The organism is Lysinibacillus sp. NPDC095746 (assembly GCF_044763535.1).
Classification (GTDB): domain Bacteria; phylum Bacillota; class Bacilli; order Bacillales_A; family Planococcaceae; genus Lysinibacillus.
The window spans coordinates 1-57,671 of the sequence record NZ_JBIWGL010000016.1 but is presented as its reverse complement, the minus strand read 5'-3'; the positions used below and the strand labels follow the sequence as shown (position 1 = coordinate 57,671).

General features: G+C 36.0%; 61 protein-coding genes, 2 pseudogenes and 3 riboswitches (1 of these 66 running past the window's edge). Of the genes and pseudogenes, 14 read left to right on the top strand and 49 right to left on the bottom strand.

Annotation, left to right across the window (positions count from 1 at the left end; all coding sequences use genetic code 11):
- From rsgA to ACIQ7N_RS13265, 4 genes and pseudogenes are all read right to left on the bottom strand, one after another.
- On the bottom strand, positions 1-845 hold the 5' portion of the coding sequence (gene rsgA / locus ACIQ7N_RS13280) for a ribosome small subunit-dependent GTPase A (RefSeq protein ID WP_402932767.1). 223 nt of this gene lie to the left of the window's left edge; only the first 845 of its 1,068 coding nucleotides appear in the window; the start codon lies at positions 843-845; its stop codon lies beyond the left edge, outside the window.
- Between the two features lie 600 nt (positions 846-1,445).
- On the bottom strand, positions 1,446-2,195 hold the full coding sequence (locus ACIQ7N_RS13275) for an SAM-dependent methyltransferase (RefSeq protein WP_402932896.1): 750 nt from the start codon (positions 2,193-2,195) through the stop codon (positions 1,446-1,448).
- A gap of 356 nt (positions 2,196-2,551) precedes the next feature.
- Positions 2,552-2,995, bottom strand: coding sequence for a VOC family protein (locus ACIQ7N_RS13270; RefSeq protein WP_402932765.1), 444 nt, complete (start codon positions 2,993-2,995; stop codon positions 2,552-2,554).
- A 218-nt stretch (positions 2,996-3,213) separates the two neighbouring features.
- A pseudogene (locus ACIQ7N_RS13265) lies at positions 3,214-3,594 on the bottom strand (GrpB family protein).
- A gap of 266 nt (positions 3,595-3,860) precedes the next feature.
- Between ACIQ7N_RS13265 and ACIQ7N_RS13260 the strand changes: the two are divergent.
- The gene (locus ACIQ7N_RS13260; RefSeq protein WP_142511121.1) at positions 3,861-4,055 is read left to right on the top strand and encodes a hypothetical protein; all 195 of its coding nucleotides are present in this window, start codon (positions 3,861-3,863) and stop codon (positions 4,053-4,055) included.
- Between the two features lie 211 nt (positions 4,056-4,266).
- Here ACIQ7N_RS13260 and ACIQ7N_RS13255 read toward each other — a convergent pair whose 3' ends face one another.
- From ACIQ7N_RS13255 to ACIQ7N_RS13245, 3 genes are all read right to left on the bottom strand, one after another.
- Positions 4,267-4,497 carry a hypothetical protein gene (locus ACIQ7N_RS13255; RefSeq protein ID WP_400933998.1) on the bottom strand — a complete coding sequence of 77 codons (231 nt, stop codon included), beginning with the start codon at positions 4,495-4,497 and terminating at the stop codon, positions 4,267-4,269.
- A 150-nt stretch (positions 4,498-4,647) separates the two neighbouring features.
- Positions 4,648-4,989, bottom strand: a complete 342-nt coding sequence (locus tag ACIQ7N_RS13250; RefSeq protein WP_402932763.1) for a hypothetical protein — start codon at positions 4,987-4,989, stop codon at positions 4,648-4,650.
- Entirely contained in the window at positions 4,962-5,204 is a 243-nt protein-coding gene (locus ACIQ7N_RS13245; RefSeq protein WP_402932761.1) for a hypothetical protein, read from the bottom strand. Before ACIQ7N_RS13245 ends, ACIQ7N_RS13250 begins: the two co-directional genes overlap by 28 nt.
- A gap of 236 nt (positions 5,205-5,440) precedes the next feature.
- Between ACIQ7N_RS13245 and ACIQ7N_RS13240 the strand changes: the two genes are divergently transcribed.
- The 4 genes from ACIQ7N_RS13240 (at position 5,441) to ACIQ7N_RS13225 (ending at position 8,613) form a co-directional block, all read left to right on the top strand.
- Positions 5,441-5,740, top strand: a complete 300-nt coding sequence (locus ACIQ7N_RS13240) for a site-specific integrase (protein ID WP_402932759.1) — start codon at positions 5,441-5,443, stop codon at positions 5,738-5,740.
- A gap of 144 nt (positions 5,741-5,884) precedes the next feature.
- Positions 5,885-6,214, top strand: a complete 330-nt coding sequence (locus tag ACIQ7N_RS13235) for a tyrosine-type recombinase/integrase (protein WP_402932894.1) — start codon at positions 5,885-5,887, stop codon at positions 6,212-6,214.
- Positions 6,215-6,567: 353 nt separating this feature from the next.
- Entirely contained in the window at positions 6,568-7,809 is a 1,242-nt protein-coding gene (locus tag ACIQ7N_RS13230; RefSeq protein ID WP_402932757.1) for an IS110 family RNA-guided transposase, read from the top strand.
- A 375-nt stretch (positions 7,810-8,184) separates the two neighbouring features.
- The gene (locus ACIQ7N_RS13225; RefSeq protein ID WP_370048166.1) at positions 8,185-8,613 is read left to right on the top strand and encodes a HEAT repeat domain-containing protein; all 429 of its coding nucleotides are present in this window, start codon (positions 8,185-8,187) and stop codon (positions 8,611-8,613) included.
- A 246-nt stretch (positions 8,614-8,859) separates the two neighbouring features.
- Here ACIQ7N_RS13225 and ACIQ7N_RS13220 read toward each other — a convergent pair whose 3' ends face one another.
- The 14 genes and pseudogenes from ACIQ7N_RS13220 to ACIQ7N_RS13155 form a co-directional block, all read right to left on the bottom strand.
- Entirely contained in the window at positions 8,860-9,240 is a 381-nt protein-coding gene (locus tag ACIQ7N_RS13220) for a DUF3997 domain-containing protein (protein WP_402932755.1), read from the bottom strand.
- A gap of 297 nt (positions 9,241-9,537) precedes the next feature.
- Positions 9,538-10,098, bottom strand: coding sequence for an LOG family protein (locus ACIQ7N_RS13215; RefSeq protein WP_402932753.1), 561 nt, complete (start codon positions 10,096-10,098; stop codon positions 9,538-9,540).
- A gap of 101 nt (positions 10,099-10,199) precedes the next feature.
- On the bottom strand, positions 10,200-10,769 hold the full coding sequence (locus ACIQ7N_RS13210) for an LOG family protein (protein WP_402932751.1): 570 nt from the start codon (positions 10,767-10,769) through the stop codon (positions 10,200-10,202).
- A gap of 73 nt (positions 10,770-10,842) precedes the next feature.
- Positions 10,843-10,941: riboswitch (purine riboswitch) on the bottom strand.
- A gap of 149 nt (positions 10,942-11,090) precedes the next feature.
- On the bottom strand, positions 11,091-11,975 hold the full coding sequence (locus tag ACIQ7N_RS13205) for an aminoglycoside phosphotransferase family protein (RefSeq protein ID WP_402932748.1): 885 nt from the start codon (positions 11,973-11,975) through the stop codon (positions 11,091-11,093).
- A gap of 107 nt (positions 11,976-12,082) precedes the next feature.
- A complete protein-coding gene (locus ACIQ7N_RS13200) occupies positions 12,083-12,253 on the bottom strand; it encodes a hypothetical protein (RefSeq protein ID WP_400941258.1) in 171 nt (56 codons plus the stop codon).
- Between the two features lie 306 nt (positions 12,254-12,559).
- Positions 12,560-13,012 carry an SMI1/KNR4 family protein gene (locus ACIQ7N_RS13195; RefSeq protein ID WP_402932746.1) on the bottom strand — a complete coding sequence of 151 codons (453 nt, stop codon included), beginning with the start codon at positions 13,010-13,012 and terminating at the stop codon, positions 12,560-12,562.
- Positions 13,013-13,636: 624 nt separating this feature from the next.
- Entirely contained in the window at positions 13,637-14,014 is a 378-nt protein-coding gene (locus ACIQ7N_RS13190; protein ID WP_132358511.1) for an SET domain-containing protein, read from the bottom strand.
- Positions 14,015-14,078: 64 nt separating this feature from the next.
- Positions 14,079-14,288, bottom strand: a complete 210-nt coding sequence (locus tag ACIQ7N_RS13185; protein ID WP_132358513.1) for a hypothetical protein — start codon at positions 14,286-14,288, stop codon at positions 14,079-14,081.
- A 258-nt stretch (positions 14,289-14,546) separates the two neighbouring features.
- Positions 14,547-14,861: a thioredoxin family protein gene (locus ACIQ7N_RS13180; protein ID WP_402932744.1), complete on the bottom strand. Its 315-nt coding sequence runs from the start codon at positions 14,859-14,861 to the stop codon at positions 14,547-14,549.
- A 439-nt stretch (positions 14,862-15,300) separates the two neighbouring features.
- A pseudogene (locus ACIQ7N_RS13175) lies at positions 15,301-15,552 on the bottom strand (transposase); the annotation flags it as partial.
- A 599-nt stretch (positions 15,553-16,151) separates the two neighbouring features.
- On the bottom strand, positions 16,152-16,985 hold the full coding sequence (locus tag ACIQ7N_RS13170; protein WP_402932742.1) for a CPBP family intramembrane glutamic endopeptidase: 834 nt from the start codon (positions 16,983-16,985) through the stop codon (positions 16,152-16,154).
- 168 nt (positions 16,986-17,153) lie between these two features.
- Positions 17,154-17,756: an NDxxF motif lipoprotein gene (locus tag ACIQ7N_RS13165; RefSeq protein WP_402932740.1), complete on the bottom strand. Its 603-nt coding sequence runs from the start codon at positions 17,754-17,756 to the stop codon at positions 17,154-17,156.
- Positions 17,757-18,042: 286 nt separating this feature from the next.
- Positions 18,043-18,837 carry a MerR family transcriptional regulator gene (locus ACIQ7N_RS13160; RefSeq protein ID WP_402932738.1) on the bottom strand — a complete coding sequence of 265 codons (795 nt, stop codon included), beginning with the start codon at positions 18,835-18,837 and terminating at the stop codon, positions 18,043-18,045.
- 170 nt (positions 18,838-19,007) lie between these two features.
- Positions 19,008-19,883: a helix-turn-helix transcriptional regulator gene (locus tag ACIQ7N_RS13155; RefSeq protein ID WP_402932736.1), complete on the bottom strand. Its 876-nt coding sequence runs from the start codon at positions 19,881-19,883 to the stop codon at positions 19,008-19,010.
- Positions 19,884-20,231: 348 nt separating this feature from the next.
- Between ACIQ7N_RS13155 and ACIQ7N_RS13150 the strand changes: the two genes are divergently transcribed.
- Positions 20,232-21,425: a macrolide family glycosyltransferase gene (locus ACIQ7N_RS13150; protein WP_402932734.1), complete on the top strand. Its 1,194-nt coding sequence runs from the start codon at positions 20,232-20,234 to the stop codon at positions 21,423-21,425.
- Positions 21,426-21,529: 104 nt separating this feature from the next.
- Here ACIQ7N_RS13150 and ACIQ7N_RS13145 read toward each other — a convergent pair whose 3' ends face one another.
- The 13 genes from ACIQ7N_RS13145 to ACIQ7N_RS13085 form a co-directional block, all read right to left on the bottom strand.
- Positions 21,530-21,700, bottom strand: coding sequence for a DUF6980 family protein (locus ACIQ7N_RS13145; RefSeq protein ID WP_402932732.1), 171 nt, complete (start codon positions 21,698-21,700; stop codon positions 21,530-21,532).
- A gap of 18 nt (positions 21,701-21,718) precedes the next feature.
- Positions 21,719-21,910, bottom strand: a complete 192-nt coding sequence (locus ACIQ7N_RS13140) for a hypothetical protein (protein WP_402932729.1) — start codon at positions 21,908-21,910, stop codon at positions 21,719-21,721.
- 38 nt (positions 21,911-21,948) lie between these two features.
- Entirely contained in the window at positions 21,949-22,200 is a 252-nt protein-coding gene (locus ACIQ7N_RS13135; protein ID WP_248718882.1) for a hypothetical protein, read from the bottom strand.
- Between the two features lie 18 nt (positions 22,201-22,218).
- Positions 22,219-22,449: a hypothetical protein gene (locus tag ACIQ7N_RS13130; RefSeq protein WP_132358545.1), complete on the bottom strand. Its 231-nt coding sequence runs from the start codon at positions 22,447-22,449 to the stop codon at positions 22,219-22,221.
- Between the two features lie 33 nt (positions 22,450-22,482).
- Positions 22,483-23,076, bottom strand: a complete 594-nt coding sequence (locus ACIQ7N_RS13125; RefSeq protein ID WP_248718880.1) for a TetR/AcrR family transcriptional regulator — start codon at positions 23,074-23,076, stop codon at positions 22,483-22,485.
- Positions 23,077-23,307: 231 nt separating this feature from the next.
- A complete protein-coding gene (locus ACIQ7N_RS13120) occupies positions 23,308-23,727 on the bottom strand; it encodes a hypothetical protein (RefSeq protein WP_274067443.1) in 420 nt (139 codons plus the stop codon).
- Positions 23,728-23,821: 94 nt separating this feature from the next.
- Complete coding sequence (locus ACIQ7N_RS13115; protein ID WP_402932726.1) at positions 23,822-24,175, bottom strand: hypothetical protein; 354 nt, start codon at positions 24,173-24,175, stop codon at positions 23,822-23,824.
- 193 nt (positions 24,176-24,368) lie between these two features.
- Positions 24,369-24,839: an inner membrane protein YiaA gene (yiaA, locus tag ACIQ7N_RS13110; protein ID WP_132358553.1), complete on the bottom strand. Its 471-nt coding sequence runs from the start codon at positions 24,837-24,839 to the stop codon at positions 24,369-24,371.
- A gap of 205 nt (positions 24,840-25,044) precedes the next feature.
- On the bottom strand, positions 25,045-25,428 hold the full coding sequence (locus ACIQ7N_RS13105; protein WP_274067441.1) for a hypothetical protein: 384 nt from the start codon (positions 25,426-25,428) through the stop codon (positions 25,045-25,047).
- A gap of 361 nt (positions 25,429-25,789) precedes the next feature.
- Positions 25,790-26,665 (bottom strand): phosphotransferase family protein, encoded by an 876-nt coding sequence (locus ACIQ7N_RS13100; RefSeq protein ID WP_402932724.1) that lies wholly within the window; start codon positions 26,663-26,665, stop codon positions 25,790-25,792.
- Positions 26,666-26,862: 197 nt separating this feature from the next.
- On the bottom strand, positions 26,863-28,692 hold the full coding sequence (locus ACIQ7N_RS13095; protein WP_402932722.1) for an ABC transporter ATP-binding protein: 1,830 nt from the start codon (positions 28,690-28,692) through the stop codon (positions 26,863-26,865).
- Complete coding sequence (locus ACIQ7N_RS13090; protein ID WP_402932720.1) at positions 28,685-30,448, bottom strand: ABC transporter ATP-binding protein; 1,764 nt, start codon at positions 30,446-30,448, stop codon at positions 28,685-28,687. Before ACIQ7N_RS13090 ends, ACIQ7N_RS13095 begins: the two co-directional genes overlap by 8 nt.
- A gap of 70 nt (positions 30,449-30,518) precedes the next feature.
- The gene (locus ACIQ7N_RS13085; protein WP_402932717.1) at positions 30,519-30,950 is read right to left on the bottom strand and encodes a MarR family winged helix-turn-helix transcriptional regulator; all 432 of its coding nucleotides are present in this window, start codon (positions 30,948-30,950) and stop codon (positions 30,519-30,521) included.
- 419 nt (positions 30,951-31,369) lie between these two features.
- On the opposite strand from ACIQ7N_RS13085, the gene ACIQ7N_RS13080 reads away from it, so the two are divergent.
- A complete protein-coding gene (locus tag ACIQ7N_RS13080; RefSeq protein ID WP_402932715.1) occupies positions 31,370-31,882 on the top strand; it encodes a peroxiredoxin family protein in 513 nt (170 codons plus the stop codon).
- Positions 31,883-32,104: 222 nt separating this feature from the next.
- Here the strand turns inward: ACIQ7N_RS13080 and ACIQ7N_RS13075 are convergent, their stop codons facing one another.
- The 5 genes from ACIQ7N_RS13075 to ACIQ7N_RS13055 form a co-directional block, all read right to left on the bottom strand.
- Entirely contained in the window at positions 32,105-32,959 is an 855-nt protein-coding gene (locus ACIQ7N_RS13075; RefSeq protein ID WP_402932713.1) for a nucleotidyltransferase, read from the bottom strand.
- Positions 32,960-33,566: 607 nt separating this feature from the next.
- Complete coding sequence (locus tag ACIQ7N_RS13070; RefSeq protein ID WP_402932711.1) at positions 33,567-34,274, bottom strand: precorrin-3B methylase; 708 nt, start codon at positions 34,272-34,274, stop codon at positions 33,567-33,569.
- A 47-nt stretch (positions 34,275-34,321) separates the two neighbouring features.
- A complete protein-coding gene (locus tag ACIQ7N_RS13065; RefSeq protein WP_402932709.1) occupies positions 34,322-35,320 on the bottom strand; it encodes an ABC transporter substrate-binding protein in 999 nt (332 codons plus the stop codon).
- A 58-nt stretch (positions 35,321-35,378) separates the two neighbouring features.
- Complete coding sequence (locus ACIQ7N_RS13060; RefSeq protein ID WP_402932708.1) at positions 35,379-36,152, bottom strand: ABC transporter ATP-binding protein; 774 nt, start codon at positions 36,150-36,152, stop codon at positions 35,379-35,381.
- Positions 36,153-37,142 carry a FecCD family ABC transporter permease gene (locus tag ACIQ7N_RS13055; RefSeq protein ID WP_255505028.1) on the bottom strand — a complete coding sequence of 330 codons (990 nt, stop codon included), beginning with the start codon at positions 37,140-37,142 and terminating at the stop codon, positions 36,153-36,155.
- A gap of 191 nt (positions 37,143-37,333) precedes the next feature.
- Positions 37,334-37,517: riboswitch (cobalamin riboswitch) on the bottom strand.
- Between the two features lie 401 nt (positions 37,518-37,918).
- On the opposite strand from ACIQ7N_RS13055, the gene ACIQ7N_RS13050 reads away from it, so the two are divergent.
- A complete protein-coding gene (locus tag ACIQ7N_RS13050; RefSeq protein WP_402932706.1) occupies positions 37,919-40,093 on the top strand; it encodes a DNA topoisomerase III in 2,175 nt (724 codons plus the stop codon).
- A 237-nt stretch (positions 40,094-40,330) separates the two neighbouring features.
- The gene (locus tag ACIQ7N_RS13045) at positions 40,331-40,501 is read left to right on the top strand and encodes a hypothetical protein (protein WP_402932704.1); all 171 of its coding nucleotides are present in this window, start codon (positions 40,331-40,333) and stop codon (positions 40,499-40,501) included.
- Positions 40,502-40,887: 386 nt separating this feature from the next.
- Here ACIQ7N_RS13045 and ACIQ7N_RS13040 read toward each other — a convergent pair whose 3' ends face one another.
- Both ACIQ7N_RS13040 and ACIQ7N_RS13035 read right to left on the bottom strand, forming a co-directional pair.
- The gene (locus ACIQ7N_RS13040) at positions 40,888-41,439 is read right to left on the bottom strand and encodes a GNAT family N-acetyltransferase (protein ID WP_402932701.1); all 552 of its coding nucleotides are present in this window, start codon (positions 41,437-41,439) and stop codon (positions 40,888-40,890) included.
- Between the two features lie 5 nt (positions 41,440-41,444).
- On the bottom strand, positions 41,445-42,077 hold the full coding sequence (locus ACIQ7N_RS13035) for a TetR/AcrR family transcriptional regulator (RefSeq protein WP_402932698.1): 633 nt from the start codon (positions 42,075-42,077) through the stop codon (positions 41,445-41,447).
- A 981-nt stretch (positions 42,078-43,058) separates the two neighbouring features.
- A riboswitch (TPP riboswitch) is annotated at positions 43,059-43,166 on the top strand.
- Here ACIQ7N_RS13035 and tenI point away from each other — a divergent pair.
- The 5 genes from tenI (at position 43,166) to ACIQ7N_RS13010 (ending at position 47,017) form a co-directional block, all read left to right on the top strand.
- On the top strand, positions 43,166-43,885 hold the full coding sequence (gene tenI, locus ACIQ7N_RS13030) for a thiazole tautomerase TenI (RefSeq protein ID WP_402932696.1): 720 nt from the start codon (positions 43,166-43,168) through the stop codon (positions 43,883-43,885). Its footprint overlaps the riboswitch before it by 1 nt.
- A complete protein-coding gene (gene thiO, locus ACIQ7N_RS13025; protein WP_248718864.1) occupies positions 43,886-45,016 on the top strand; it encodes a glycine oxidase ThiO in 1,131 nt (376 codons plus the stop codon). It abuts the gene before it with no gap.
- Positions 45,017-45,027: 11 nt separating this feature from the next.
- Positions 45,028-45,231 carry a sulfur carrier protein ThiS gene (thiS, locus tag ACIQ7N_RS13020; protein WP_142507722.1) on the top strand — a complete coding sequence of 68 codons (204 nt, stop codon included), beginning with the start codon at positions 45,028-45,030 and terminating at the stop codon, positions 45,229-45,231.
- Positions 45,232-45,233: 2 nt separating this feature from the next.
- Positions 45,234-46,001: a thiazole synthase gene (locus ACIQ7N_RS13015; RefSeq protein ID WP_402932691.1), complete on the top strand. Its 768-nt coding sequence runs from the start codon at positions 45,234-45,236 to the stop codon at positions 45,999-46,001.
- Positions 45,998-47,017, top strand: coding sequence for a thiazole biosynthesis adenylyltransferase ThiF (locus tag ACIQ7N_RS13010; RefSeq protein ID WP_248718862.1), 1,020 nt, complete (start codon positions 45,998-46,000; stop codon positions 47,015-47,017). Before ACIQ7N_RS13015 ends, ACIQ7N_RS13010 begins: the two co-directional genes overlap by 4 nt.
- Before the next feature lie 262 nt (positions 47,018-47,279).
- Here the strand turns inward: ACIQ7N_RS13010 and ACIQ7N_RS13005 are convergent, their stop codons facing one another.
- The 8 genes from ACIQ7N_RS13005 to ACIQ7N_RS12970 all read right to left on the bottom strand — a co-directional run bounded on the left by ACIQ7N_RS13005 (position 47,280) and on the right by ACIQ7N_RS12970 (position 57,127).
- On the bottom strand, positions 47,280-47,777 hold the full coding sequence (locus tag ACIQ7N_RS13005) for a YfbM family protein (protein WP_402932688.1): 498 nt from the start codon (positions 47,775-47,777) through the stop codon (positions 47,280-47,282).
- A gap of 101 nt (positions 47,778-47,878) precedes the next feature.
- Complete coding sequence (locus ACIQ7N_RS13000; RefSeq protein WP_402932685.1) at positions 47,879-49,576, bottom strand: hydrogenase maturation protein; 1,698 nt, start codon at positions 49,574-49,576, stop codon at positions 47,879-47,881.
- 703 nt (positions 49,577-50,279) lie between these two features.
- Complete coding sequence (locus tag ACIQ7N_RS12995) at positions 50,280-51,104, bottom strand: sugar phosphate isomerase/epimerase family protein (protein WP_402932682.1); 825 nt, start codon at positions 51,102-51,104, stop codon at positions 50,280-50,282.
- A complete protein-coding gene (locus ACIQ7N_RS12990) occupies positions 51,101-52,075 on the bottom strand; it encodes a DUF6005 family protein (protein WP_402932679.1) in 975 nt (324 codons plus the stop codon). Before ACIQ7N_RS12990 ends, ACIQ7N_RS12995 begins: the two co-directional genes overlap by 4 nt.
- 13 nt (positions 52,076-52,088) lie before the next feature.
- Entirely contained in the window at positions 52,089-52,346 is a 258-nt protein-coding gene (gene asbD / locus ACIQ7N_RS12985; RefSeq protein WP_402932677.1) for a petrobactin biosynthesis protein AsbD, read from the bottom strand.
- Positions 52,343-53,575 carry an AMP-binding protein gene (locus tag ACIQ7N_RS12980; RefSeq protein WP_402932674.1) on the bottom strand — a complete coding sequence of 411 codons (1,233 nt, stop codon included), beginning with the start codon at positions 53,573-53,575 and terminating at the stop codon, positions 52,343-52,345. The genes asbD and ACIQ7N_RS12980 overlap by 4 nt, the downstream gene beginning before the upstream one ends.
- Positions 53,576-53,577: 2 nt before the next feature.
- Positions 53,578-55,332 (bottom strand): IucA/IucC family protein, encoded by a 1,755-nt coding sequence (locus ACIQ7N_RS12975; RefSeq protein ID WP_402932671.1) that lies wholly within the window; start codon positions 55,330-55,332, stop codon positions 53,578-53,580.
- Positions 55,304-57,127: an IucA/IucC family protein gene (locus ACIQ7N_RS12970; RefSeq protein ID WP_402932668.1), complete on the bottom strand. Its 1,824-nt coding sequence runs from the start codon at positions 57,125-57,127 to the stop codon at positions 55,304-55,306. Before ACIQ7N_RS12970 ends, ACIQ7N_RS12975 begins: the two co-directional genes overlap by 29 nt.
- Positions 57,128-57,671: the final 544 nt, after the last annotated feature.

The window sequence follows — 57,671 nt, the reverse complement described above, 5'->3', positions numbered from 1 at the left end:
TGTGTGAATAATTCCTCCACATCGTTAAATCCTGCGCTAATCCCGTCGTCTGCATCAAACAGCCCAAGTTCACGCATACCAGGTGTATCAATAACCATCGCACCGGAAGGGAGCATGAACAGCTGGCGATGCGTTGTTGTGTGCCGGCCCCGACTGTCGGCCTCGCGGATAGCCTTGACAGTCATCACCTCCTGATTCATTAAAGCGTTTAGCAACGAAGATTTTCCCACACCAGACATACCGAGTAATACCACGGTTTTTCCTGGTTGTAGATATTCGTTCAACCCGTCTAAACCATCCCCGGTATGGCTGGAAACTGCGTGTACCGGCACATCAGGAGCGGCTTTCTGAACTTCAGCTATCGATGTGCTGAAATCCGTGGCCAAGTCAGCTTTTGTTAAGATTACGACAGGTTGGCTGCTGCTCTGCCGTGCTTGTGTCAGGTAGCGCATGATGCGGCTGATCTTGAAATCCCAGTTTAAGGACGACATGATAAATACGTAATCAAAATTCGTTGCTACGACTTGCTCCAGTATGGTTTTGACATACCCTGCTGCGTGTCCCGAATAGTCAGCGCGGGAAAATTTCGAGCGGCGAGGCAGCAATTTGGCAATGAGCGAAGCACCGTTTTCGTTGTATTGCAGAAATACAAAATCGCCAACGCATGGAAAATCCTCTCGCGTCACCGCGGTGTGATAGAAAGCGCCCTTCAATACAGCCGTCACTTCTCCTCGTTCGGTGATGACGGTATATTGCTCTCGCTGTAATTCCGAAACCCTTCCAGGTATTAAACCTATCGGCGGCGATTCGACTTCGATATAGCCGAATTGTTTCAAATCAATCATTGAACCGATCCTCTCTTAAAAGTTGTTTTTAGGCATAAAAATACCGCGAACAAGCAGCCTCCTAAGAAGCTGCTGTTTCGCGGATAAAAGTCAAAAGTCGACTAAAATCAAAAAGGAATACGACCTTCATCGTATCCCGCTAACAGCAGTATTCACGAAAGGTTACTGTTTACGGCATAGCAAAAAACACGGGTAATCCACCCGGTTGCTCTCATTCCAAGTTTTAATTAAAGATTGGAATTTACTATGCCCGATTTTCGGTTAAGCTAAAACCACCAATACCATATAAGTTGTCATTACAAACATCTCCTTTCGTAGAAAAAATTGGGATATAACCCCACCCATATATTCTGACATAACCCTTTGTGAAAAATCAACAGAAGATTTGGACATCAGCAAATTTTATCGATCAGCTGCCTCCCCAACTCAATCCCTAACTATCGCATCTAAGATAAGAAAAGCCACCTTCATTCGTTGTTTCTTTTTTTAATGGGACTATTATTGCTTTTTAAATTCACGAAATAACAAAACAGATAAATGCAAAAAACTCCATTTTGAAAAAATTTGATCAAAATGGAGTATTATAAAAATGAGCCTTCTTCAACTATCTGTATTCATTTCAAAAAGATAACCGTCCAACGTTGTTTTACCCTTTTTTATTTTCAACATTGAATTGGCATTTTCTTGAAATTCATATGAAACTTTCACTTCTTCAACTGTACAGTTATTGTCAGCAAGATAACTTAATATTTTGTCTAGATGCTGATACCTTTTTCCCTCTAAATCGACTAAAGGAAAAATACGAACTTCCTCTTTTGTAACCCTCAACAGCTCGTTTAGCGTTTCTATGTGAAATTGATAATCTAACCTATCTGCGTACATAAATAAAAAATGTGCTGAGAGAAGAATCTCAAATTCATTATTCTTAAATGGCAAAGTAGGCAATTTAACAGGAACATATCTTTCACTCGATTTTTTCAAATCATTATCAAAATCTTGTAAAGCCGTTAAACGAAATTTTCTAAGACCTTCTATATCCTTGAAATAGTCCCATTTATAATTGGTTTTAGCTTTTTCCATATGCTTCATTGCGTGTTCAATATCTCGAAGACCTTTATTTTTTAAGTCTTCACCAGAATGAAAATAGGCAATGTCACAAGCGGTTACATCGAAACCTGATTTGTTGCCAATGGCAGTAAATGAACAAGCTCCTGCTGGACAATCAAGTATTTTCTTTCCTCGAAGTTCTTCTTCTGAAAGGGAGAACATATCCAAATATTCTTCAAAAGTTCTCCCAATGAAAATTATTCTCTCTAAATCTAACTTAGTACTATGCTTTATTTTACTCAGCTAAACTCACCCCACCCTTCTATAAGTACATTCATAATACCACAAAATAGTAATATTTACCTTTTTCAAAGAGCTAAGCTGCTCCGTTCGTTCATTCATTAAAAAAGAGCTGCCTATGCAACTTAATGATCTTCAAGTAAGACACTTCGTTAGCCTCTATGTAGCGCATTCTATGGAAAGAAATTAGAAACTGGATATTATTAAATAAATATTTCTTGTAAAATGGTTTATCCTATAATTGGATATTATTCATCTTCCATCTACATAAAAAACCTACGCAACAAATCCATTTATTGAACTAATTGTTTTTGGTAGTTCAATAAATGAAAAAGAGCAGCTTATATACTCAATAATTTTTAATCAACGCTAATTTCCTCAGCCAACTCCAAAATAATTCCCTCTGGACCACGAACGTAGCATAATTTATAACTTTCTTCATATTGCTGTATCTCACTAAAGATATCCGTACCCTTCTTTTTCAATTTGGCAACAACAGCTTCAATATCTTCAACAGTAAATGCAATATGTCGGAGACCCAGTGTATTTGCAAAGGGTTGCTGGATATCTTTTTCATCTGACGGTGTATAAAATTTGATTAGCTCTATCCATGTCTGACCGTCTGTCGTTCCCAATCCTACACACGCTACTTTAGCGTCATTCAACCCAACTGCATATCCCATTAACTCTCCTTCCATTTCCCACTCCCCTTTCACCTCAAGTCCAAAATCGAGAAAAAACTCTTTAGCGGCAGAGAGATCATTTACGATTACACCCACATGATCTATTCTTTTGATCTTCATATTTCATACCTCCATAGTTTCTTATCCTGTATTCAAATTCTAGTATTAACAAAGGGACGATTAATATAATAAAAAGATACCAGCATTGCCAGTGGCTTTAAATGGCTTTAGCCATATTATAGAATGCGTTGCAGAAAATAGCCCTGTTGTTATACCTACCACAACACCTAGATACGAAAATTCCTTTTTGAAGTCATTCTACAAAACAATCCATTCCCTCAACGGTTCTTTCTTCTTTGTATATGTTGTTCTATCGTACTTATATTTAGAGGCAAGTTCTTTTTTAATGAAGCATCATGGGGGTGTAGCCTAAGATAATCTCGAAACAATAATTTTTCAATCCACTCACTGCTGTTAATTTCACAGATATGCAGATGACAAGTACCCTGTCCCCATAATCCCTACCTAAAAAATCTTCTATCTTTAAACTCAGGTTTATGAACATATTCATATTCAATTTCACTAAGAGGAATAACAAAGTTGGATACTTCATCTAAATCTTGCATGCTCAAGATAATATCAATTATTGGTTTCGCTTCCAATCCCTTTATAGAAGTGCTTCCAATATGTTCAATTCCCACAACTTTATCACCTAACATCAACAATTCTTTTTTCTCATATTCAAATTCTTTTTCCCAGTAAGGTTATAATCACTAAGATTAACAATTGGTCTCCTTATTTTGTTCCTACCTTTAAAATATACTTCTAAATCTAATTCTATAAAGCTAACCTAAAACCTGCTTCAACAAACCTGCACCGTTAGTAAAAAGCGTCTTTACTTGTTGTAATTTAAAGTGGAAAGCTTCACAAATAATAGAAAATAGATTATACTGGACTAACTATCATATTCAAAGGAGCATTTCCTATGACCGAGAATAATCAATCTGAAGTATCCCCCAAAAAAATCAGCCTGAAAGAGGCAGTGAAACAGCAGCTTGAAAACAAAAAAAACCATTCCTCTGCTAATAAAGGAAAAAAGAATGCCGACCTTTCAACAAAAAAAATGAAAAGCCAGCAAACGAAAAAAACAAGCAATACCCGTAGAAAAATGGGTGTCTGATATACCGGCAATATCGGAAAGACATATACCAGACAAAGCTGTTTTGAAAAAGCATTCACCGGAATGCTTTTTTTAATTATTTTATTCTTTTCATTTTATAACTTGTTTAGCTAAATGCTCTGTTAGTTGAAAAAGAAAAGGATGGGATCTCTGTGGAATCCCTTCTTGAAGTATATCACTCCGTTTGTTTAAGTACATTTGAAACCAACAGTTACCCAAAGTGATTATGAAACCACCAAACAATAAGAGTTATACTCACTATTCCCCAAGCTGTGGTACTCACTATCCACCAAATTATGGATTTAGCTTTTGTTGAACTTTCCTCGTCTTCCATATTTACTTTTATAAAAGCGAGCTTACTTTCCATACCTTTTTTCATAGAAGTGAGAACAACAAATCCGATTATTATGAAACCAATAGTTATCCAGAGTAATAAGTCCACCTTTTATACCTCCCTTTTTTGTGGATTACTTTCTTTTCAATCTTCTTTATTCAATTATCCTGCTCCGTTAATACAATAAGGAAAAAGAGCTGTCTAAACAGCTCAATGATCTTCAAGTAAAGCACCCCATTAATTGAAGAAATTATATAATTAAAAATCTTTATTCCATTCATCATCTAAAATGACACCTCTTTCATCGATATAACTCATAGCAAATGAACCGTGTTGTAATTTATCTTCGCTTTTTAGAAAAGCTATGAATTCATTTAAGATTTGTTCGTCATCTTCACTCTTTTTGCGAGTGACTATAATACGAATAATCGGTGCAACATCAAACTCTTTATAACTTTTAGGATTAAGAGGGTCGATACCTAATTCTTGCCCGATATTATTATTGGTAAAGGAAACGAAGAAATCAGTTGTTTCTCCAAAATTCTTTTTAATAAAAGGACGTATTTCACTTTCTAAGTCATTTGCCCATTTATCCGCCATGTAAGTGTCCACCATTTGATTGTTTCAGCATCAAAATAAACTAAAAACTCTGTATTCGTTTTCTTATCCCTGACCTTAGCCGCATATTCAAATTCAAAGTTCCCCATATTATCATACAGAGTGTCATATATCTCGAAGTTATCATTAAAATTATCTTCTAAATATTGTTCAGCTTGAATTCTTACTTCTTCTTCTTTATCTTTATCAGGTTTCATTTCTAATATAAGACAACAACAAGTATTCCAATTCCTAATAATATGACACCTAAAATGCCAAGCGTGATTTTAAGATATTTATTCAAAACATCTACTCCCTTATTTGATAATTTACCCAAAAAACCTTGAATACCTTTTAAAGTATCCTGCCCCGTTAGAAAAATCACTCCTTATGTCTAGAATTCTATTAAGTTGGCAATAATCCCTTTTATATTACTATTTTAGGGGGAGTGGAATTGTTACTGTCAAAAGCATGGACTTTGTTTGAAGTGGATAAACGAATAGAGGGCTTTTCGCGACAAACGCTGAAGGCCTACCGGTTACAGTCTTTGCTATTAATTGGTTATTTTAAGTATATAGAGATGGACTTGCTTGACACCAATCAACTGAAGGAATATCTTGCTATATCCGGCAAGCACTTAAAACCAGCTAGTCTTGCACACCGTATTCGCTTTATGAAATCATTTTTTCGTTGGTCTCATGAAGAAGGATACCTGAGTAAGAATCAACCTCCAAAATTAAAGAACCGAAAGTAGGAAAGCGGATACCCAAGTATTTAACCGAACGGGAGATTGAACACCTCCGTGAATCCTGTCATTCCGCAATGGAAAAAGCGATTTTCGAATTCATGTTTTCTACTGGTTGCCGAATTGGAGAAATAGTTGCGTTAGAAAAGAACCATATTAATTGATCCAATCAATCCGCAATCGTTAGAGGAAAGGGAGGTTTATTTTAATACGCGTTGTGACATATGGCTTAAACGATATATTGAAAGCCGTACTGACAATAATCCTGCCATCTTTGTGACAGTAAGGCAGCCACATAAAATGAGTGTAGCCCAAATGCGATACATCATCAAGCGGATATCAAATCGTGCTGAAATCAATAAAGAAATTCATCCACACCAACTTAGATACAGCTATGCAACTCATTTGTTGAACAATGGAGCTCCCATAGAAGTCATACAAAGTCTTATGGGGCATGAGAAAAGCGAAACAACTAGGATCTAAGCTCAATTAAGCGGAGGCTAAGGAAAGAGTATTATCAGAAGTACTTTTAAATGAAAAAGGAGCAAGGTCTTAAAAGACTTTGCTCCACTTGACAAAAGCACCCCGTTCGTATTATAAGGTCAGCCAGATATTTCTGGTTGATCATTTTTTATTTGGTTTTATTATAGCAGTAGCCAGGGTAGAACGTAACTGCTCGTGGGGCTTGACCCCGTCAACTAAACCGTTCGCCCCCTACTTGCAGAAACATGATTGAGGCTGGTTGGGACTTAGATCTCGTATAACAAGCGAAGCTATGACACTGCATGGAGGATTAGGGGTAACTGGCAAACTATGATTCTAGGAGGAGATTAAGAATGAATCCAGTCGTTGGTCTGGATATTTCAAAAGGGGAAAGCCAGGTTCAGGCATTCTTAGATAAAGGCAAACCGTATCGTAAAAGTTATAAGGTAACGCATACTTTAGATTTAGAAGGTCTAAATGACCTTGTCATATTCTTAGAGGATGTAAAAAACGAGGCTGGTATGAAGCCTACAATCATTTTAGAAGCTACAGGACATTATGGTGCTCCTGTCATACATCATTTAGAAGAACGAGGATATTTATTGATTATCATTAATCCGTTAATTTCATATAAGGCAAGAGGATCGAGTTTGAGAAAAGTAAAAACGGATGCCATTGATGCCTATCTTCTTTGTGAATTGTTCTACAAAGAGGAGTTAGAGTCATATAAAAAACGTGGTGTGCAGTTATTAAATCTTCGTAGTCTTACAAGACAACATGAAAATATAACTGGCGTAATGATTCAAACTAAGTTGCAATTTCAGGCAGTCCTTGAACAGATATCTCCTGAATATAACGGGGTCTTCGGAGATTTATATTCTAATGTTTCACTATTAACTCTTTCAGAGTTCCCTTCTTCAGAAGATATTTTGAAAGCAAGTGAGGAATCCATTACAGACAAAATTAATGAACTATGTAAGAGTAGATCCATTAGATGGGCAAATGAAAAAGCTATACAGCTTAAAGCCGCTGCAGCTCGTAATCCTTTTGAAAAAACAGTTTACCAGAGTCATATTTTAAGTCTTGAGATGTATATAAAGATCCTTCTTCAATACAAAGAGCACCTATCAAAGTTAGAGTCAGAAATAGATGCCCTCGCTAAAGAAATTGAAGAATATAGTATTATCAAATCTATCCCAGGTATCGGTGAAAAGATCGCTGCAACGATTATTTCTGAAATTGGTGAAATAGATCGATTTAACAACCCTAAAAAGCTTGTGGCTTTCGCTGGAGTTGACCCAAGTGTTTTCGAATCAGGTAAGTTTTCAGCAACCAAAAATCGAATTACAAAACGAGGTTCAAGTAGACTTCGTCATGCCTTGTTCATGGCTGTTCGTTGTGCAATACGAGATTGCAGGAAAACTAAAACAGACGATAAAATCATTCCTCGAAACAAGAAATTGCGTGAGTTTTATGATAAAAAACGTGACGAAGGAAAACCTTTTAAAGTGGCGATAGTAGCTTGTATTAATAAACTATTACATTGGATATTTGCCTTATTAAAAAACAGAACTACGTACCAAGATTTAGCTTGATAAGTAAGTACAACTAAATCAAACAAAACCTTCCAAAAACAAACGTTAGGAAGGTTATTTATAGCACGTACCTATTAAACTTTTAACAGAAAATTATTGACAAACTATTAGCTGGTTTAGTTCAATAAAAAAGAGCTGCATATGCAACTCAATGATCTTCAAGTAAAGCAGCACCCAGTTAGTTTAATAAGAAAAGCAAATTTAATAAAGAATAGTACATACTTATGATACCGTTCACCTTAATGTAGTTAGTTTCCATTTTCTGTATATATTCCTTACCAACGATTCATCGCTATTTTCACCCAGACAACGTATAATAAGAGAAGCGGAAGAAGAATTCATTTTTCCTCTAGTTAAAAAAAGAGGTGCAATTACTTGAAACAGTTTGAAACAGCATTACCTGAGCAGTATGAAACATTAAAAAAACAGGCCAATTATACGTCTAGCTGGCGAGAGCGTTTAGACGCAGTCGAAATGTTATCGGCTTATCAACATGACAAAATCATAGATTTATTAAAAAATCGTATGCAGCATGATACTGTCAACAAGGTACAATTAGCAGCCTATGAAGCACTCGCGGCGTTTGGTGAGGACGTAGAGAAGCCATCACCTGCACGTTTTGATATTATCAAAGGCACAGACAAAATTTTCCTGCGGGTGAAAAAGAGCTTACCGAAGGACCATACAGTGGCAGACTTTGCGGATAAACTAAAACGAATGCGTTTAGATGTCTTTGATGCGTATGAAGGCGACAAAGGTGTAGAATTTATGAACTGGTTAGAGGAACGTTGGGCAAAACTATAATCAGTAGTTTTGCGATTTATGAAGGAAAGTCATTCTCTCCGCTTGTGGAGGGAATGGCTTTTACTTATCTTACGCTGCGGATCATCGAAACTAATATTAAATTGTATTACTTCTTTTCTTTGTTCATCTATCTTTATTGTTTAATGATAAAACAAACACCTTATTAAACTAACCTGCTCCGTTAGCACAATAAGTTCAACAAAAAAGGGTTAAAACTTCTAAGACCGACGCCTTCGAAAGATTAATCTACTTCAATTTTTCAATTGATGTTAGGGATATTTTTTCTGTTAATCCCAAATTATCTGTTTCAGCTTCTAACTTTTTTTCATCAAATGGACCAAAAACTTGATGATTATTTACACCAATAATCCAATATGAAATTTCTTTATTAGAAAGCTTTTCAGGTGGCTTTTCATAACCGTTTTCATCAACCACTAATACTATTTGTTTAGTAACTATATAATCTTTGTTCCACCAAACATCTGTCACTTTAGCTGGAACATACAAATAATTTACAATTGTTTCATCATCAGATTGTACAGGCTTATCACCATAGATTGCGATCTGGTGAGCTGATAGTCGGTCAATTCGATATCCGTTTTCTAAATCGATTGTATAATCAGCCATCCCAGCACAGCCAGTTTAAAATAAACATAGCAATATTAGCATTACTTTTTTATCAGAATCACACCCCGCTCAAATATGTAACGACATATTAGACAATGGGTTTCTTTTCCACCTCGAACTATACTCCTTAGTTGAGTAGCAATAATATTTTAGAAAAGGGGCTGTCCAAAAAGAGAATTTTTAAGCAAAAATGAATAAACAGCGAAAGGCAAAAACGTTGATTTTACAGCGTTTCTGCCTTTTCCATTTCATATGATTTTAGTCAAAAAGCGCTTATGAGACTGCACCATCTCTAAATTAATATGTCCGTACCATTGGCGGTGTATAATTTGCGATATATTGTTCGATTTCGATGAATGAGTTGGAAAACTTCATTGCTTTTTTATCTGCTTCAGTTAAAAAACCGTTTGTTACCATATCATCATAAAAATCTTTTAATTTATCATAGTAGCCACCTACATTGAATAAAATACATGGATTTTGGTGTTGTCCAATTCTTGCCCATGAAATTACCTCGGAGATTTCTTCTAGAGTTCCAGGTCCCCCAGGTAGTGCAATATAGCAGTTCCCTAATTCAATCATTTTATTTTTACGTTCAGACATGGAATGAACAACTTCTAAACGAGTTAAATTAGGATGACTTAGCTCTCGGTCCATTAAAAATGTTGGAATAATTCCGATTACTTTACCGTTATGTAATAAAACTTCATCTGCAATCACACCCATTAGACCTGCTTTTCCTCCGCCATATACTAGAGTATGACCATTTTCGGCAATCCATTTTCCAAGTGATCTAGCTGCCTCTTGGTATAAATCCTTGTTACCTAGACTTGCACCACAATAAACTGAAATATTCAAATTTCATTCCTCCTCTATGTTTTTATTATAGAAGTATAAAGAGTGATTTTCATTAAAGAAGGTTAAATAAAAATAAGATAACCCTATTTATAATTGGCTTATTACCATTTCACCTGATAAGAGTACTTATAAGCGTCCATTTTTTCTAACAGCTTCTTTGGGTCGGTATCTACAATTATCAAATCCCTGTATGTTTCTTTCATAAACCCTTCTTGAATTGTATGATCTATCATAGACAATAGCGGATCATAAAATCCATGAACATTTAATAATCCGCATGGTTTTTGATGATAACTTAGTTGTGCCCAAGTAAAAACTTCAAACCACTCTTCTAAAGTTCCTGCACCTCCAGGAAGAGCAATGAAACCATCCGATAGAGATACCATTTTTGCTTTTCTTTCGTGCATAGTAGCTACGACATGTAGTTCTGTAAGTCCTTCATGTGCAATTTCAATATCTTTTAATTTTTGAGGAATAACTCCTATTACATCCCCTCCATTTTCCAAAGTTGAATTAGCTATAGCCCCCATACAACCTACTTGAGCGCCTCCGTAAATTAATGTTCTGTCTTGTGAAGCTAAATCTCTTCCCAGTTCTTTAGCTGCTTCTAAATAAAAGGCATTTTTCCCCTCACTTGAACCACAAAATACGGTTATATTTTTTATTTTCATTATTGGACCCCCTGTCTCGATTTCAATTTTTAATTAAATACAGAAATAAAAAATTCCTGATTACGAAGGAGTACAAGATTTGTACTTTCTTCGTAATCAGGAATTACGGTTCCTGGTAGAAACCTCCAAACCATATCATTGGAGTTATACGAAACTTCATTAAATTCATAGTTGCTTTTTAAAACATAACAAAAAATAGTTTAAGTTGTCAATATAGTGTCCAACACTGGAAAATCCTTTAATTATTGTAAAAGCATATGCATATGCAACTCAATGATCTTCAAGTAAAGCACCGTTAGTACAATAAAAAATTTTTTTGCCTTATCTTTCAGTTTCGTAATCATTAATGATTACGTTTATAATATTACATTGTTCATCTGCGACTGCTTTGTTAGATTGTTTATTATAGTCGTAGGTTATTAAAGCCTTCCATAAAGCCCAACCTCTTGCTCTGTTCCAAGTTTCCTCATCAAAATTCAATGCATTCTTAAATGTCTTTCTGCTTTTATCATCAAAAAATGTCCAAGCCATTGCAGCATCGCAAGAAGGGTCTCCTACTCCCAATATCCCAAAATCAATAACCGCACGTAATTTACCATTTTTAATTAATATATTTCCTGGGGCTATGTCACCGTGGACCCAAACTGGTCCACCAGCCCACTTTGAAGTCAATGCTAATTCCCAAATTTCCTCCAATATATGTTTATTAAAAGTAGTTACATTATTATTAATGGCATCTCTACACTCATCATCGTATACAACAATATCACCGCCTCTATAAAAATTATGTTCCCCAGCTAAGGGACCTCCACTGGCGTCAATAGATTGTAATTCAACTAAAAATCCCCCCAATTCATTCGCAAATTGATTTGGATCATCTATATTTTCGATAGTTACTATCTCTCCATCAAGCCATTTGTTGACTGACCAAGGATGTGGGTAATCCCCACTTGGTTCTCCTTTAGCTAATGGTTCAGATATTGGTGTAGAAAGATGCTTGGCTAAAATGGGTAACCATTTCTGTTCTTTTTCAACTTGGGGTACATAAACTTCATCACTTGGTAATCTAACGCTCATACTATTGCCTAAGTGAAAGGTTTTATTATCATTTCCACTTTTTTTTACAGACTTAATTTCCAAATTAGACCACTCTGGAAATTGGCTATTTATTAACTTTGATACTAAATCTACGTCGATTTTTATCATTTAATTTCTCCCTTTAAATTAATTACATTTATTGTACCATTTACTTACTACTACAAGGACTTCTTATTCCACTATCCTGCACCGTTAGTTCAATAAAGTTAATACTCTTATTCACCAAAATCATCATAAGGATTAGCGTACAAATCTACATCAAATTCAGCTTCAATACTTGAAGCAAATTTTATGATGTCTTTATCCAGATATAAAGCAGGGGTATTTCCCTTTTCTATTTTAACACCTGTACACTTTATTGGAACTTCACCATAATCTCCACTCATATACTCACCTCGTAGTGTTTTTCTATAATCCTTAACTTTCCTTTTTTTATTAAATACAATTATTCATAATTTCAATATAGAGAACGAAAATGGGTGGTAAATGTTTCCTTAAAGTGAATGAAAACGTTCCACGAGAATATGGCCCGATTGTTGAACAACAAGTTAAACAACACTATTCAACTAAACTGCACCGTTAGTACAATAAGAAAAAAAGAGCTGTCTAAAACAGCTCAATAATCTTCAAGTAAAGTACTCTTTAGTTTAATAGCATTACTTAAATCACGATCCTTAGTATTCTATAATCAATTAATCCTCATCATAAAAATTATCTACAGATTCTTGTAAATAATCTAATAGATAATCGCTGAAGTTTTCATAAGTAATGGCATACAGTTCCTTTGAAAAACGACTCCAAAAGACAACAGGGCACTCGCCATCGTTCATTTGATTGGTATCTAAGCATCTCATAGAACCATCGATATCTTCTAAAACAATATACTGTAATGGTAGGTCATACTTCTCCCTATACAATTTCGTGTGGTAAACAACGGAAGAATCCGCGGCAGGTTCCTTACAACCATATGTATATATTCCAGCAAGTCCGCCGCTACCATACTGTTTTAAAAACCAATGATAACTCTTCGGGAATGTAATGTTTAGTATTTGTGCTGCTTCTCGAATCGTATCTTCACTTACCCCTCCCATAAAATCGCCATCTTTTTCATATGTGGAAATGATTGAAATAATCTTGTCATTCATCTTTTTATTTCCCTTCTAAATGTTCTTGCGCTTTCATTTTCCAATAGTTATTTCTAAAATTATTATACTGTGTTATTCCTCGATAAAATAATCTGGTCCGATTTTTGAACACAAGTTAAACAACGCTATTCAACTAACCTGCCCCGTTAACCCAATTAGAAAAAAGAGCTGCATATGCAACCAAAGGTGTTATTCAATTAAATGGCCCGATTGTTGAACAACAATTTCCAAAATAAAAATGGTGAAAGGTAGATATAAATCCTACTCTCATTCGCCATTTTCTTACTACTAGATTATGTCTCAAAGATCCTTATACGTGTTAAACACTTTTCACTTAAGATAACATTGGCATCAACTCCTTTCTCTTCAAGGACTCAAAGAAAACAGGACCAATCGCCCATAAAATCTCTATCTAGTTACTCTCTCATTATACTAAATTTTTAAGAATAACTCCTTTTTCCCATAGAATTTCCGACACCCCATGGACAATAATGCCCGCACACCCTTTGAATCACAATGTCCTGTAGCAGCAAACATACATAATGGGTTAATAGATTCAATAACCTCAACAAAAAGAGCGTCAATCCTTGTTGGATTAACGCCCTGATTTATTTTAAATCCTTTTTATTCTTGATCAAACCATAGTAGCTCTTTATCATCAACGTCGCCATTATAATTGATAAGAATTTCATCTCCAGCTTTTATATCTGTGTAAGCAAAGAAGTCAAATGTGCGATTTTTAAAATTAATCTCATAAGTTGCATTAGGTTCATAAGAATGGTTAAACAACATTCCATAACCAAGAAGGATAGCTGATTGACCGATTCCATATTCAAAAGCATAATCACCGAGTAAAGTTTGCTCAATGTATTGGTGCTGTTCGTTTGGATAAGAAATAACAGGTGCTTCGTGTAAAAGCTCTCCTTTTTTGATATCACATGTTGCAAATACCCCTCTATTGAATTCTCCATCACTTAAAGGAGATGTTTTTATCTCTATCATGTTTGTTCTCCTACTCACTTTTAATATATTCTGTAATACGTATAGCTAATATGTCGTATCATAATTAGCGTGATTCTTTTGGTGGTTGGCAAACTTCACATTTACGTTGATTTTTATTTTTAAATTTTGTAAATGTTTTTTCAAAATTGCTACCACATGCACATTTTAATAGTAATTTTTGAGAGAAACCGTGATATTCAGTCGTTAGTAACTTACTTTCTGAATTATTCTCTACAAATTCTTTAATTTTATCAATCGTCCATTTTTTATTCAATCTCTTACACCTCTATATTTTATCTCATGCGGAGGCTTTCCTAGCATCCGTTCAGTTATAAGGAACTTCTTTCATTACCTTAAGCTATTCATTATAACATGAACTGGTAAATAATAAAACAGATTCAAGATACCTTCATCTAACGCCTCACTACAAAAATTGATACGTCTTCGGTTACTAATCCCAAAACGTTATTATTGGTAGCCTTTCTTTGTTATAAGTTCCACCAAGAAAGATTTATTATGCCGATTCCATACATCAAATACCAATCATCTGCTTGAGTTGTTCAAAAGGGACATATCCAATGATGGGTTCAGATGATTTATTGTGAATAATCAAACGAGAATAAGGAATTCCCATTACCTTATATTCTGCTGCAATATCTGGGCTTTTTTCTACATTCACCTTTATAATTTTTATCTTACCACTGAATTCTTCACTGAGTTGATTAAGTACCCCTGCAAGCATTTTACATGGACCACACCACTCGGCCCAAAAATTTAATAACACAATTTTTTTAGTTTTTAATTGTTCTCTTAATTCTTTCTTTGTTGTTACATGAACAATTGACATAATTCCTTTCCTCCCTTGTGAAAATAAAAATCTTGAAGTTATAATATGCTTAAAATTATTATTAGACCCTACTCTCCCTTTCATCACACATTAAAGACCTTTAATATCCACAATAGAGCAAAAATTTTTTAAATTATACGATCAAAAACAACTGCCATTGTATATCCTACGTCGGAAGACTGACCTTTAGCTGTCTCCCACACTGCATAAACATTTTCCTGTGATGTACGCCCTACCATATCAACAGAAATCTATCATTGCTATTTAAATAACAATCAAGCTACTGTGCAAATCGGTTCGGATGCATAAAGTTTGGTACTATAAAAACTGAGGGTACTGAAAAACTTACGGTTTTATAATAGCGAACCTTTTTCAGATAAAAATAAGGCACTTCTTGTTTAATTTTGAACAGGAAGTGCCTTATTTCTGTCTCTATTCCTTATTCTTTTTTGTTTAGTAGCTTTAATATCCGTTTCAAATTGACAGCGAATATCGTTGTGGCACCTTGTATTTCCATGCCAAATAGACCCGCAGTCGATGCCGTATCGTACCCGTGTCCGTTTTTTAATTCACTATTCTTCGCTTCTACTTTGTAGCGATTTGCGGCTAATTGCTTAAATGCTTCCGTATTTTGAAATGCCTCTTGTTCGGCATGTGTATCCGACTTTATTGTGACAGAATACGTTCTTGTACCCGAAGAAAGAAGATTCCACAGTCTTATGCCCTTTTCGCGCATCCGCATCAAAGTATGATATGTCGTTCAAATATTTCTTGGATATATGTAGGGACTTAATTTAAGGGTTTCTTGATTTGAAATCCTCGGGGGCACCACCTGCACATTAATGCTTTTATTATAAGGGTAAACGTGACTAAAATAATAGGTTGATACATTGCGTTGTTTGGAGAAGCATCGCTCGACTCCTGCGGGAAAGCGAGACAGACGAGACCCCGCACGAAGCGAAGCGTAGGAGGAGGCTCGGCGCTCGCCCGCGGAAAGCGAGCGGAATGCTTCGGAAAACAACAGTAGAATCACAGTGCCATATGAAAAAAGCGAGGTATTCGACGATTAACCGCTGAATACCTCGCAATGTGAGAAGATATTGACTTTTTCAGTGCCCTCATAAAAACTCTAACTCTTTTTATTTCAAGTCGTTATCTCTAAACATAATTTTGTTGAAATAACCATCCTCACCGTAAAGGTTCTGAATGGATTTAGTAATGACAGTTATATTTTCAATGTCGAGGCAGAAAGTTCATGACAAATTTTTGGTGATCACTAATCCTCTTTTTCTAAACCATGTAATGCTTTCCATTAACAATATTTCTATCTTCTTTTCCATACAATACGTTTTTTGGATTGATCACGATGAGTAAAACCGCTACTACTAAATAAAGAATTGCGCTGTACATGATTAGCTCCAATAAATTACCATTTATTAAGCCAATAAAGAAATTAAATAATTGGTGGATGATGATTGGAATGATTAAATTTTGATTTAAGTTATAAAATGCTGTCATGACGATTTTAGTGGAAATAAGTGCAATCATAAAGAATAGTATATATTTCATTAAATCCATGCCCATATACCCTGTAGTAAACCAAATAGGAAGATGCCACATCCCCCACCAAAATCCAATGATAATCGAAGCTTTTAATGGCGAATGCTTCTTTTGAAGCTCCATTTGAGCAAATCCTCTCCATCCTAGTTCTTCACCTAGCGGCCCAGAAAGTAGGTTTTTAAAAAAGAAATAGATCAGCATTCCCCATGAAGAAATCGTAAAAACAGAGTCTACTTCATTGTTTTTCGATACGAGAAAAACAATCATCAAAAATATAAATGTTTGAATCAGCATCGCAGAAAGAATCACCGAAAACTTAAGCTTATTGTTAAATTTCTCTTTAACAAATTGCATAAAACTTTGCATAGGATAGATTTTTTTAAACAATATGGCAAAAGCAAAGGTTGAGGACCAAGCTGATATACAGAGCGTTACATCAAAAATCCATTTAGGAAATCCTAACACTCTTGTGGCTCCGACAAGACAAAAAAGTGGCAAAAAAATGATATTGGTTAGTAAAATAAAACTTGCTACCGGTTTTTTAAGTTTCTTTTCTCTATTCATACATATTCCCCGTTTCAAACTAAATTTCTTTTTAAGATACCTTTAGCTTAAACCTAGGGGTTACTCTCAGGTCAACACTTCCTTCAAATAAATGAAGCAATATATTTAGAAAAACCCGAACAAATGGCTCGGGTTTTACACTATACTACTTTTTGTCCTAATCTCAATCTATTCATCGAAATAGGAAGTTTTAATATTTTTCTCATCCAAAAATTTTTCAATTTTTAATTGCTGCCTTCCGTTCGCTTTAGTAAAATGCTCTGAAGCAAAATCTGATATATCTGTAAGGTTACCATTTTCGACCATCCCAACAATTTCATCTTCAAATTGTATTAACGTTTTTCTGATCGATGAAACAAATTCATAGATTGTCTTTGAAGGTTCTTTATAATCATCAGGGATAGTATTATTACTAATAAAATCAATGAAATTCGCATCATTCTTTTCCCCTTCAGCTACTAAAGTATGTAATTTTTCCTGATCAGATTTAGAACCATCCTCATATTTAGAAACAATTATCTGCATTTCTTTGTCTAACACATGGCTATAATCCAAATACTTTTTTATACTGGCTTTCATTTCTTCTTCGCTAATCGTTTCATTCTTTTTATTAGAAACAAAAATATCGTCAGGAATTTTAACGAGTACATTGTTAACAGGTTTTTCCTTACTTTCTTTATTGTTTTCTTCGTTAGACATTGTTTCGTGTGAACAAGCACACATCAATACAATCGTGAACACCATGAATAAAAATAATGTAAATCTTTTCATATGTATCTCCTTCTTCATCCATTTTGTCATTAATTTGACCTTTCTTATAATCCGCCTTCATTCACAAAATCGTCTCTACTTCCTTAATGATCGAGCCATTTTACAATAAATGATTACAGGCTATACATTTCGCGCCCCCCACGTGTACTAGTTAAATAGTACACTATGACTTTAAATTCCGCAAGTGTTTTTTCAAATAAAAGGAAGAACCCCTATATAAAGGGCTCTCCCTTGATAAAATTGAACAAAGTATGGCTCTTCAGTAAAGCGAGGGAACTAATAAGTTTCACTTGATAGGTACATAAATCTCTAAAAATACCCGTTCAAGTCCATCTTCATAAGTAGTCAGTAATAGGTTTATATAAACTTGTCCCAAAAGTTCATACCCTTTTTCTACTGCGATTTTTCTTAAACTAGCTTCCACGTGTTGATCAATATTTTTTCCGCCAGTTGACCATCTTCCATCTTCAATTATTGTATAAATACATTTTGGATGGGATAGGATTTCACCGTCTACTTTTTCATCCAAGTCTTCCAATTTCCTTACAATGATAAACTTATCTTCTATAAAACCTTCTTCATTAAAGTTGATGACTCTTCTTAAAGATGTGAGCGTAACTGCTTTTTTTAAACTGTCCGCATTCTTTTTTAAAGTGTCATATTTATCATATGCAGTATAATGTTCTATTTCCCCCTTTATTTCTAGGGGTTTCATTTCCTTAACTATGTATTGCCCTAAAAATTGTTTAATATTCTCACAATCTTCTTTTACTATTTGAAGCTTTTTTAATAGAAGTTTTTTATATTCTATTTCCCGTAAAACTTCTTGTTCTTTCTCTTCTAATAATAATTGTATCCCCTCAATACTCTTACTTTTTCTTAATTCCTGAATTTTTTTAATTTCAATATCAATTTCTCTATAGAAATTGACAGTTGTTATATCATAAATATCAAAACGATTATAAATTCTATATCCATTCTCCATATTTTGCTTTGGCTTTACTAATTCCTTTTCTTCATAAAATTTCAACGTATCTCTAGATACACCTAAAAAATTAGCTACTTGCCCAATCGTGTACATTTTCCTCTCCTACCTTTGATGCAAAATCTTTATCGAACTACATAACCATATAATACCATTTGAGAATTGGAGATGCCAGATGATACTCTGACCAAACAATGGGATTATGAAGTAATTCTTTTCCTAACAAAAATAAAAGCCGTCGAAACAGCTCCAGGTTTTTAAAAACCTTATTCTTCAAATGATAAATTTGTCGGTTCCTCTAAAAGATGGTTTTCAAAGCAAATGTGGGTTGTAGGGATATCGTTTTCAACTACCTCAAAACTAAGCCCATCCAGCCAAACTTCTCCTTTTCCTGTCAGTAAAATACCGAACGATATTATTGCACTATTTTCTGGTACATCCAGAACTATAGAATAACGATTCCAACTATTTGTACCAATGATTGGTCTATCACTCATATTATCAAATTGCAGGATATCCTCCGATGCATTATCTACTCGCATCCAAAGTCCTGCAAATTGTTTAACATTTTCAGTTTTAACAAACCCCGATAGTTTAACTCTTTTATTTCTAAATTCATTTGCCTTAAATTGTTGCATCATTGTTGCAAATTCATCTGGATCCCGAACCGTTTTTGATTTTAAATAGCCCGATGCTTTTCCTTGATGAACAGTTTCCCGATCTATTCCTATTTCATAATTATAAGGATGACTTCCACTTATGAACCAGCCTTTCATTTTTTCTTCCATTATTGATTCCTCCTTGTTTTTTCTCATAGCTCTCATTACTTTTCTGTATTGCCCTGGTGGCAAACCATATAATTTTTTGAATGCTCGTGTAAAGGATTCTTGTGACTCAAATTGATAATAGAACGCGATATCAATAATTCTTTCATTCGTATGAAGAAGTATACTTGCAGCATTTGCAAGTCGCCTCATTCGAATATATTCCGTGACAGACATGCCAACAGAGGTTTGAAAAACTCTGTGAAAATGATATCTTGAAAATCCACTTACTGCATCAATATCATTGGCGGAAATTGGCTCATGTAAATGTGATTCAATCCAATTTATTGTTTTTTGAATTTGCCAATCATTTTTCAACGGTATCTCACCTCCTCTTCACTTATAATCATAACGAATAAAAATTAATAATTTTTGACTTTTTTTGCGATATTTTTTAAAACGACAAATACTCTAACAAAACATCTTCCATTAAATTGATTTTTACGACACTCTAATTCATGTGTAAAATTCGAATACGGGTAGCAAGTGACTATTTTACTCCTTTTACCATTTCTCCTTTCAATCTAAGCTGTTCACCTAAAAAAGATAGATGCTTAAACTTGCTAAAAGAACTTATTCTGCTTTAACATAATTAAGCAATGATAAGTGACAGTATCCATTACTCTTACACAATCTAAAAAAATCTTTACCGAAGGAGTGGTAGAATTGGCACGTGTTTTATTTATTAACGGTGGATCAGAAGGACATATCAATCCAACTATTGGCGTTGTGCAGGAGTTAATTTCGAGTGGAGAAGAGGTCGTGTTCTTTACAATTGAATCTTTTCGAGAGCGTATTGAGAAGACGGGAGCGACTGTGCGCACATTTGATGGTCAAAAATTTATCAAAGCTTTTATTTCAGGTGGAAGAAATCATTTACTTGAAAGGGTCAACGGACTATTACTTACTGCAGATGTCGTCATACCTAGCGTCCTTGAACAGATTAAAGGAGAACATTTTGATTACATCATCCACGATTCTATGTTTGGCTGTGGCTATTTACTTGCCAAAATCCTTAAACTTCCAGCAATCAGTTCATGTACATCTTTTGCCGAGACTAAACAATCATTTGATAAAACATTAGAACATCTTTCAAAAAATATTCCAACCGAAGTTTTAAAAAAGGTAAACGATGATTTTCAACAGCTAACAGCAAAAATTAAAGAAAAATATGGCGTTGAAATCCATTCACCTTATGAAGTTTTTTGTAATCCCGCACCACTTACAATCGTTTATACAACGAGGGAATTTCAACTTAACGGAGAAGCATTTGATCAATCCTATAAATTTGTAGGCCCATCCATTTCTTCACGATCGACACAAGAAGATTTCGACCTTAGTGCATACGAAGGTAAAAGCCCCATTTACATTTCACTCGGTACGGTCTTAAATCAAGCTATTGATTTCTATAAACTTTGTTTTAAAGCATTTGGAAATACTGAGCATACCGTTGTTATGTCTATTGGAGGACAAACAAAACTTGATGAATTGGGAGAAATTCCTGACAACTTCATTGTAAAACCTTATGTTCCACAAACCGAATTGCTAAAATACACTAAATTATTTATCACACATGGTGGCATGAACAGTACGAATGAAGCGCTCTATAACGGGGTTCCGCTAATCGTTATCCCACTTAGTGCGGATCAGCCTTTAATCGCTCAGCAGGTAACCACTATTGGAGCAGGTATTCAATTACAAATGGAAAGTTTGACGGCAACTCAACTATATGAAACTGCAAATCATGTGTTAAACATCCCTTCCTTCCATATAGCTGTTGCAAATATTAAAGACTCCTTCCAAAAATCTGGTGGGTATCACAAAGCTGTCGATGAGATTTTCAAATTTACAAGTCAATAAGATATTTAAATTTATTAGCTACCATCATTGGTGGCTTTTTTTATGTAGATAAAAAAGCTAGGACAACATCCCAGCTTTTTGCACGTACTTTAAAAAAGGAGGAGCTACGAATCACCATTAATAATCGACTTCCCACCATCATGTATTATCAAACCATAGTCATTATTTTGTTCATAAAAAATGATTATTTTATCAGGACATTCAAACGGGTTCTCATGTATTTCACACTTGAAACTTGCATGAAAAGTCATATCCTCACAACAATGTTTTTTCATTATTTCATTTCCCCTTATTTAAGTAAAGCACCATGCATCACCAGTGTCTACATATCCCCTCGATAATTCATCTATAGTTAAATCGGTTAAACTCATAATCAAAACCTCTCTTTGTTCATCATTTAATAAACAATATACAATAAGTTTATTTGTAAACAACGATAGCATTTGTTTATCTAAAAAAGAAGAATCCATTTTGACAATACTCAATCAAAATAGATCCCTCTCCGCTTTTACTATATAAAAAGTTAATATTCGTTTTTTTCACTTTGCCGATATATGAAAACACTGCTTATTATGCCAAGTCCACCAAATAGCAAAACCCATATATTCTTAAAAAAAAGTCCATAGAGGGTCATTACACTACTAATAATTCCACTTGAAAAAACACTGGCTACGATGGATTTTTTTGTTGGTTTAGGGAATTGAATAGAGGTTCCCAGATTTTTATTTCCCCATTTACATGCCGTATCCATGATATTTTGTAGTTTGTCTAACATCCTCTTCTCCCCCTAGTGTTAAAATACGAAAAAAGAAAAAAATGCATTGGACATTGCACCCAAAAAAGCCAACATGGAAAATGATAAACACACCATTCCGGCAATCTTTTTCGCCTTCTGTTCTCTATTGTTTTTAGACATTAAAACTAACCCTAAGATTAGTAGGAAGATTGCTAAAATGATATTCATTGCGATAAAGAACGGTGCTGTTTCTTTTAGAAAGTCTATAATACTCCAAAATAAACTCATTGATATTTCCTCCTATTTAATAGAATAGAGCTTCTATTCAAAGATGCTTGCGACCAATTGCTTAGTCATAAATTGAAATGCGGCTAAATGATCACAGTTTTTTAAAATTCCTTCTTTACTCGCAATGCTTGAAAGAAGGACGGTGAAGGTCGAAAAGGCTAAAGTTTCTGGTACCTTCAATGTAAGATTTGCTTGTTTGATTGCTGTACGGAAAAGTTCACTACTATTAAACATTAGTTTTTCTTTCATTTCCTCCGAAAGTTTATTATAAAACGATGTGAAATCAGTCGTTTTCACGTCATAAAGAAATGGTTTGCTTTCGTATTCATAGTAAAGCTGGATTATTGCTGTTTCAAAGCCGGACTTTTCAGGGCATTGTTCAATTCGCTCAAGGAAATTTCCATATATAGTTTCTTGAACGTCATATAGAACTTCAAAAAAAAGTTCTTCCTTACTGGAATATAAATTATAAAAAGTACCTGTTGATATTTCTGCTTTTTTACACAACGCGCCAATGCTTGTTTCTTTATAACCCTGAGAAATCCAAAATACCATACACTCATCTTTCAATTTACTTTTAATCAGAGTTTTATCTTCTTCTGAAAAAACTTTCTTCCCCCTTGCCATAGATGATTCCCTCCTTTATGAATTATTTATATGAATATTCATATATCATATTCACATCTTATCATTAACACCAATTTTTAACAAGGTATTAAATAACAAATTAATTCATTTCATTGAAAATCACTCTAAACTTTTGATCTCACAGTACATAAAAAGCCAACGTTTTGAATAATGTTTCATCAAAACGTTGGCTTTTCTTTTTTAATTTTCCCCACATTTCACAAGCATTTGTCACTGTAAGAACTTCCTCCATTCCTCCCAAGCTTCCATATAGCCATTAAGATCGTGAGGATGGACTTTAATACACACGCCAATACGTGTATATAATTGAAAAACAACTTCATTCAAAAGTTGTTCCTTCGAAAAGGATGCATTTCCGTTCCACAAGGAAAACGATGAAAAAAGTGTATGTAAATCTAGACTATCTGGTGAAGAACAAAATGCATAGGTAAAATCGTAAATTTTAGGACCGATTAAAGGTGATGGGTCAATTACGCCTTTTAACTGATTACAAGCATATACAAAATTATGAACACCTGTATCTCCGTGAATGTAATACTTCTCTTCTTGATGGTGATACGTTTTTAATGTATTTAACAGCAACTCTACTCTATTATGGTCCTCGTTTGGTAAGAGCTTTCCTATATTCATTTTGGCTGACTCAAAACTACTTTGATTAAAGTCTGACCAGGAGCTTCGATGGATCCCGTTTACTCTTCCCCAAGGAATGTCTTTATCCACCTTTTCATAATGATTGGAATAACTCTTGGGTTAAAATTTTCATCCATTCTAATTTAGATCCTCGATGATAGTGAGTTTCTCCAGGTATATAAGAGTACACAATAAATTCTTTCTTATGATCCGTGTAATGAACATCCGGCAACAACTTCACCTTTCTATAGGCAAGCAGGAATTCCTCTGTAGCGGATATTTCCATAGGATGGTCGATCTTTATCACAAAGGTTGGCAATTTTTTGCACAGGATCGTATATAAAATGCCCTCAGTTGTACCACTTTTTAACTTCTTTAATTCTAGATGCTCATTTATGACCAAGCCTTTATTTATTAGTAAATCCATGATTTCATTTATTTTTTCCATTTCTCAATCCTCTTTAGACGATTTAGTTCACTAACTTAATAAGTTCGCTTGCCTTTTTCAATAATCCTGCTTTTCAATAAGAAAAGCTGCCTATGTTTTTGGCAGCTTGTTCTAATATTTGTTTTGTTTAGTCGTAATTTGCCATCAAAGAGCCATGGAAATCCCATACAGCATAGTAAGGTTTGAACTTAACTCATGCTTTTTCTCTAGCTCTTTGTGTATCTCTTATATTCTTTTGAACTGTTATAGCTGCAAATAAACTAAGAACAAATGCCATACTAAAAAATCCTTTTTCGCTTAAAATAATACTTCCTGCATTGTATAAACCGATGGCCATTAATGCTATAGATGCAATAAGGGCGAACCAACTAAGACCATAATAAATATTCGTAACTGGTATTCCCTCATCTTTATCTCTAACTGCTTTTTGTAAAGATATCGCCGAATAGAGTCCGAATACTAAAACCGCAAAGTAAAATCCTTTTTCATTCAATTGCATAGTTGCGTTAAACAATCCTATAAGATAAGACGCAACACCTACTAATAACGCTGCCCATGAAGCCCCTTTAAAGGCTGGAGTTGGTTCTCCTTCTTTCCTTTCTTCTTTCACTTTTAAATCATTTCGTTTTTCTTTATTCTCTAAAACTTCGTTATCATTGGACATTCAATTTTTCGCCTCCATCTTTTCATCTACTAAAAATGGAGCACCAGAATCATTGCAGGCGCCTTCGATCTTTGTTATTAAAGTATATGCTCGTTAGCATGATAACTTCACAACCTTTAGCTTGTCGCTCGGCAATTATTCCTCAAGTATAATTGTGTCCGGATCTGCTTTGCATTTAGGCCTACATAAGGTATAAATGTAAATTTTAAATAAGTTGTACTAGCTCTGGATTTAATACAACTTTATGAAACCTCCAACAATCAGAGTATTCTGTACCTATTTCGTGATCCTGCAAGCAAACCCTATTCATTCCAACACAGCCGTCAAGACCACAACAACCATTTAATCTACTACTGTCTGAATGGTGGTTTGAATTGATTAAATCCTTGCTGTTGATAATGATAGACCCTTTGAATATTTCATAAGCTGTTTCCTCTTGAATTAAATAAAAGCCTCTAGGAATATAATCCTGACCATCGTTTTCATTCCTTTTTCTACTTTCCTGCACTGTTAGTGAAAAATCGATTGTCCTAATTGTGAAATAACTTTGTAGCTTGCTTACCGCCGATAATAAGCATGATAATCCCAATTACTGCCAGAATAATCCGAACTAAGAATGGACTTAATGAAAACACAGTTTCACCTTGCCAATGCAACCAAAACAACTTTTCATTCAGCCCCAATCGCCATTATTGGCTTAAGAAATAAACCCAGCGCTAACAATACTATTGCCTAAATAATATTGCTATTCATTGATTCAAAACCTCTTTTCCAATTAAGATAAATGAAAAATTAATTTTTTCTACATACGGCATCTGTTATCTTATTATTTTTATGATTAAAGCTAATAAACCTTTTAAACTAACTCGCTCCGTTAGCTCAATAAGAAAAATTGCCTTTGATTTCGTAGGTTAATTATAAACTCTTGCACCCTTCGTTGAACGAGTAATCTATCTATAATCTTTTATTCCACTTTCAAAAGCCTGTCTATCGTCATTCTCAATCCCGTGCAAGGCTTCTTGTAGAGCAAATGTACTTTTATAAAATTTAACTCGCTCAGATATTTCAATACCGTTAGGATATTGGTGAATACACATATCAAAAAAATTCTCACCATAGCTAGAGAGGATTCCAGCAAAGTCATACGCTGGATCACCTATACCAGAACCACCAAAATCTATTATCCCTGAAATCATACATGTTTCTGGATTCCACAAGATGTTAGACGCTCCGAAATCTCCGTGTATAAGTGTTATATCTAAATTTGAGAATGCTTCCCCTTTTAGGAACGTTTCAAAAGATTGTGATATTTCCTTTTGAGCGTCTTGTCTGATAAAAGGAAATAATGTATTTTGAATTTTATCGTACAGGTTATACATCTCTTCACTAGGATTACGAACCTTTAGTTTCAAATCTCGACTCGCTTTTTCTCCTGAAATAGAATGGAGTTCTACAAGAAAAGAAACAAGTTGTTTTGCCAACCCTTTCACCAATTCAATACTCTCTACCCCAGTTAAACTTTCATTCCACAAAGGAACACCATCTATTAGTTTATAGCCAGTAAAGACCTTACCTGGTTCTATCTCTTCTAAAGACTGATAGATGGGATACGGAATAGGAGTAGAAACGATCCCTTTAATATATTTCAAAATATCCGTCTCTCTCCTTAATTGAATGATGCCATTTTTATATTTTGGAAATCTAAAAACCAAAGATTTGTTGACAATTAACACATCATTATTCTGTCCAATTTCATTAGGATAAAAGTCTTCAATGGAAAGGTCAGAATAAACGGATTGAATGTTTTCAATTAAGTTATTATTCATTTTAAATCCCTCCTTGTGGTCACTTTCTATTGTTTTGATCACCAAACTTGTTTAACTTTCCTGCACAGTAGTTTACCTACAATTCTTTACAAACGTTAAATAGATTTTAACATAAATATCCAACAAAAAAATCACCTCTAAAAAACGAGGTGATTTACTATGCTCTAGTAGCCAAAAGCGAATATATGCATTCATTTTTACGAAGCATCTTCAAATTGACTATTATATAGCTCCGCATAGAATCCTTTATCTGCAAGCAATTCTTCATGATTACCACTTTCAATAATATCTCCGTCTTTCATCACTAAAATTAAATCGGCGTTTTTAATGGTTGAAAGTCTATGCGCAATGACAAATGATGTTCTGCCCACCATCAATTTATCCATTGCTTGTTGAATAAGTGCTTCAGTACGAGTGTCAACGGAGCTAGTAGCTTCATCTAAGATAAGCAAAGGTGCTTTTTTAACCATTGCCCTTGCAATCGTAATAAGCTGTTTTTGTCCTACTGATAAACTTGTATGATCATTTAAAACTGTATCATAACCTTTTGGCAGCGTTCTAATAAAGTGGTGTAAACCTACTGCCTTACATGCTGCAACTACTTCTTCATCAGTTACATGATCTTTGTTATAAATGATATTTTCCTTAATGGTACCTTCGAATAACCAAGTATCTTGCAGCACCATGCAGAATAAGTCGTGAACATTTTTACGAGAAATGGATTTAGTAGGTACGTCCTCAATCATAATTTCCCCGCTATCTACTTCATAAAAACGCATGAGAAGATTTACAAGCGTTGTTTTACCAGCTCCAGTAGGTCCGACAATTGCCACTTTTTGACCGGCTTTTATATTTGCAGTGAAATCTTTAATAACCAGCTTTTCTTTTGTATAGCCGAACTTAACGTTTTCAAACTTCACATTCCCTTTAACATCTTTGGCATGTAAAGTGACTTTCTTATCACTTTCATCTTTTAGCTCCTCTTCTTGTAAGAACTCAAATACACGTTCACTTGCTGCGGCAGTTGATTGCAAGCTTGTAGCTGCCTGTGCTAACTGAGACAACGGCTGCGTAAATAAGCGGATATACACCATAAAGGAAACAATAACACCAAATGTAATGGAACCGTTCATTGTTAGTGCTGCACCTACTACACAAACAACAACATAGCCTAAATTTCCAATAAAGATCATGAGCGGCATCATCATGCCTGACATAAACTGTGCTCGCCAAGCGCTATTAAAAAGACTTTCATTAATTTCATTAAATTTTTGCGTTGCCGCTTTTTCCGCGTTATACACCTTCATGACATTATGCCCAGAATAAATTTCTTCTATATGGCCATTTATTCTACCAAGGTCTTGCTGCTGACGTATAAAGTATTTTCGGGATCTTGAAATAATAAAGGTCATTAATACAAATCCAACGACAGTTGCAGCAATAGCAGAAAGTGCCATCGTAACATTAATATAGAACATCATAATCAAAGATCCAAAGAACATAACTCCCGCTGTCACTAACGAACCAATACTCTGGTTTAGAGACTGTCCAATCATATCCACATCATTCGTGACACGACTTAACACATCTCCGTAGGTTGTAGAGTCAAAGTATTTCAACGGTAATCTATCGATTTTGTTCGCAATATCTGTCCGTAACCTTTTGGAAACTCGCTGTGTAATAGTAGCCATAATAAACGCCTGAATATAATTGAAAATAAAGCTCAAACCATACAAAATAGCAAGTAACAGACCAATTTTTCCGATAGCCGTAATATCAATCTCACCAGGCATGCCTTTTAGGATTAAATCGGTGATCTCACTCAGCATATTAGGTCCAATAATCGTGAAAATTGTTCCTGCAACTGCCAATACAATGGCAAAGATAATCGCTGGTAAATAAGGTTTACAATAGGTAATCAACTTTCCCCAAGGCTTTTTAAAATTCTTGGGCTTTTCTCCAGGAGCCATCATATGACCTGGACCGCCAGGACCTTTTCGGGGCTTATTTGTTTGTGTATTACTCATTTTCCAACTCCTCCTTCGATAGCTGCGAATAGGCGATTTCCTGATAAGTGTTACAAGTTTCCAATAATTCATTATGTTTCCCCATACCAACGATTTTACCTTCATCAAGAACAATTATTTTATCAGCATCTTTAATCGTTCCAATTCGCTGTGCCACAATTAAAGAGGTTGCACCTTTCGTCTCTTTTTTCAAGGTAGAACGAAGTTGTCGGTCTGTTTTATAATCTAAGGCAGAGAACGAATCATCAAAAATAAAGATTTCTGGATTTTTATTCACTGCTCTTGCAATAGAAAGACGTTGTTTCTGTCCTCCTGAAAGATTTGTTCCGCCTTGCGCGATTGCCGCTTCATATTCACCGTCCATTTTCTCCACAAACTCTTGCCCTTGGGCAATTTCCACCGCTTTTTTAATTTCCTCATCAGTTGATAAAGTCTGACCGTTATCACCATAGGCAACATTAGATTTTACCGTACCTGAAAATAATACGGCCTTTTGAGAAACGTAACCAAGCTTATTATAAAGTGCTTCATGTGTATATTCTTTCACATTGATTCCGTCGACTATTACCTCTCCCTCCGTAGCATCGTAAAATCTTGGGATTAAATTAATTAGCGTACTTTTACCACTACCCGTAGAACCGATTAATGCGACAGTTTCACCTTTATGTGCTGTAAAGCTAATATCTTTTAAAACATAGTCCTCTGCATTAGGATATTTAAAGCTAACATTACGCAGTTCAATTTCACCTTCGATCCCCTTTGGTGACGATTGCATTGCTCCCTCCATAATTGTCTGAGGTGTATTAAGTACTTCATTCACACGTGCTGCAGATACTGCTGCTCTCGGTAGTAAAATGAACGTCATTGATAATAGCATAAAGGCCATAACTACCTGCATTGCATAAGATGAAAATACTACCATGTCACTGAATAGACCGATGCGATCCATTCCCCCCGCATTCGAAATCAAATGAGCTCCAATCCAATAGATAGAAAGGGTTAAACCTGACATAATCAGACCCATTCCTGGCTGCATAAGTGCCATAAGGCGGTTCACAAAAAGATTTGTATCCGTTAAATTCTTATTTACTTTTTCAAACTTTTCTCCCTGATACTGTTGTGCGTTATAAGCATGAACAACACGAATACCAGTTAAACCTTCTCTTGTTACCCGGTTAAGATGATCTGTCAGTTTTTGAACAATTTTAAATTTCGGTAGCACAAAGATAATTAAGTTGCCTATCATAATAAGTAAAACAATGACAGCCACCCCAGTTGCCACTGACCACTCCCAACTTTTCCCGGTAATCTTCAAAATAGCCCATATTGCAAGGATAGGAGCCTTAATCATAACTTGAAGTCCCATTGCAACCGTTTGCTGTATTTGCGTTATATCATTAGTAGAACGAGTAATTAGACTTGCGATTGAGAAACTATTAATCTCCTCCATAGAGAAAGATAGCGTTTTATCAAAAACTCCTTTTCGCAATTCCTTTGAAAGAGACGTTGCTACCCTTGCTGCAAAATAGCCCACAATGACTGCCAATATCATACTGCCAAGGGCACATAACAGCATCTTTCCTCCAGCTGTCCATATCTCGCTCGTTTTACTGCCCTCTGTTTGCACAAGAGTCGTAATTTTAGCCATATAATCTGGTAACTTCAAATCCAAATAAACTTGCCCTACAATGAACACAATACTAGCAACAATTAGCGTCCATTCTTTCGCTTTTAAATATTTAAATATTTTCACCATATTTGCAGTCCTCCTTATTTAGTTAGCATGCTAACTATATAGTCATAAAAACACCAAAATAGCGTCTTCTTCAAGATTCTATATTTTCTTTCATAGCATCCATTACTTCAAAAAACACATCAAGTTGCTCTTCCGGGATACCTGTTAACAATTTTTGTTCAAGAAGCGCTCTACGGGTCATGATACTGTCATGTATTTTCAGCGCATCTTCTGTTAAGACAATTTTTTTGAGTCTTGAATCATAGGGCACAGATTGCCTTGTAATCAAACCGTTATTTTCCATAGCCTTTAGTACTCTAGATGCTGTTGATTTACGAATAGAAAAGTCTCTTTCAAAATCCTTTTGAAAGACATCTTTATTTTGGTTTTTGTAAAGATAACTTATCGTCCACCCATGCATGGCAGTAAGGTTATCTTTTTCCATTAGGCTTTGATCCAATTGTCTTCTCATTAAGAGCGACAATGTACGCAACTCTAACCCAACTGATCTCTTTTTGCTCAATTTTCTACCTCCTATATGATAACGTGCAGACTTTAGTATTTAAAATGTGTACTGGTGGGGCATGTCGTATTTAAGTCAAAACATAATTTTAGTCGTAAGACGCTTATGCCCTTAGGTAAAAGATCATCATGTTCAGATTTATCTTCTATTCAGTTTGCCATATTGCCTGCAAAAAGTTCAACAAAAAAGTAAAACCACTTTTTAGTTAAAATAAAAGTATGCTAAGTAATGACAAAATAACATTGTTCATTTTCACTCTTCTAAGCCTGAACATTAAAAATTTTACAGCTTGGAATCCGTTGGAAGAAACGTTTTTTCAGTTTAGTTAGGGATTAAGTTTTACATATCTAATTTAGAAATGGGAAGAATATAAATGAGCTAGAACCCAATAAGAATTTATAATTTTCAGGAGGATAAGTATGTCTACATTTAATTTAGGTGATAAAGTCCCCGATTTTACTCTTCCAGCAGTTAATGGCGAAGAATTCTCTTTTGTATCTCATCAAAATCAGCATAAAAGTTGGCATCTCATTATCTTTTTCAGAGGATCATGGTGCCCTGTTTGTCTTCATGATTTAAAAGAGCTTGAAGAAAGCAAAAGTTATTTTGAAGGCAAGAATGTACACCTAATTACAATCTCAACGGACCGGTTAGAAAATTTAAAGAAAATGGTTGATGAACATAACATTACTTTTACAGTCTTAACTGATAAAGCGTTAAAAACATTAAAAGCATATGATGTTTTTTATCATGGAGAAAATGCTCCATATGAGGATCATGGTACGCATGGAGAGCCAGCTTATTTCCTTGTTGATGAAAATGGACAACTGCTATATCAACAAAAACAAACAAGCCCATTTGGACGCCCATCATCTACTGAACTTCGCAAAATTATCCAATATATCGGAAAGAATTTAAAGACAAATCAATAAATAAAAATATTTGATTGGGCTCAATTGTAGAGCAACATAAGTAGAAAAACAATCCATCTCGAATAATTTGCTTTATACGATTGCTCTAAAATCTAAAATGCTAAAAAATAAAAGGTAATCTCATTTAAGACATGACTAAGATGTGATTACCTTTTTCTGTATATGGAATCAACAAAGCTAAATTTTATTTGTAGCTACTAACATGAATTCGAACTTCGTAAGTTATTCATTAGATAATATTTTCATGTTTAATTCTCTATTAGGATTATAGAATTGTAACCATTTATCAGCTTCACTAACCAACCACATTCCAAAGTCATTTAAAAACGATAACAATAGGTTTGCATCTATTATGGGTGTTATGGCATATTCAAGTGCTTTTTTCATGTCGTTTTCCTTTTCAGGGAAATAGTCCGAAAATAATTTATAAGCAGGATATAAATCCCTTGTATATGTGTTTGCTTTAGTAATGACAAGCGCAAGTCCTGCTCTTACTAAAATTTTCATAATCCACTTGCAACAATCTTTCATATCATCCGTATCAGAATTATCTTGAAGATCATTACAGGCATTTTTAATTTGACCTTGTAAATGAATAAGGTGGTCATTTGCTAAAGCTTCGTCAGCTCTATATTTTGGTAATTGAGGTATCAAGTCTTCTCCAAACACACATATGCCATGGGTTTTGAGTATGAAACTAATGATTGAAAAAGATGACGTATTTAAAATATCTTCTACACAGTAGAAACTTAGTTCAATACCATCTACACAAGTATGTTTTTGATTTAATTGTTGTTCTACTTCTTTTAACCGCTTTACCTGTTGTTTATTAGGGTTTTGCTTTGTAACCGCTATTGTGTCTAAGTCAGCTACGCCTTCAATACCTATCCCTTTTGGAATGGATCCTCTTATGTATACACTATGTAAATCATCTTGAAGGTGAGTGGAATACGTTTTAACCACATCGTAGATCACAGGATGAAAAATTGGGTTGATTTTATCCCAGTCTGAATGGTTAATAATGTAGCCATCGCTATCAGTAATACATAAGCTTCCAATTTCTTTAATAGTATTCATCTCATAGCTCCTTTTATTAATTTATAGTCACTTTGTCTACCTACTATGCTACGCCTCTCACTATAGGTTTTATCTTCTAACGATCAATAATGACTTTACATAGTCATTTTCTTTAATATCCATTGCGCATAAAAATAGGATAGCACGTTCACTATCGAACACGCTATCCTACTTTCATTTTGGAAGATGGTGATGATCCAATTTAGCTGAAAGATGGAGGTATCTGATTATAAGGATTAAATGGCAAAAGGCTTAACGAGTAGAAAATGGTCTAAATTCGATGCTCAATTAAATGGTTCATCACCAAAAGTTGTGGATGACTTTGTTAAAATGTCTACAATGTAAATAGTTGACCTTCGTTCCGACTGGGCGACTCCTCGGGGATCAGCAATAGAGGAACGAAGGCTAAAAGCATCACATCCTGTGATAACGCCTTCGTGACCAACATCGTGTTGGCCCGAGACCCTGCAGCGCAGCGGATGTTTTCTGTGCGAAAGCGAAGCGGCAACAACAAAGCGCCCAGTCGGAACGGAAATCAACCACACGTCATACCTTTCCGTCGGCTAGCCGTTCTCAATCAACTTACGAATTGTTTGTATGTTGCTCATCATACCCTACTAGAATCCGCGGAACTATTTTCATAGCATTTTATCGTTTGCCAAAAGTCTGCATCTTTTGTTCTCTTGTAAAATTTATAAAAGGGTTCTTTTTGGTAAGCACGTTCTTGATAGACTCTTATTATTTCCTGTAAAAGATTTTCGATATGCTGTACAGATACTTTTTTCATAAATAGCTCCCCTGCCTGTGCATGTTTACCCATTGGAACAGCGCCTAAATATACATCGAAGCTATCTTTCTGATATACAAGCCCAATATCATCATAAACGGCATTATAGCAAGCTGATGCACAGCCATTCATATTAATGCAAATTCTGCTGGGTACTTCCAAACCTTCCAGCCGCTGGTACAGCTCCTCTGTAATCTGTGCTGCCTCCATTTTATCGCCATCACATAAATCACAAGCCTTCATAGCTACAATCTGACCTTGCTTTGCAATATATAAGCCCACCTTTTCCAACTTCCTTTTGGCCGTCGTTAATTCTATTGTCGGTATAGATAGTAGTATACTGTAGGACGCAGAATATTTAATAGCCCCCCTCACTCCGACTACCTCCGCGATTGTTTGAAATTGTGCGGGTGTATAATGTTTGTTGATAATGCCAGGGCTCACAGCAAGACGCGTAAATTCACCTTCTCTGTTTAACTTAGCAAATGTTTTTTCAGGAATATTATGGCTAAAAGCATTTATAGTCATTTTTACCCTCCTAGGAAAAAAGCTAGCACATGGCTAGCTCTTCTTCTTTATTGAAAGCTTTCTGGATAAAATCCTTGTGCCAAAATTCGAATTGCTTCAGCCGCACGAACACCTTCAGATGCTGCTGATAGTGGTAAAATAACGAAACGCCCGTTTACTACCGCTTCCGTTTCTTTTAGTGCCGGATCATTTTTTAGGAAATTAATTTTTTCTTCAGCAGTAGTTGAACCATAATCAATTACAACGATAACTTCAGGGTTGCGCTCAACTACATCTTCCTTTGAAACGGTTGTCCAGCCAGACTCAACATCGCCGAATATATTTTTTCCACCTGCTACTGTCACAAGTTCATTCATGAAGTTTTGTGCAGCTGTGAAAACTTCTTTCTCACCACTATCAAATACAAGAATACGTAAATTACCCTCCTCTTGCGGAAGCTTCGTACGAATGTCCTCTACATCTTTTGTCATTTGCTTAATTAATTTTTCTCCACGCTCTTCCACATGGAATATCTTGGAAATATTGCGGATATCGTCGAAAATATCATCTAACTTAGGATTTTTAATGCTTGAAGATGTATGTAAATAAGTGTGGATGCCAAGTGCTTCTAGTTCTTCTGGTGTTCCGACACCCTTCTCACTAAACCCACTTTTCCAGCCTGCATATAAAAAATCTGCTCCTGTATCAATCACTTGTTCCTTTGTTGGGTATTGTTCAGCTAATACTGGAACTTTTTCATACGCTGCTTGTAACGGTGGATAAATTGCATCATCTAAATATGCTGTTCCGACCATTGAATCCTCTAAGCCTAACGCTAGCATAATCTCTGTCACATGCTGATTTAAGCTAATGGCCTTTTTTGGTGCTTCCGAATAGACTTGTGTCGTATCGTTATTGTCAACCGTTACTTCCGTTGCTCCAGCTTTTGCTGGTTCTACTTGTTCGCTTTTCGATAATGATTCCTGTTTTTCCTCGCTAACACAAGCTGTTAACATACTTAGCATTGCGATTGCAAGAACAAGCCATACGCTTTTTAATGTCTTCATGTCTACTTCTCCTTTTTTCTAACTCATCTATGGAAAGAAATCTAAAACTCTTAACTAACTATAAAAATTGCTCAGATATATAATAAATATGCGGCTTTTTCGTGACAGGATGGACATTAACTTCCGCATGTACACTAAACACCTTTTGTAGCAATGAGGGTGTTAATACATCAAACGGAGTTCCATATGCCGCAATTTCTCCGTCCTTTACAACATAAATTTTATCGCAATAAGTTGCTGCAATATTTAAATCATGCAAGGCTACAATGACCGTGATCGGCAAGCCCCGTATTAAATCCATGAGCTGGAGTTGATGCTGAATATCTAAATGATTCGTTGGCTCATCTAATACCATGACCTTAGCCTGTTGCGCCAATGCCCTTGCCACAACGACCCGTTTTTTCTCACCTCCAGATAAGGAACTAAAAGTACGTTCACTTAAATGCAGTACCCCTGCTTGCTGCATCGATTCCTCAACAATAGCTAGGTCTTCTTTTGTATCTACTTCCAAAAGCCTTTTATGCGGTGTACGTCCCATTGCCACAAGATCCTTAACAGTAAACTCAAATAGCACTGGTGTTTCCTGCCCTACGACGGCAAGTTGCTTTGCTACCACCTTTGAAGATTGCTTGTAAATATTTTCATTAAATAAAAATACTTCTCCCTCTTGAGGTTGTAACATACGGTACATATTTTTTAATAGGGTCGATTTCCCACTGCCATTAGGGCCAATTATGCCTACAAACTCGCGTTCTTGAATATGTACAGAAACATTGTTTAATATTTTCACCTGCTGCACGGCAAAAGTAACGTTTTTTGCAACGTATACCATTTAATTCTCCTCCCCGAATGAATACATTTGCTTACGCAACATCCATATAAAGAATGGGCATCCGCATAAAGCCGTAATAATTCCAATCGGCATTTCCTCAGGTGCAATCACAATGCGCGCAGCTGCATCAGCCCATATTAAAAATATCGCACCAATTAATGCACTAACTGGCAGTACAAACTTATAATTTGAGCCGACAATCATGCGTACGATATGTGGAATAATCAGGCCAATAAAGCCAATTGCACCACTTACAGCAACAAGGACACCTGTTAATAGGGAAATTACTAAAATTAGTAGCAATCGAAATTTCTCTAAATTAACCCCTAGCGTAACAGCAGATTCTTCGCCAAGTAAAAGTAAATTCAAATGGCGTGCATGTAGACGTAAAATTATGTAGACGATCGTTAAAACTACGAACGGAATCATTATATTCACCCATTTCGCTCCGGCCAAACTTCCCATCATCCAATAGATCACTGCCTTTATGCCTCCCTCTTCCTTCGTCATCATCAGCATAAAATTCGTCATTGCTGACAAAACTAGTGACACGGCAATTCCGGCTAATAATAAGCGAACAACTGAAATTCGTCCCCCAACTCGTGCTAAGAAAAACACAATCAGTACTGCAATTGTCGCACCTATAAAAGCAGCAAATGATAGCGCATACATACCTAAAAATGAAAAAGTGCCAAGTAAAATAACAGATGTAGCCCCGACAGATGCACCGGAAGATACCCCCAAAATATAGGGGTCCGCGATTGAATTACGAACTAAAGCTTGAATAGCAGCACCCGAAATAGCAAGCCCCGCTCCGACTATTATGGCAAGTACTACGCGGGGAGTACGAATTTGCCATATGATGATTTCCTGTGAACGGCTCCAATCCAATGTAATGCCAAGTGGGTTGAACGGGATATGCGATAAAATAATGCGCCATACAATACTAGGTGTAATAGACACAGAGCCTACCATTATCGCTAACGTCATAGATATTAGAACGACACCCGTTAATACGACTAAAAGTAAGTTAATTTTTCTTGTTGTTGGATTCTTCAAAACGCTCTCCTCTCTTAAATCAAAGGGCATAAAAAAAATCCCCTTATCTACAAGAGGATGTCATAGTTAAATAAAGGGTGTCGATTCCCAGTCACTACAACCATCCTCGTGGTTCTATGTAAGTTTGTTGACTTTTATTGGCAGGTCTCCTGGCTTAGGTTCATCATCTATACGCCTTCCCATAGCTCGCTACAGTGACATATTGTATAGACTCTCCATTACAGTTGCGGGACAGCACCGGATTTGCACCGATTTCCCTTTTAAGCAAACGAACAAGTCATTCGCACCAACAAAATAATATTTTATTAAGTTATAAGAGGAACAATATCAGAATATTTTCCAGATAGCAATTATATTATTTATTACAATCAAGTAAAAGTGGTGATAAACGAGCTATTAATAGCTATAAAACAGAACTATTGAACATTAATTATTATTAGAAAAATAAATAAATTTAGATAGTGATTTATCTTACCATACTATACAAATTCCTCACAGTACACTATGAGTAATCGCCTTCTTCTCTATATTTAATATCAGTGTGGATAATCCGGTGTTTTAAATTTGACTGAATTAAAATGTCTAAAAGACTAACTTAGAGTTCTTAATAAAAGATGGACACAAATATTAATATAACCGTTATCCTTAAAATTCATTTATAATTATTAAACATAAAGTTGTAATTATTATTAATAGGAGAAGTGCATATGAAAATAGTAATTGCAGAAAAACCAGACCAGGCTGCAAAATTAGCTGCCCCCTTTTCTTTTACAAAAAAACCGGGTTATTTCGAAGTTAAGCCAAACACCTACTTTCCAGCTGGAGCACTTATCACATGGGCGATTGGACATCTATGTGAACTGAAAGCCCCGGAAGAATATAATTCTACATGGAAAAAATGGACATTAGAAACATTACCTATTATTCCAGATCGATTTGAATATAAAGTGACTAAGTCAAAGTATAAACAATTCAATGTAATTAAAAGTTTAGTAAAAAGATCAGACACTGAAGAAATCATTATTGGTGGTGATGCTGGGCGTGAAGGTGAATTGATTATCCGTACCATTTTAAGAGTATGCGGTGTTAATAAACCGATGAAACGTCTATGGATATCATCTTTAACAGAAAACGCTGTAAAAAATGGGTTTGCTAATTTACTACCAGAAGAGAAGACACGCGATATTTATTTTGAAGCACTAAGTCGTTCATGTGCAGACTGGCTAATTGGTATTAATACATCCAGATTATACACGGTACTCCTCAAAAGAAATGGCGTGAAAGATGTATTTTCAATTGGTCGTGTACAAACACCTACACTTGCACTAATAGTAAAAAGAGAGCATGAAATTGCAAATTTTAAATCAGAACCATTTTGGGAAGTAGAAACAGAGTTTGATTTCGATGGAAAATTGTTAAAAGCAAAATGGCATAAAGATAACATTTCAAGAGTTCAAGAGGAACGACAAGCTATTGCGATTGCTAATTTCTGTCTCAATAAAAATGTAGAAATTAATAGTATTAAAAGAGAAACAAAGGAATATGCTCCCCCATTGTTATTCAACTTATCTGCATTACAAGCTACAGCAAACAAAGCTTATAAATTGTCACCACAAAACACGCTGGATATTTTACAAAAACTTTATTTAAAGGGTGTTGTTTCCTATCCAAGATCTGATTCACAATTTTTAACGAATGAAGAAGCCAAAACACTACCAAAGATACTAGAGCATTTAAGTAAAATTGATAAATACAAAGGTCTTCTTCCGCCACCGACAAGTTCAATTATGAATAATAAAAGATATGTGAATGAAAAAAAAGTAACCGATCACCATGCAATTATTGTTACTGAGCAAATACCAGACGTAGCAAAGCTAAGTCCAGAAGAAGAAAAAATATATGATTTAATTGCAAGACAAGTCATTGCAGCACATTACAACAATGCCATATTTTCTTACACAACGATTCATTCACTTGTTGATAAACGTGCAGAGTTCATCTCTAAGGGCAAAGTGCTAATAGAAGAAGGTTGGCGTAAGGTTATTTATCATTCTAAAGATAACTCACCTACAGACAAAGATGAACTGCTCCCCCTATTACATGAAAATGAGCAAGGTATCGTTGCGAAAGCGAACGTAAAAAAAGGTGAAACCCAGCCACCAAATCGTTTTTCTGAAGGAAATTTGATTACCGTAATGAAAACAGCGGGTAAACATTTAGAAGATGCGGAATTAGAAAAGGTCCTATCGAAAACGGAAGGATTAGGTACTGAAGCTACACGCGCTGGAATTATTGGTACATTAAAAGATCGAAACTATATCGAAGTTAAGAAAAACCAAGTCTTCGCAACGGCTAAAGGAATGTTACTCATTGAGGCACTTGGTGAAAGTATCTTAACGTCCCCTTCCATGACAGCCAAATGGGAGCAACGACTATCTGAAATAGGTGAAGGCAACGCTTCTCCTAAAGCATTTATAGAACAAGTAAAAAAGCTTGCTGACAAATTGATTTCAGATGCTAACAAACGTGAAAAGGAATGGGCATTTAATCAAAATGCAGTCGATAAAATCACTGCAAATAATCCGTATACTAAAAAATATAATAAAAGAAAAACAGTTGTTGGGAAATGTATTCTTTGCGAAGGATCAATCATAGATCATGGCACTTTTTACGGTTGTTCAAATTATAAAACAGCAAATTGTAAATTCTCGGTTTCAAAGAAACTTTTAAGAAAAACTATTTCACAATCGAATATGAAAAAACTCTTGGCAGCTGGTGAAACAGACTTGATAAAAGGATTTAAAAAGGGCGAAAAAACTTTTAATGCCCACCTTATTTGGGATAAAAAAGAGCGTAAGATTAATTTTAAATTTCCACAATAACTTATTGAAAATCGTTTGTATAAATTAAAAATAAAGATTAGTCTATGCCTTGATAGGCAAAAAGAAAGAGCATGTTTTAAAAAAGGAATAATCAAAACATGCTTTTTCTATATTTTATTGTCATTCTATAAAAAGTTTGATCATTTCTATGATCGCGAACGAAAGAACCCGCCGAAGTGACGGAAGAATCGGTCAGAGCGACGGATGGAACTATCGAAACGACGGAAAGAATCGCGAATGACTGAAGAACCCGCCGAAGTGACGGAAGAATGGCCAGAGCGACGGATGGAACGGACGAAACGACGGAAAGAATCGCGAACGACGGAAGAACGCGCTGAAGTGACGGAAGAATCGGCAGAGCGACGGATGAAACCATTGAAACGACGGAAAGAATATTTCCCCCATTAAAGCCGCCCTTCAATGAGAAACATGCCAAGGACAATCCCTCAGCCAATTTTCAGTGCTTCTTTGGAAAAACCTCCACTAATCGGGAACCATTTTAGAGATTCAGGCGTAAATCGAGCAATTGGAATTGCTGTGAATGATGAAATACAGTAGCTGAATTAAAACAATGTATTGCATTGGCTCTCACTTACCATACTCGAAAGCATCTACCAATGCTCGGGATATAAAGAATAAACATTCAAACATTTTTCGGTGAAATATAGTAATGTCTATATTTTTTAGCAAAGCCTCACTCACTACTTATCATAATGTTTTTATAGCAACTTTAGACCTTTTGTTGTTTCAACGTTACTCCATTCCTGTTCCTCTATTTTACGGTGGAATAATTTTCACACATTCTTCACTTGTTTCTCAAAGTATTCATTTTGCAAAATACCCATATGAACGATGTCATACCATGTACCATCTCTAAATAGACTTTGTCTACTGCTTCCTTCCTGAATAAACCCTATCTTGTTGTACAAACTAATAGCTTTATCATTAAATGAAAATACTTTTAGGTAAACTCGATGGAGATTCATTTCGTAAAAAGCATAATCCAGTAGTAATTTCAATCCCTCTGAACCATATCCTTTTCCCCAATATTCCTTTTCACCGATGTCAATAATACATTCAGCATTTCTATTTTTATAATCAATGTTGATTAATGAAACAATACCAATTGGTGATTCCTTTCCTTTTTCAACCATAATATAGCTTTTCCCTGCATGAGTGCCCAAAATAACATGATCTACAAAATCTTTCGTTTCTTCCATCGGATAAACATCTAAAGATGGGTTCGTGGAATGCATAACTTCCACATCATTTCTCCATTTGTGATATAGTTCTGTATCTTCCTTGGTCATTTTTCTTAGTTTCACCCTAGATGATTCAAATAACATAATATTCACTCCTCGTATGTTTCGGATTTTGGATTGATTAATTTTTCTAAAGAGAACAGTAAGACGGATAATTGATCCTTTACTTTTGTTTGTTCATGTCCCAGTTGAAATGTGTCCAACATTAAACCGTTAATAAATGATAGGATATACCTCGCAATTGAATCAGTAGATTGTTGAGGTCTAAATTCTCCTTTTCGCATTCCTTCTTTCAATACTTCTTCTATTGCTTCAGTAGTTCGATTATAGCGTTCAGAAATGTAAGGGAAATTATCTTTATTATTTACGTATTTATATGATAAAAAGAATTCCGCCTTTGCAAAGAGCAATGTTTGGTCAATTGCCTCAATATAAATTTGCTGTTCTTCAATCCAGTTTTTTAATTGTGGCCAAAGTAGGCCTTCATTAGATGGCACAAAATATTGAATGTCTTTCTGGTCATCATATTTTAAAACTTCGATAAAAACATGATTAATATTATCGAAATAACTATACAATGCACCTCTGGATATTCCAGCTTCGTCCATAATATCTTGCATAGTAGTGCGTACAAAACCTTTCTCGATAAACACCTTCTTAGCCGCTTCTATCAGTTCTTTCTCTCGTTCTTTTTTATATTCTTCACTAACTTTTGGAGCCATAAGCCACCTCCTTAATGAGTGACAAAACGCACATAAAAAACTATACACCGTTGTCGTTTATATTTTAGATTATACCGACACTAGTGTATAGTTTCAACCTTTTATATTCATAACATGGGCGATGTCTTAAAAAAATTCATATTCTACTATATAAGAATGTGATGAGTCAGCATTTAAGAAAGCAATCCGACTAAGTATTTCACAAGCAGAAGAAAAGAAAATAGAACTTGGTATTCAACAATTAGCAGCTTGTATAATCGAAATGTATAAGAAAACTAAAGATTATCCGATATCATTTAAGCCTTATCTTTAAAAGAGCGGATAGGATAGACTGACACTCTTAATATTTAGAGAAATACCCCGTAGATGTTAGATATAATAACTACTACGGGGTGTTTTTTACGAGTTCTATACTACTTTCAATCAATTTCATGGCACCATGACTTTTTCCATCTGAATGAAAATGAATTCGAAATATTAATATTTGAGACTGCTAGAAATCTATATAGTTGCCAAGTATTCGTTATATCTTTTATTAATTCTCTCCGTAACAGATAAACCAATTTCAGCTAATTTTGCCGGTATAGTTTCAAAGCATTTTAAACAATCCTGTTTTTTATTTTGCTCAATTAAAAATTCTAACAGTAGAAACATATACTGTTCATTGAATTCATCTAGCTCTAGCAACTTTTGTAAGCAATTATATTTCAAAAGAGAATTAACAAAATTTGTACTTACAACATACTCTTCAAGCGCACAATACTCTTTGCTTTAAGCGGAGTCTTATTTGAATAGCCCATGAATATTCTTCCCCCATAGCAATTTAGTTATTGCTGAATTGACGTCTCATATTGATTCTCCCGTTCTGTAAATTCATTTTTCCCCCAGCCAAATAAATGGCACCCCTAGTAATCTATTCATAATGATTGACATCTTCATGAATAGTGCTAATATTGGAAATAAATTAAATAAAATAAATAACTTATCCGCTAGGGGTGCCTTTGTAAAGGCTGAGATTGAAGTGTGACTTCGGGACTCTATGAACCTGACCTGGTTAATGCCAGCGTAGGGAAGTGGTATATGGAAATTTGTCCTTTTCATCTCCAGCCACTTTCTTTACCGAAAAGAAAGTGGCTTTTTTGCATCCTACATTTGGAAGGCGGGTAAGTCTTAAAGAGGTGACCCCCATTACTCTATTATCAAAAGCGATTCATGTCATTTCTAATGGAAAAATGCCAATGGAACAACTAAGTGAAATTTTAGCAGACATCCATCCATATGCCGACGCTATCCATTTGCGTGAAAAACAAATGAAGGCAAAAGAATTATATGAAGCAGTCAACCTGCTTTCCCGAGTTGGCGTTCCGTTATCCAAAATAATCATTAATGACCGGGTAGACGTTGCCGTTATTACAGGTGTGGAAGGAGTCCAACTAGCCTATCATAGTTTGAATGCATCTATGATTAAAGCCAACTTTCCTCAATTGACGGTTGGCTGTTCCATTCACTCGGTCGAAGAAGGAAAAAAGGTTCAACGCTTGGGAGCCGACTATGTGATATATGGTCATATTTTTTCTACCCAATCAAAGCCAGGATTGGAACCAAGGGGTTTAGAGGAATTAAAAAAGCTTACTGGTTCACTAGATATTCCTGTTATTGCAATCGGCGGTATTGCTCCTGAAAATACTAAACAGGTAATAAACAGCGGAGCCGACGGTATTGCTGTGATGTCAGGCGTTTTAAACGCCGATGATCCTCTATCTGCAATAAAAAGCTATCAAAAAGAAGTTAAAATGGAGATGTGTTGAGTGAAAAATACATTTGATGTTGCCATTATCGGGGGAGGAATTAATGGCTCTTCCATTGCCTATCAACTTTCTAAACTAGGAAAAAAAGTCGTCATTCTTGAAAAAGGAACTTTGGCCAATGAAGCCTCCAGTGCAGCAGCAGGTATGCTGGCAGCACAGGCGGAAATGGAACACGACGGTCCATTTTTCCAGTTGGCATTAAAAAGCCAGGCGATGTTCCCCTCCATCACTAACGAATTACTGACATATACGGGGATCGATATCGAATTTGTGAATAAAGGCATGTTAAAAATTGCAGAAACGGAAGAATTAGCTACAGCGTTAAAAAGTCAGGTATTGTTCCAGCAGAACTGGGATTCCGGCATCCAATGGCTCGATGCAACACAAGTAAGAGAAATGGAACCTGCATTAGCACCAACTGTTGCCGGTGCTATGTTCCTTCCAAATGACGGCCATGTGCAGCCTGCAAAATTATCACTTGCCTTCGCAAAAGCTGCAGAGCATTTTGGTACAGAAATCCGCGAAAATACAGAGGTCCTTTCTTTTATCTATGAAAACGGCGTTGTCAAAGGAGTATACACATCAGCGGGAGCCTTCTATTGTGAACAGGTTGTTGTCGCTACCGGCGCCTGGGCTGCCGATTTAATGAAAAATACGGGAATCAACTTGACCGTTTATCCTGTGAAAGGAGAATGTTTTTCTGTAAAGCCGAATAAGCCGATCGTTCACAGGTCGATTTTTTCAGATAAACGCTGTTATTTTGTTCCTAAGCGAAATGGCGAAATTTACATTGGGGCCACAGTCGTGGAAAATACGTTTGATAAACAAGTAACAGCTGGAGGAATTGCTACCTTGATTGAGCAAGCCGTGAAGCTGATTCCCCAGCTGAAAGATGCCCCTTGGGAACGGGTGTGGGCAGGAATTAGGCCGCAGACAGCTGATGGGATTCCCTATATTGGCGAGCATCCTACTATTAGGGGGCTATTTGTAGCTGCCGGACACTATCGAAACGGAATTCTATTAAGCCCGCTTACTGGCAAACTCACAGCCCAGTTGCTTACAGGTCAAGTGGAAGATGAACAGTTTCTTTCTGCGTTTCGCATTGATCGATCTCAAATATCAGTTAGTTAGGAGGACAAATCTTGGAAGTAATACTAAATGGAGAAAATTTGAAGTTGTCAGAGGAAATTGTGTACGTTTCGGACCTGCTCGAATATTACAAACTGCTAGATAAAGTAGTTGTAATTGAGGTAAATGGAGAGATCCTGAACAAAGTTGATCATCAGGAAACCCTGCTCTCTGACCGAGACCGCATTGAAATTGTACATTTTGTTGGAGGCGGATAATTATGTTAAAAATAGGTCCTTATTCATTTCAATCCCGTTTGCTGCTTGGAACAGGAAAATACCCTAATTTTGATATCCAAAAGCAGGCTGTTGCTGAATCGGATTCAGAAGTCCTGACATTTGCCGTTCGGAGAATGAATATCTTTGAAGCGAACCAGCCAAATTTTTTACAAAAGCTTGATATTAAAAAATATACTTTATTGCCAAATACAGCAGGAGCCAAAAACGCAGTCGAGACCGTCCGCATTGCAAAGCTAGCGAAAGCATCCGGCCTTTGCGATATGGTTAAAGTAGAGGTCATTGGATGTGACAAAACATTACTTCCTGACCCTATTGAAACGTTAAAAGCAACAGAAGAATTAATAAAGGAAGGGTTTATTGTGCTTCCGTACACATCAGATGATGTTGTTTTAGCCAGAAAGCTGCAGGAATTAGGCTGCCATGCCATAATGCCAGGAGCCTCACCAATCGGTTCCGGACGGGGAATCATTAACCCGCTTAACTTGAGTTTTATAATTGAACAAGCAACGGTGCCCGTTATTGTCGATGCTGGTATCGGCTCTCCTGCTGATGCAGCAATGGCAATGGAACTGGGTGCTGATGGAATTTTATTAAACACAGCTGTATCTGCAGCAAAAGACCCTGTCAAGATGGCAAAAGCTATGAAACTTGCTATTGAGGCCGGACGCCTTTGCTTTGAAGCTGGTAGAATTCCGAAGAAACGATATGCCACAGCGAGCAGTCCTTTGGAAGGGATGAGTATTGGATGAATGATCGCTATTCACGACAGCAATTATTTGCACCAATCGGAGAATCCGGACAGCAAAAAATTTCAGCTAAACATGCATTGATTGTTGGAGCTGGGGCGCTGGGAACAACAAATGCCGAAGCACTAGTCCGCGCGGGAATAGGTAAACTGACGATTGTGGACCGAGATTATGTGGAATGGTCAAACCTGCAGCGTCAACAGCTATACGCTGAAGATGATGCAAAAAACAGGATGCCTAAAGCGATCGCAGCAAAAAAACGCCTGGAGGCCATCAATTCAACTGTAACAGTCGAAGCAATAGTAGCGGATGCGTCAGTGTTTGAGCTAGAAGAATGGGCAAAACAGGCCGATCTCATGATTGATGCGACCGATAACTTTGAAACAAGAATGATGATGAATGATGTCTCGCAAAAATACTCAGTACCCTGGATCTATGGCGCTTGTGTGGGGAGCTATGGTATTACATATACGATCATTCCTGAAAAAAACCCTTGTTTTTCATGTTTATTGGAAACAGTTCCTATCGGAGGTTTAACGTGCGATACCGCGGGAATCATCGGTCCTGCCGTGCAAATGGTTACTGCCCATCAGATAAGTGAAGCTTTAAAAATATTAGTGGATGATACAGCAGTATTACGGAATAAATTACTATCTTTTGATCTTTGGAAAAACCAACATAGTGCAATAAAAGTGGATAAGATGAAAAAAGATGATTGCCCATCATGCGGGAACAATCGGACATATCCCTACCTATCCTTTGAAAATCAAACAAAAACAGCTGTACTATGCGGAAGAGATTCTGTTCAAATCCGGCCTTCCGCGAAAGAAGAACAGGATTTAGCCAAACTGGAAAAAGTTTTTTTGCAGCAAGGCGGAAATGTTCAGCGCAACCCTTATCTGTTATCTTATAGTGTCGATAATCATCGTTTGGTTATTTTTAAAGACGGGCGAGTTTTAGTCCACGGAACAAAAGATATTGCAGAAGCGAAAACACTGTATCATCGCTATTTAGGATAAAAATTTGAATGAGGCTGGACAAAAAGTTTTTAGCTGTTGAAAAACCCGAACTCATGACGAAATGCATTTAATGTTTCCTAATAGTTCGGATTTTCTTTTTATATTGCTTTTGAAATTTGCCTTCATAAGCACCGCATTGCAACTCCATTTTTCCCCCAACTAGTCCCGCTTTGGTAGGATATATAATAAACCCCTTCGTATCTCCAACTGTACCCTATCGAGTAGATCTCTCGATAGGGTACGGTTTAAGATTGATGCAGTTTTAATAAATGCTGATTAATATGTCATGCCCCCGGGCAAGGCTTTGTTCATAAAAATGGATTAACTGATCGAGTTCCGCTATAAGTTCTGCGAAAAGCTCCACGGCTTCATCGTCCGCCCAAATATCCGGATAAATCTGTTTGGCTCTAAAAATTGCTGGCTTGAATTGTTGCTGCAAGACAGTCCTATCCATAGAATGAAGAGCTTCTAAAATCCGGGGAAGCTCTTCTGAACCAATGACGCTGACAAATTCTTCAGTATCCAGCACGTGAACGCCGACAATGGCCTCGCTTAATGGGTGGTTCTCGATTGGCTGTGAGGCAGAGATCCCTGTTAACAAACAATGCAATCCGTCCCATAATTTATCCATTTCATTAACGGGACAGCTATGATTTTCCATAAGCTCCTCAAGTCGCTTGACGATATGGAAATTATTTAACTCGGCAATTTCATCCGCTAAAGCATTGTTTAATGATAAGTAACTGGCCATAATTCCCATCGTGTATCTTCCCCTTTATTTTCTATCAATTATATCTCATCATTCAAAACGGGGCGTTTGGTCCGCCCCATTCCGATGAAAGGGAATTAGCACTAATTATTTCAAATCGTTATTTTATCATTTAGAAGAACGCTTGGCTGATCACAAGCTATTTTATAGACAAATTTTTTCCGTGCAATATGGTAACTTTTATCTTCTCCATAAAAGTTAATCTTCATTTGTTCTAATTCTTCATGGCGATATTCTGCTAATGGCTTTTCTTTTTCATCTCTTTCTCGTTCTGCTTGTTTATTTGCAATAATTTCATCATAAAGAGACGAAGATGCCCAATATTCAGCAACTTTTTGTATTTTTTCATTAAATTCTTGGACATTACCTTTAAAATAATCATCAATTAATCCGATTTCTTTTGCTTTTAATGTACTTAAGGCAGGACATGTTTCAGTAATTTCAAAAGCTAACTCTTTCCCCAAGCGTTTTGGTAATAAATACGTCCAATATTCTGAACCATATAGGTTCCCCATTTTTTTATAATGAGGATTTAAAACAACACCTTCTCTTGCAAAAATAAAATCACCTGTAAGACCTAGTATGACCCCTCCTGCACCGGCATTTCCTTGCATAGCAGTCATAACAATTTTGTCTGGTGAATTTAGAATTTCAAGAATCATGTCATCAATCGCATTAATATTTTCCCACGATTCATCCCCTTGATTTTCAGCATATTCAATAGTATTTAAGTGAATGCCATTAGACCAAAAATCATGTCCACCCATTAAAACTAATACTTTACTATTTTTTGTTTTCGCTTCTTTAATGGCTTGTTGAAGTTTCTTACAGTGTGAGGTGTGCATAGCGCCATTATAAAAATCAAAATGCAAGTACCCTACTTGATTTTTTTCTTTATAGTAGATTTCTCTGTATGTTCTTCCTTCAATATCGTCAAAAGGATTAATAGGTAATTCAGGAACATTCCTTAATAAATGTGCTAGAGCAAGTGATGCTGGTAACTTTATTCCACCTTTTTTCTTTACGTGACTAATCCAAACACTCCCATCAATCGTTCCTACACATACTGCATCATCACGATAGCCAAGAATTTCCCCACAATTCCCAACTATTCTGTCATCTACATGACAACCGAATAAATAGTACTCTTCACCGAATATAGTATCGAGAACGCCAGGGTTACTATCAGCAGCACGAATTTTTCTTGCAATAGTTTCAGAATTATCACTAAGCCAATGAATTCTACGGTCAGATTGTTTCATTGTTGGTAAAAGTGTACCTTTCACATTTGAATGATTATAATCTAATGGTTCAGGAAAATACTCTTCTTTTTGATACGCCTTAAACTTCTCCAATAAATCAAGTAATCCTTTTACAGCTGCATGTGTTGCTTCATGTCTGTATAGCGTGCTTTTACTAACTTCACGCATCGAATAATTATTTGTAGACCAAATATCTCCTGCATCCATTTCCTGCTCTGCTTGAAGTAGTGTAACTCCCCATTCTCTCTCCTGTCCCATGATCGCCCAATCAATAGAAGAAGGTCCTCTATCCCCTTTAATACCAGGGTGTACAATAATACATACATACTTCTTCCAAATTTCCTCTGGGATGGCAGTCTTCAGGAACGGACAGACAATCAAATCTGGTTTTGAAACTTCTATTGCTTGAATCATTGCGTCTATTGTTGTGGTAATATGAATATCCACTTCATATTTTCTATCTGTCAATTCAACGTAAAAACGTTGGCTCATGCTGTTATGTGCGGATGTTATAAATAATATTTTCATTTTAATCCTCCAATATCTTTCTATTAGGTAATGATAAACAAAATTTAACAGGGCTTGTTATTGTTTTTAGATACACAATGTATACCACATTGAACCAATGGCGTGCTTTTTATCTGATACTTGATTGGTCTTTTGGTTCGCATTAGAATTCCTAAATGGAGCCCTGCTTAAGTGATGATGAGTCATTTACTAGTTGACAATCATGCATCATGCAAGAGGGCATTTTCTTTTTCAAGCCCTGAAAAAAAGCGCCCTTTAATTAGGAAAATTTCCCAATGTTCTCATTTTATTTTTTCGAGGGATGTGAGTCAATGCAAGACATAAAATAAATACAATAAAAAACTTCAAAATTACAAAATTGACATATAATAGACAAATTATCAATAATAACCAATTTATAGACGTTGGAAATGTTGAAATATCAATAGTCTGAACTACTTTTCAGAAAAAGACTTTTTTGATCGTATTTTTATATAATCACTTTGATGAGTACGCTTTGGAAAAGTAAATTGGTTATAATTAAATCCACTAAGCTGAAGGCGTTTTAGTAAAAGCTTCTATTGCTGATGAGGGAAAATGGACAAAACTAGTCAAAACTTTAAAAAGTGCGAGAAATCAATTCCTGATTTCCCGCACTTTTCTGATTTTCTCACTAAATCTCTGCCTCTTTCCTTTACGAAAACAGATAGTTAGCTTTTACATATTAAACTTGCACCAACTGCAACGCCTTCTTTACCTCCTGTACATCTTTTGCTAATACGCTCTTCACATTCGATCCGAACCATTCCAATGATGCATCTACCTCCACGATTGAAAGTACTTCTGCTAGAAATTCATTATAATCAATTGCACCTTCAAACAATGGAACCATCCCTTCTCTCGACCCTGCTGCAGCATAAACATTGTTTGGAGCAAAAACATCGAGTTGTGTGCGTGAGGCAATATTTTTAAAGTGAAAATGTGAGATATAAGGACGAAGTTGCTTTGTGGCGGCAATAGGATTTATCCCTGATTCCCATATATGCAAAACGTCAAAGTTCACTCGTAGGCTTGAGTGATTCGTTTCTTCGAGTAACTGCATCGTTGAAGGTAGATTATCTGTCAATGTATTCGGATGCGTTTCAACAAGCAAATATTGTCCTTTTGACTTAAGATAATCACAGAGCATTCTTAGTCTGAAAATAAGTTCTTCCCTTTCTTTCCGACTCGTGTCTGAGCTGCCCTTCTTTCCTACAAATGTGCGAATCTTATTTGTTCCCCAGCGCCTGGCAAGGGCAGATAACTTCTCTGTTTCAGCCATCATCTCGGAAATTGGTGCTTCTAATGGCAAATAATCACTAAGCATACTCGTTTCTAAACCGTAGGAGCTTAGCCAATCTGCTCCATAATGAAGTTCATCTGCCAAGTTCTTTGCATGAGCACCCCACAGCTCGATTCCTTGAAAACCTTGATTTTTTGCAAATTGGGCTAATTGGTCAATGGAGTGGAGATGGTGCCGAAACGAGATTGTACAAATAGATAGTTTCATACTATAACCTCTTTCTTATGCTGTAATGTTAACCATGCTTCAAAACTTTCTTGTAATCCTTGCTTAATCTTGAACTCAAGGAGATTTTGTTCTTCTAACTTCACAAAAATATCTTTAGCTACTAATAAATCTTGTGTCATCGCAAGTTTCATCACTCGATACTGAATCGTTGTATAGCCATTTACTAAACGCTCAATATCATCACACCATTTGTCAAAGCTTTCCTCATCGCGGCCAAGTGCTTCCCAAAAAAATGCAAACGCATGTTCATACGCATATTTTCTGATCGCTATAACCGGCAATTGTTTTAATGCAGTCGGAAGTTTTGACATATTTTCTTTTTCTTTTCCTGCAAAATACTCTTTAATAATCTCGGTAATTGCATCGGTCAACGGATTACAATGCAGCTTTATACATGTATTAAAATAGGCTTCAACCGTCTCTGTAGTTGGCGCATTAATCGTCTCAGCATTAAAGTAATAACCACCTTCGACAGTTGGCTCTTGGATTGCAGCTAAAATTCTCTCTTTCGGTAAAATCCCTTCCCAGCGAAAATCAGGGTCATACATAAACCAATCTTCCTCATTTTCTGTTGATTCTAGCATCACATAATGAGGGAATGGACGTTGATGAAATTTATTCTCTCGCTCTGGAAGCATCGATAAATCTAGCATCACCATCACATGTTGATGTGGAGATTTATTCTCTAATAACTTTAGCAGTTTGTTTATATTGTCTTGTTTTGATTGCTTGTCGTCATACCATTTGTATAGCTTGATTCCATAGAGCATTTCATACCATATTTGAAAGAAATGATGATCAATTTGATCAGAGTGGTATGTTAGCACTCCATTATCGAGCACATCAAAATCTGCGTCCCATACCCCAAAATAGTAAGGCCTATGATCGACGCCTTCCGTTCTCTTAATAACCTCACAAACACAGCTTACAAAACAATGCACTTTTATCATTTTTAGCCTCCGATTATTCTACCTTTTGCTGTTTTTCTAAAAAGCTTGCCAGTGCTCCTACTGTTTTGAAATCTTTAGGAACGAGAACCTCATCAGGAATAGAAATGCCAAGATCCAACTCTATATGAAGAATCAGTTGAAGGACCATAATGGAGTCCATATACAAATCCTCATTTAATCGGGCATCTTCATTAAAAGAAGACAGTGTCTGCAACTCTAATGAATTTTCTAAAATATCATAGATGCTCTTGATCAATTGTTGTCGCGTCATACTGGTATGCCTCCAAGCTTTTTTCTACTTACTTTGCCATTCGGTAGCTTTTCAATTTCATGAACAAACACAAACTCCATCGGAATTTGATGTGGGGCGAGATATTTCCGGCACCATTCTCTAAGCTCCATATTATCTATCGGTTCGGTAGACACGTATTGTGCGCATACTCGCTCTCCTGATAAGTTGTCTTGTTTCTTATAAACGACTGCTTCGACTATTCTTGGGTCATTCATTAACACGGTTTCAACTTCTTGCGGATACACATTCAAGCCTGCTACATTAATCGTGTCATCCATTCTTGCAAGAAAAAAAAGAACATTATCTTCTATAAAGCCGAGATCTTTTGTATAAATTGTTTGTGTAGACGATTCAATGATAATTTCGCTCGGTGTTTGTTTGTCACCAGCTGTCACCTTCACATGAGGAAGGGGGTAGCCCATTTGTTTCGGATCTTTCACATTAGGATGAATCGCAACACACCCGGATTCTGAGCATCCATACTGCTGTAATACTTGGTTAGATTTCTCTCTTAATGATGTCAACCAACTGTGCGGCATCATAGTTCCTGACGTCATCACACGATCAAATTGTTGATCAATAGGTAATAATCGACTTAATGTATAAAGTAACGCTGGAGCCGCATAGAGTATGTGCTTAGGATATTCTTTTAGTTTTTTCAAAATATATTTAGGGTTACTGTTCGTAATAATAACTGGCTTTGCCCCCCTTCTTATGCAAGCCAAAACACCACAAATGAATCCATAAGAATGCGTAACCGGACAAGCGACAACAGAATTTGTCATGGAATCGACAGGTAAAGTCTCTACATAACTTGCAATTTCTTCTTCCACTGAACTCCACGTTCGTTCAATACATTTCGGGGCTCCTGTTGTACCTGAGCTCATTTGAACTAATACGCCTTCTTGGTTATTGGAATGATTTGATAGTTCGATGAAAGTATCAATCGATTGGAACATTAATAGATGACTACCTGCTGAAGAAGCTAGCCGTACAGCTCCCTCTTTTGGCGTCGCTGGATGGATTGGGACAACTGATCCACCTTTTTCGCGAATGTATAAACAAAGAGCTATATATTGGAAAGTGTCATCCGTACAAATAGCTAGTCTGCGATTGTTACACGCCCTTAGCTGCGGTAAGCTTTCATATATTTCAAATTGCTTCTCGATATCTTCTACTGTATAAAATTGATCATTGACATAAAACATCCTCATTTCCCCTTTTTATCTGCTTGCGCCAACGCATTGTTGACGATGTGTCGAAAATTACCTTCTTCTTGATTTTGAAGTTTCTTTGTTAGCAAAGATTCAACATAAATTTGTGTGCTAGTATGCTGAAGCTGTTCATTTCTTGAGCATAATGATGGAAAGCGTTCAAAGTGCTTTTGTATTCCGTCCTTAACTCGACTCCAAAAATGTGTTTCTGCAAATCCATACTGCTCTTCTAGCACATAAGATAGTTCACTTAAATGAAACACGAATAGTGTATCCATCGCTAACTCTCGTAAAGCCTCAACAGAAGACATCCAATAATAATGATCGACAGGTGCATCTTTAAAACGATCGTGTATCGTTTCAAAGTCTGGAATTAGGCTTCTGTCTGCAATGAATTCTTCCATATATTCGACACTGTCATGGAAATCCCTTAGTACAACCCGAGTCGGCCACCCATTTTGATGTAATAAAATCATATTTTGCGCATGGCCCTCAACCGCAATACCATGGACGACAAGCAGGTGCCACACAGGAATAACACTCACTTCGATCAAGCGTTTTACCCATTCCTCCGTTCCATATCGGCAAAGCCAATCATCAATAAATGGACGCCCATCTATCTCCATCATCATTAGTACCGTAAACGGTACCGCTTCCTCCTCATCCTTCATATACGAGCGCACGCTTTCTCGCCATATGGAGCCAAGCTGTCCTTCTAGTTTGCTATTATGTTTGTTTACATTCGGTTCAAAAATAATCCCTGCATATTCTTCCAGTACAACAAGAGACGCTTCCTCTCGTAAATAGGCGTCTAATTGAATCACCTGTTTAAGCCATGCTGAAATATGAGGAGCAGCACAAACAGCATGAGCATGTAACTTTCGTAATGAAGAGGTATTCACCATATTCATCGAGCATTTTAATTGCGCCTTTTTTGGATTTGTAAAATTCCATAATGTTCGCACTGATTGGGTTGCCCGATAGTAATCTCCTTGCACTTTTAGAGGTATTAGATCTTTTTGCTCCATTAAGCCAGCTAGTTCATGCTTCATGTTATGCCACTGCCAAGGATGAACAGGTAAAAACGTATATTCTTCAAATGTTCCATCGAAAACCGCTAGCGTTGCAAGAAGGTCTTCCCACAGCAAAAGCCCTAGCTCTCTTTTCCAAAAGTTCTCTTCCTCTTCAAGAACAGAGATTCGTACATAGCTTCTTCTCACTGCAACCCATTGCAGGGTAAATGATTGCTTTGCCTCGGGGCCATAGTGTTTATGGTCGTCGATCGTAAAACCGGTTCTGGATTTAAAACAAGGATGATATGGATGTCCTTCAATGATTTCTGATTCTAATTCTTCATAGCTCGAATTTCTTCTCGACGTCGGCATTTGGAGATGTCGATCATTCCATTCACATAGCTTACTCGTTAAATGAAGTTCTTTTAGTAATCGAACTTTGTCTCTATGAGTGGAAAGTAATTCATCAACTAGAGCCTCAAGCGTTGCCTCTAGTAACGTTTCCTCTTTTCCTACTAGAAAAATACTATCTCTCTGTATTCTGATGCGATCAAATGCCATTCTTCTTCCTTCACAACGATAGGTGCATTTCTGACCAACAAGCGTAAAAATGGAAGTCCATTTATCTAGACGAGTTTCTTCATATTTAATTAGTCCTTCAAAAATCATTGCTTCTACAAGTTGCCGCCTTACACGTAGCTCTCCTTGTTTAGAAGCTAAAGGCTGTAGCTGCTGCATACTCTGCCTCCTCATGCTGAAGAACGAACGGATTTGGAATTTTCGTATATACCGCTTGTTCAAGTTCGGCTTCTAGTTCATCTACATCGTGAAACCTTGTTAATAGATTTGCTTTAAACGCAAGCTCTTCTTGTTGTAAAATGTTACGAACGAATGCCTTCCCGAAACCTGTAAATTCTTTTTCTAACACGTGCAGTTGATCGGTAGACCACTTCAAAAGAATTTTTTCATCGATTAGCTGATCTGCTCCAAATCGAGAAATAACGGGAAACAATTGATTCATAAACAAATAATATGTAAATCTATCTTGAATAAGGGAATCTTCGTAAAATAGCTCAGCTGTTTCATGTAAAGAAGGCTCTATTGAAAGAAGTTCTTCTTTATATGCCTTTGATAAGTAATATCCTTGGTTATCACGATAATAATAAGTAGTTGGATAACCTGAAGAAATGTTTAACAGACTATTTTGCTGGTGTGCTTCGAGAGCTATTCCATGCTCATCGTATAATCTTAATAATGATTCAATAGCACATTTCCAATAGACTTTAAACCAATCTAAACTCACACTCTCTAAAGAGCGAAATTCAGATTGTGAGATTGTCATAATGAGCTGACACAATTTTGATTTTTCATTTGGTAAGGGCTCTTGCACGAGAGTAGCGATCATACATATTCCTTCATCATATCCTTTAGGAAATACGTTTGAGCGAAAAATAACCTCAAACCCTGATTCCGTCTGATTTGGGAACTCTACAGTCATATAGGCTGGGTCATCAATCATCCGGAAATATGGATAATTTTGCAAGAAATTAATCTTATTCATTAACCGAGCCATAACAATTCCAGCTTTTAGTTCATGTGTTCTATTTATCCTCAACGAATTCGTTATTTTTACAGGAATTGAAAACTTATACATCATCTCTTCATTTGGGCTATATACTGTTCTTATCGAAGAGGTTGCTGTATACAATGCCCCAAGCGCACCTTCGTATTTTATCAATCCTTCAGCAAGTGCTTTTTTTACATACTGTTGCTGTAAAAGCCACTGTGCTTGAAGCGGATGCATCGGAATGAGGCAATCTTTCTTTGACATAACAAAATCAGGTTGTGATTTTGTTAAAGACTGATAAATGAGTTCACTCGCACTTTTTTCTAATACAGAGGACTCTTTCACAATTTTAGGGTCGACACGAAAATAGTGAAGTTGGAAAGATCCTTGTAGCTCTGGAGCAAAACTCATTTGTTGCCAATTTGCCATACCTTGTCTGCTTTTAGGTGTCGGATGAAGCCAATGTCCAAATAAGAGAGACTGCTCAGCTTCAATAAATGTAGCGTTTGCTCCATGTTGTTTCTTATCTTTCAAACTGTTTTCAATATAATTTGCCATTGTTTGATAGCTCTCAATGATGCGCAAAATAAGTTCATCAAAATGGGGAGAAAATTCAGGACATCCATCCGCCTTCGCCATTAAATGTAGCTCTTGAATGAGCATGATGAGTATCGTTAATTTATCTTCGACAAGCCATTGTTTTTTATTCGTACAATACTTCAACGAAACACCAAATTTATGTCTTCCAACAAGAGATTTGTATTCCACACCTAATGCAATACGGGTGTTTTGTATCGGCAACTCAAGCTCTAACATATGTCCCTCTGTAATCAGGATAGTTAGTCTCCGTTCTGTTATCCACTCCTCCTTTTCGATCCAATGTCCGCTATTCACTTCTCGTATATAACAATTCATAAACGCCTGAAACGTTGCATTTTCTGCAATCTGTTTAGCAATCTGTTGCATGTAATTAGCCATCCTTTCACAGAATCTTCTAGCCAGTAAATGAAAATTGTTCTCACCGTTTGTTAAAAAAATTTGTCTTCCTCGCTAGAAAGACAGATAATAAGAAAAAAATGGAAATAAATGTGTGGCTGACGAATGGTACACATTCCTAATAATTAAAAGAACATTAAAAATTTATAGGATGATATGTACGCGATGTGATTGATAATGATTATCATTTTCAACTATATTTACATAATACAGGAAATTCATAATTGGTCAAATGTCTAAAGACCTATATAGCAATACAGTCATCGAAATATGTAAAACTGTAGCAGCAAAGATTTTTTCTTCTATCATTTATCCGATTTATTGATTTGTGATCTATTGTGACGACAAAATATTACAAGGAGAAAACGCTATCTCGGAATGAATGTACTTTTGTTTTTGTATACCCATAATTTTTTTATTAAGACGATTTGTCAAATTAAGTGCAACAATTGCTCATTAAAAGCCTCGTTTGCAGTTTTCCAACCAAGACATTTTCTTGGTCGGCTGTTGATAT

Bases quoted from the DNA above. Each gene is read 5' to 3' on its own strand.
- ACIQ7N_RS13270 (WP_402932765.1), bottom strand. From the start codon at position 2,995: ATGAAGATCAAAAGAATAGATCATGTGGGTGTAATCGTAAATGATCTC.
- ACIQ7N_RS13260 (WP_142511121.1), top strand. From the start codon at position 3,861: ATGACCGAGAATAATCAATCTGAAGTATCCCCCAAAAAAATCAGCCTG.
- ACIQ7N_RS13250 (WP_402932763.1), bottom strand. From the start codon at position 4,989: ATGGCGGATAAATGGGCAAATGACTTAGAAAGTGAAATACGTCCTTTT.
- ACIQ7N_RS13245 (WP_402932761.1), bottom strand. From the start codon at position 5,204: ATGAAACCTGATAAAGATAAAGAAGAAGAAGTAAGAATTCAAGCTGAA.
- ACIQ7N_RS13230 (WP_402932757.1), top strand. From the start codon at position 6,568: ATGAATCCAGTCGTTGGTCTGGATATTTCAAAAGGGGAAAGCCAGGTT.
- ACIQ7N_RS13220 (WP_402932755.1), bottom strand. From the start codon at position 9,240: ATGGCTGATTATACAATCGATTTAGAAAACGGATATCGAATTGACCGA.
- ACIQ7N_RS13210 (WP_402932751.1), bottom strand. From the start codon at position 10,769: ATGAAAATAAAAAATATAACCGTATTTTGTGGTTCAAGTGAGGGGAAA.
- ACIQ7N_RS13205 (WP_402932748.1), bottom strand. From the start codon at position 11,975: ATGATAAAAATCGACGTAGATTTAGTATCAAAGTTAATAAATAGCCAA.
- ACIQ7N_RS13200 (WP_400941258.1), bottom strand. From the start codon at position 12,253: ATGAGTGGAGATTATGGTGAAGTTCCAATAAAGTGTACAGGTGTTAAA.
- ACIQ7N_RS13195 (WP_402932746.1), bottom strand. From the start codon at position 13,012: ATGAATGACAAGATTATTTCAATCATTTCCACATATGAAAAAGATGGC.
- ACIQ7N_RS13190 (WP_132358511.1), bottom strand. From the start codon at position 14,014: ATGATAGAGATAAAAACATCTCCTTTAAGTGATGGAGAATTCAATAGA.
- ACIQ7N_RS13180 (WP_402932744.1), bottom strand. From the start codon at position 14,861: ATGTCAATTGTTCATGTAACAACAAAGAAAGAATTAAGAGAACAATTA.
- ACIQ7N_RS13170 (WP_402932742.1), bottom strand. From the start codon at position 16,985: ATGAATAGAGAAAAGAAACTTAAAAAACCGGTAGCAAGTTTTATTTTA.
- ACIQ7N_RS13165 (WP_402932740.1), bottom strand. From the start codon at position 17,756: ATGAAAAGATTTACATTATTTTTATTCATGGTGTTCACGATTGTATTG.
- ACIQ7N_RS13160 (WP_402932738.1), bottom strand. From the start codon at position 18,837: ATGTACACGATTGGGCAAGTAGCTAATTTTTTAGGTGTATCTAGAGAT.
- ACIQ7N_RS13145 (WP_402932732.1), bottom strand. From the start codon at position 21,700: ATGAAAAAACATTGTTGTGAGGATATGACTTTTCATGCAAGTTTCAAG.
- ACIQ7N_RS13135 (WP_248718882.1), bottom strand. From the start codon at position 22,200: ATGTTAGACAAACTACAAAATATCATGGATACGGCATGTAAATGGGGA.
- ACIQ7N_RS13130 (WP_132358545.1), bottom strand. From the start codon at position 22,449: ATGAGTTTATTTTGGAGTATTATAGACTTTCTAAAAGAAACAGCACCG.
- ACIQ7N_RS13125 (WP_248718880.1), bottom strand. From the start codon at position 23,076: ATGGCAAGGGGGAAGAAAGTTTTTTCAGAAGAAGATAAAACTCTGATT.
- ACIQ7N_RS13120 (WP_274067443.1), bottom strand. From the start codon at position 23,727: ATGAATATAGGAAAGCTCTTACCAAACGAGGACCATAATAGAGTAGAG.
- ACIQ7N_RS13115 (WP_402932726.1), bottom strand. From the start codon at position 24,175: ATGGAAAAAATAAATGAAATCATGGATTTACTAATAAATAAAGGCTTG.
- yiaA (WP_132358553.1), bottom strand. From the start codon at position 24,839: ATGTCCAATGATAACGAAGTTTTAGAGAATAAAGAAAAACGAAATGAT.
- ACIQ7N_RS13100 (WP_402932724.1), bottom strand. From the start codon at position 26,665: ATGAATAATAACTTAATTGAAAACATTCAATCCGTTTATTCTGACCTT.
- ACIQ7N_RS13095 (WP_402932722.1), bottom strand. From the start codon at position 28,692: ATGAGTAATACACAAACAAATAAGCCCCGAAAAGGTCCTGGCGGTCCA.
- ACIQ7N_RS13090 (WP_402932720.1), bottom strand. From the start codon at position 30,448: ATGGTGAAAATATTTAAATATTTAAAAGCGAAAGAATGGACGCTAATT.
- ACIQ7N_RS13080 (WP_402932715.1), top strand. From the start codon at position 31,370: ATGTCTACATTTAATTTAGGTGATAAAGTCCCCGATTTTACTCTTCCA.
- ACIQ7N_RS13075 (WP_402932713.1), bottom strand. From the start codon at position 32,959: ATGAATACTATTAAAGAAATTGGAAGCTTATGTATTACTGATAGCGAT.
- ACIQ7N_RS13070 (WP_402932711.1), bottom strand. From the start codon at position 34,274: ATGACTATAAATGCTTTTAGCCATAATATTCCTGAAAAAACATTTGCT.
- ACIQ7N_RS13065 (WP_402932709.1), bottom strand. From the start codon at position 35,320: ATGAAGACATTAAAAAGCGTATGGCTTGTTCTTGCAATCGCAATGCTA.
- ACIQ7N_RS13060 (WP_402932708.1), bottom strand. From the start codon at position 36,152: ATGGTATACGTTGCAAAAAACGTTACTTTTGCCGTGCAGCAGGTGAAA.
- ACIQ7N_RS13055 (WP_255505028.1), bottom strand. From the start codon at position 37,142: ATGACGTTAGCGATAATGGTAGGCTCTGTGTCTATTACACCTAGTATT.
- ACIQ7N_RS13050 (WP_402932706.1), top strand. From the start codon at position 37,919: ATGAAAATAGTAATTGCAGAAAAACCAGACCAGGCTGCAAAATTAGCT.
- ACIQ7N_RS13045 (WP_402932704.1), top strand. From the start codon at position 40,331: ATGACTGAAGAACCCGCCGAAGTGACGGAAGAATGGCCAGAGCGACGG.
- ACIQ7N_RS13040 (WP_402932701.1), bottom strand. From the start codon at position 41,439: ATGTTATTTGAATCATCTAGGGTGAAACTAAGAAAAATGACCAAGGAA.
- ACIQ7N_RS13035 (WP_402932698.1), bottom strand. From the start codon at position 42,077: ATGGCTCCAAAAGTTAGTGAAGAATATAAAAAAGAACGAGAGAAAGAA.
- ACIQ7N_RS13015 (WP_402932691.1), top strand. From the start codon at position 45,234: ATGTTAAAAATAGGTCCTTATTCATTTCAATCCCGTTTGCTGCTTGGA.
- ACIQ7N_RS13010 (WP_248718862.1), top strand. From the start codon at position 45,998: ATGAATGATCGCTATTCACGACAGCAATTATTTGCACCAATCGGAGAA.
- ACIQ7N_RS13005 (WP_402932688.1), bottom strand. From the start codon at position 47,777: ATGGGAATTATGGCCAGTTACTTATCATTAAACAATGCTTTAGCGGAT.
- ACIQ7N_RS13000 (WP_402932685.1), bottom strand. From the start codon at position 49,576: ATGAAAATATTATTTATAACATCCGCACATAACAGCATGAGCCAACGT.
- ACIQ7N_RS12995 (WP_402932682.1), bottom strand. From the start codon at position 51,104: ATGAAACTATCTATTTGTACAATCTCGTTTCGGCACCATCTCCACTCC.
- ACIQ7N_RS12990 (WP_402932679.1), bottom strand. From the start codon at position 52,075: ATGATAAAAGTGCATTGTTTTGTAAGCTGTGTTTGTGAGGTTATTAAG.
- asbD (WP_402932677.1), bottom strand. From the start codon at position 52,346: ATGACGCGACAACAATTGATCAAGAGCATCTATGATATTTTAGAAAAT.
- ACIQ7N_RS12980 (WP_402932674.1), bottom strand. From the start codon at position 53,575: ATGTTTTATGTCAATGATCAATTTTATACAGTAGAAGATATCGAGAAG.
- ACIQ7N_RS12975 (WP_402932671.1), bottom strand. From the start codon at position 55,332: ATGCAGCAGCTACAGCCTTTAGCTTCTAAACAAGGAGAGCTACGTGTA.
- ACIQ7N_RS12970 (WP_402932668.1), bottom strand. From the start codon at position 57,127: ATGCAACAGATTGCTAAACAGATTGCAGAAAATGCAACGTTTCAGGCG.